Below are 55,947 nucleotides of genomic sequence, written 5' to 3'. Positions count from 1 at the left end.
TCCGATGTAACGACCGAAGCGGCTGAGGTCCGCGGTGAGGTCCGCGTTCGGCACCCGGCTGACCTCCGGCTGGTCCTCACCCGCCGGCTCAGGCGTCCGCCACTCGTCGGCGCGGCCGCCGGCTATGCCCTGCACGTGGCCGCGTACCTCGTGCTTCATCTCCTCGTCGAGACGAGGGCCATGCTTGCTGCTCACTCGTTCCATGCCTGCCGCATACCCGCCACCAGCAGGAACAATCGGCCCATCCGGGACATCCGGCAACTTCCCCACGGCCAAATCGGGCGTACGGGGAACGGCCGGTGACGCCACGGCCGGTGTCCGGCCACAGCAGCCGCGGATCGTGCACCAGCGTCTCGTAACCGCCGCCGGGGCGGCGCCGCAGGACCGCGTCGTGCTCGTACGCGGTCAGATAGAGGTTGCCGGCGTCGTCGGTCTCCAGGCCGTCGGAGCCGGTGCCCTTGTCACCCTCGTCGATCACCGTGTCGGCGACCGCGGCGTCGTCGAGCGCCCGGCCGCACAGGGCGTCGACGGAGACGCTGTAGAGCCGCCGCAAAGCGAGCGGGCAGTAGTAGAGGCGCTGCCCGTCGTGGGAGATGGCGATGCCGGCGGAGCCCATCGTGACAGGCTGCGGCTCACCGTCGGCCGGGCGTTGCATCAGGTAGTGGCCCTCCACCACCGGCCGGAAGGAGGCCAGGTGAAGGCCATCGCGGATCAGCTCATCACCGCGAGCAGGTCCCGGCACGCCTGCTCACAGGCCCGGCACGCCTCCGCACACACGCGGCAGTGCTCGTGCATGCCGGCATGCGACCCGCACTCGTCACCGCAGGACCTGCAGGCGGTCGCACAGGCCTCGAGGAGGCTGCGGCTGATGTTCGCGTCGTAGCCGGTGTGCCGCGACAGCACCCGGGCGGTGGTGGCGCAGACGTCGGCGCAGTCGAGGTTGGTGCCGCGCGGCAGAGGGCGGGCTCCCCCACCCTCTGCCCGTATGACGGGCCGAATGTGGTCTACCTCATCGAAGGGTGTAGCTGTCCTCCCGACTGGATACCCTGAGGGCCATGGCGACGATTCGGCACCTGGGTGTGGCAACCCGGTCGCTGCCCATCGTCCTGGCCCTGGTCATGGCCGGCGTGCTCGGTGCTCACACGCCCACCCGCCCGGCCACTGCCCGGCCCGCCGCTGTCGCGGTCCAGCAGGCCCGACACGGTGCCTCCGCCGATGACCCGGCCGGCCACCCGACGGTGACGGCCCTCAGCCCGGCGGCGGTGGCCCCGGCGACAGACCGGGCGCGGTCGCTGACGGCCCAGCACGTCGCCGATGCCCGCGTCTCGCGAGCGCCTCCCGCGGTCCCCCGGTGAACGGCGCCGGCGCGCTCCATCCACCTCGCACCGCACCAGGCGTCTGACGCCTCGGCGGTCGGCGACTCCCGCCGTACCCGCCATCCGGTACCCCCCTCGCCCGACCGGCTCGGCGGCGAGGTATCTCCGCAGACCCGCCCCTGGACAGGAACCCTCGACCATGGACCTGGCACAGCTTCTTCTGCGTGAACCCGCGATCCTGACGATCTGGCTCATCCTGTTCCTCCTGGCCGTACCCGGGCTGGTGGTGTTGGCTAGTCCCGAAGGCGTCCGCCGGCCCCGGCAGGCCCTGCGTGAGGCGGCCGAGACGCTGCGCGGCTACCGCGACCACCGTCGGCCGGATGCGCAGGAGGCCACCGACCTCACGCGTTACGCCCAGGAGCTGACCGTGGCGGCCGAGCATGCCGCCGCGACCGCGCAGCGCTGGCATGAGCGCTGGCTACAGACTCACCAGCACCTCGACAGCGCCTGGCAGGCCTGGCAGGACGCCGAGGCCGGACTCGCCCGCCGCCGCGCCGCCGCCGCGTTCGCCGTGCCCGAGACCGAGCCGACCCCTGAGCTGTACGCCGAGCGGGAACGCTTCCTGGCCCGGAGGGTTCTCGCCGCGGCCCGGCGCGGTGAACTCCCGATCACCGTGGTCGCCGACGCCCTCGCCGGCCGCAACGGCTGGGACCCGCGACTGCACCCCGTCGAACAGGAGCTGCACCTGCACCGCGCCACCGCAGCGCACCTGGCCGAGCGCTACCACCGGGCCGCCGCTGCGGAACGCACCGTCTGGCACGACACCCAGCTGGCCGCCGCCACCCGCGACAGTCTGCGCACCGAGGCCGCCACGGCCACCGCCCGGGCCGCCGGCATCGGGCATCCGAGCGTCGGGGCGACCGCGCGCCAGCCGGCCGGAAGCCGGTTCCGGGTGCTGGGTGGGCCCGTCAAACGGACGGTGTGACGCTGGATCAGCCGGCGGCCGCCAGGAAGTCGGAGTAGAACAGGCCCAGCCCGATCGCCACGCAGACGCCGGCCACGGTCCAGAACCGGACCACGATGTTGACCTCGCTCCACCCGGCCAGCTCGAAATGGTGGTGCAGCGGCACCATCCGGAAGACCCGTCTGCCGGTGGTCTGGAACGAGACGATCTGGATGACCCAGGTCACCGTGATGATGAAGAAGAGCCCGCCGATCAGGATGGAGAGCAGTGTGGTGCGGGTCGCCACCGCGAGCCCGCCGATCAGGGCGCCGAGCGCGAGCGAACCGACGTCACCCATGAATATGCGCGCCGGGGACGTGTTCCACCACAGGAAACCGACGCAGGCGGCGGCCGCCGCCGCCGCGATCATGGCGATCTCCAGGGGATCGCGGACCTCGTAGCAGTAGTCACTCGCGCGGGCGTACGTCTCGTCGGCGCACCAGTGCCGGTACTGCCAGTACCCGATCAGCGCGTACGCGCCGAGCACCAGCGTCGAGGCGCCGGTGGCCAGGCCGTCGAGGCCGTCGGTGAGGTTCACGCCGTTCGACATCGCCGTGATCACGAAGACGAACACGATCACCGAGCCGACCTTGCCGACGTTCAGCCAGCTGATGTCCCGGATGAACGAGATGTGCTCGCTGGCCACGGTCTGGCCGTTGGTGCTGACCACGTAGAGGGCGGCGATCCCGAATCCGGTGCCGACCAGGGCCTGGCCGAGCAGTTTGCCTTTGGCGGACAGGCCGTCGGAGTTGCGCTTGCGGACCTTGAGGAAGTCGTCGATGAAGCCGACCGCGCCGCAGAAGACGAAGAGGCCGAGCAGGACGAGGGCCGTCATGGTCGGCTTCTCCTGCGCGATCTGCCGGTCGGGCAGCGTGGTCAGGGCCACGTGCCCGGCGACGTAGCCGATCAGGGTCGCCGCGATGAACGCGACGCCACCCATCGCGGGGGTGCCCTTCTTGCCCTCGCTCGAGGCGAGCCCGAGGGAACGGATCGGCTGGCCGGCCTTGAGCGCGGTGAAGACCCGGATCGCCACCGGCGTACCGAGCAGGGAGACGACGAACGCGACCGCGGCCGCGACGATGACCGCCCTCATGGGCGGGACTGCACGAGATCATCGGTCACGGGACACGAGCTTGCCATCCGGCGGCAAGCAGATGGCCTCGGCTCCCCGCAGGGCCGCTGACGGTCCACTGCGGATTGTTCCGTCGCCGATCATCGAGTAGGTTCTCTCCACGCCGACGAGCCGGAAGGCCGACGAACGGGAAGGAGGTCAGAACACCATGTCCGATGTTCTGCGCCCCTCCCGCATTCCGGCGTCCTCGCGGGCCTGACCGGGGCGCTCGCAGCCGAAGGATCACGCCATGACCGATCTGGTCATCCGCCCGCTCGTCGCGGGCGAGGAACACCTGTTCACCTCGATGCCCGACCCGCTGCCCGAGGTCGCCAGGAACAGCTACACCGACGGCATCGCCGCCGGCGGCTACCGGCCGGACCGCACCTGGGTGGCGCTGCGCGGCGACCGGGTGGTCGCCCGCGCCGCCTGGGTCCTGCCGCCGGGCGCGGTCGGCCGCCCATGGCTGGAGTGGTTCGACCTGGACGCCGAGCCGGAAGTCGGGGCTGAACTGCTGCGGGCCGCGCACGCGGCGCTCGGCGGTCCGACGCTCTACCACGCCGCGATGCCACCGAACTGGCGGTGTGTGCCGGCGGCCATGCCGCCGATGGCAGCCGCGCGGCTCGCCGGACTGGTCGAGCACTGCGAACGGTGGCGTTTCACCCGGACCGGTACGCCCGCGGCGGTGCCACCGGGCCGGTACACCTTCCGCCCCGCCACCGACCGTGCGGAGATCACCACCCTGGTCGCCCGGATCGCCGCCCCGCAGATCCTGACCGGAACGGAGACGGCCCGGGCGGTAGCCGGCATCGACCTGGCCACCGACCCGCTGGCCTGGCTCCCCGGTCCCCCGCAGACGTGGCGAGTCGCCCTGCGCGACAGCGAACCGATCGGCCTCGCCGCCGCCGCGGGCGACGTCTGCTACCCGATGATCGCCTATCTCGGTCTGACCGATCCGGAGGCGCTGGACGCGTTGCTGGCGGATGCCGTCGTCGTGCTGCACGCCGCCGGCGCCCGTGAGGTGGTGGCCGACGCGGACGCGGACCGCACCGGGGTGGTCGCCGCGCTCGAACGTGCCGGCTTCCGGCCGGTGCGGGCCCGGGTCACCTTCACGCCCGCCGGGTGACCCGCGCGCCGGTCCCGTGACCGGGTTACGGGACCGGCGGGCGACCTGGTCACCGGTCGATGGAGGCCATGTTGGCGTCGTCGTGGCGTGCACCGGCAGCGGGTCGTAGCGTGTCGAGGCGCTCGATCTGCGCGGGGGTGAGTTCGACGGCGTCCGCGGCGGTGTTCTCCTCGACCCGGGCCACCCGGCGGGTGCCGGGGATGGGAGCGATGTCGTCACCACGGGTGAGGATCCACGCGAGCGCGGTCTGCGCCGGGGTGGCGCCGATCTCGGCACCGATGGCGGTGACCTCGTCGACGATGGCGAGGTTGCGCCGGAAGTTCTCGCCGGTGAACCGCGGGTTGGTCGTACGCCAGTCGTCGTCGGCGAAGTCGTCCACGGTGCGGATCCGCCCGGTCAGCAGGCCGTGCCCGAGCGGCGAATACGGTACGAACCCGATGCCGAGTTCGCGCAGCAGCGGCAGGATCTCGGCTTCCACGTCGCGGGTCCACAGCGAGTACTCGGTCTGCAGGGCGGTGACCGGCTGGACGGCGTGGGCGCGGCGGATGGTCTCCGGCGACGCCTCGGAGAGACCGAAGTGCAGCACCTTGCCCTGCGCGATGAGGTCGGCGACAGCGGCGGCGGTCTCCTCGATCGGGGTGTCGCGGTCGACGCGGTGCTGGTAATACAGGTCGATGTGATCGGTGCCGAGGCGCTTGAGTGATCCCTCGACGGCCGCCTTCACGTTGGCGGCGCTGCTGTCGGCGACACCGGGACCGCCGCCCGCGTGGGACACCAGCCCGAACTTCGTGGCGATCCGCACCTGGTCGCGGCGCCCCTTGATCGCCTCACCGACGAGTTCCTCACTGAGGAACGGGCCGTAGATCTCGGCCGTGTCGATGTGGGTGACCCCGAGGTCCAGCGCGCGGTGGACGGTGCGGATCGACTCGGCGTTGTCGAGGCCGCCCTCGCTGGTGTAGGTGCCGGCCATGGTCATCGCTCCGAGGCCGATGCGGGAGACTTCCAGGGCACCGAGGTGTGCGTTCTTCATGTCCGGACTCCTGAGTTCACGACGTTCCTCACCTGCAACGGCTTCCAGGAGACGCCTGCTCGCGGCAACGGAGAAGTCACTGCTGAAAGGTGTGCCGGCAGCCCACCCTTCGGCCGTTGCCGACGAACGCCGGAATCCCGGTCATCAGATCGAGGACCCGGGCGATGCTCGGGCGAATCCGTGGTGCGGGCGGCTTGCGGCGGGGGCGGGCGCCGGGGCCGGGGCCGGCGGCACGGGCCAGGGCGGCCAGGTGCTGCTGTTCCGCCGGCCAGATCGGCGACCTCGCTGCGGCGCAGACCCGGCACCCGCCGATTGCGGTGGTAGCTCGTCAGCCCGGCCTGCTCAGGGGTGATCTTTGCGCGGCGGGAGGTGAGGAACGCCTTCACCTCATCGCGGTTGTCCACACTCCGAGGCCAGGTCGATGCGCGGGTGCGAGTGGTGGGCTGCCGGTACACCCTCCGGCAGCGAGGTGAGACGGCGGACCGACCGCCTCATCGGACCCCGTGCCGGCCGGCCACCTGCCGGTCGAGCACGGCGCGCAGGGCGTGCATCGCGGCGTACAGGTCAGATTTGATCTTCGCCACCGGGGCGCCGCGGTCGGCCGCGACCTCCTCCAGGGAGGCGCCGCCGTAGAACGTCTGGATGATGAGTTCGCGATGTTCGGCCGTGAGCTCCAGCATCGCCGAGACGACCGTGGTGGCGTGCCCCTCGTCGGCCGGTCCCGGCGCCGGTTCGGAGAAGCCCGCCGACACCCGGCCCGGTCCCGGGTGGCGGTCGTCGTGCCCCGCCGGGGCGTGGCGTTCGCCGTCGCGCAGCGCCTTGTAGGCGGTCAGAATCAACCACGCCCGTACGGCCGACGCCCGCCGCGGGTAACGTCGCGGGTCGTACGACGCCCGGTAGAGCGTTTCCCGGAGCACGGATTCCGCGACGGCCTCGTCACCCTTCGTGTTCCGCAGTACATATGCGTGCAGTGCTGCGCGGTGCGGCTCGACCAGTTGATCGAACGTCTCCGCGGTCCGCTTCGCATGGAACTGCGCTGCCGCGCTGCCGGGGGTGGGGACGAACAGATCGGCGTGCCGGGGAACCCTTCGAACGGCAGAAGTGCCTGAAGAATCGGGGTCTGTCGAGCCAGGTGCCGTCCAGTCGGCGGAGTGGCGGCCCACGCCGGACTCCTTTCCGATCGAGAGCATGTGTACGCGAATCCACACTTCACGACCGCACACTCTGCGAACACGGGGAAAGTACCTGGATTACGGGGAGTACCTGGATTCGGCGGTACGGGTCCCGTCCCGCGGCTGGCGCCGATCCCCGGGCGTCCGCCTCCGCGGCGCTCACGGTCGTCGATCGGGCGTGCCGCGACGGTGCGGACGGGCAGGCGGGGACAGGTGCCGGTCCACTCGTTGCGGCCACCACACCAACGAGCACCCGTGCCGGGCGACCCACTACCGTGCCTACATGAGCACCGCCACGACCAGGCGCGGCACCGTCGGAAATCTCCCCGCCGAACTGACCAGTTTCGTCGGCCGACGGCAAGAGGTGACCGGGGTTCGGCGCATGCTGTCCACCAGTCGGCTGGTCACGCTCACCGGCTCCGGCGGGGTCGGCAAGACCCGGCTCGCTCAGCGCGCCGGCGCCGATCTGCGCCGCCTCTTCCCCCACGGAGTCTGGTTCATCGGCCTCGCCGAACTGCACGACCCGGACCTCGTCGTGGTCACCGTCGGCGAGACGCTCGGCCTCCGTGAGGACACGGTGCGGCTGGACCCGGCCGGGCTCGCCGATTTCCTGGCCGGCCAGCAGGTGCTGCTGATCCTGGACAACTGCGAACACCTCGTCGGCGCCTGCGCCGCCCTCGCCGAGACCCTGCTGCGGTCCTGCCCCGAGCTGCGCATCCTGGCCACGAGCCGGCAGGCGCTACGGCTCGACGGCGAGGCCACCCTGGCCGTGCATCCCCTGTCGGTGCCCGACCCGGCGGTCGCGTGCAGCCCCACCGAACTACAGAGGTACGAATCGACGAGCCTTCTCATCGAGCGGGCCACGGCGGTCCTGCCCGACTTCCAGGTCACCGAGGCCAACTGCGCCACGATCGTACGGCTGTGCCAGGCCCTTGAAGGCATGCCGCTGGCCATCGAACTGGCGGTGGCCCGGCTCCGCGTGCTCTCCCTCGACCAGATCCTGGACCGGCTGACCGACCGCTACCAGTTGCTCACCACCGGCCCCCGCAACGCGCCGCAACGACAGCAGACCCTGCGCGCGCTGATCGACTGGAGCTGGGACCTGTGCTCCGAGGAGGAACGGATCCTCTGGTCACGGGTGTCGGTCTTCTCGGGTGGCTTCGAGCTCGACGCCGCCGAGGCGGTCTGCGCCGACGAGCGGGTGCCCAGCGAGACCATCCTCGACCTGATCGCGTCACTGGTGGAGAAGTCGGTCCTGATCCGGGCCGGGAACGGCACGGCGCGTTACCAGATTCTCGAGGTCACCCGCGAGTACGGCAGCGCCAGGCTGTCCGCGGCCGGAGAATATGAGGCGATGGCGCACCGGCACTGCCGGTGGTTCGCCGGCCTCGCCGCCCACGCGGACCGGATCTGGGTCGGCCCGCAACAGACGGCCGTCATGCAACGGCTGCGCCACGAGGGCGCCAATCTACGGGTGGCGCTGGAGTATGCGACCACCTCGGGACCACCCGAGACCGCGCTGCGGTTCGCCGCCGATCTGCAGAATCACTGGTTCGTCCGGGGCTACTTCTCGGAAGGACGGCACTGGCTCGACCGCGCTCTGGCGATGCCCGCGCCCCGGCACTGGACCCGGGTCAAGGCACTGCGCGTCGCCGCGTGGATCGCCGGCATCCAGGGCGACGCCGACCGGGCCGGCGCGCTGCTCGCCGACGCGGTGGCCCTGGCAGAAGCGCTTCCCCCGTCGCCCGAGCGGGCGTACCTGCCGCTGATCGAGGGCATCTTCAGGATGTGGCCGGGCGACTACGCCGAGGCGCTGCCGTTGCTGGAGCAGGCGCTCGTCGCGTTCCGTGCCCTGAAGATCCGTAACGGCGAACTGTGGACGCTGATCGTCCTCGGGTTGTGCCGGGGTCTCGCCGGTCAGCCGTCCAGTGGCTACCCCGATCTGACCGCCGCCAAGGATCTGGGCGCGGCCAGCGGCGAGGTGTGGTGGCAGTCGTTCGGGCTGTGGGCGCTGAGTGTGCTGCGCTGGCGGGACGACGACTACGCCGGTGCCACCGCGGCGGCCAGGGACAGCCTGACCATCGGCAAGGCGGTGGAGGGCGAGCAGTTCACCGTCGGGCTGGCGGTGGAGTCGCTCGCCTGGATCGCCGCACGCGAACTGCGCGACGAGCGGTCGGCCATGCTGCTCGGGGTGTCCCGGCGGATGTGGCAGGAGATGCACACTTCGCTGGCGCCGTTCCGCATCCTGCAGAAATGGCACGACGAGGTGGTGGTCGAGGTGCGGTCACGGCTCGGCGCCGCCACGTTCTCGGCCGCCACCCGGCGCGGCGCCGACCTGTCCGACGCCGACGTGGTCGCGATGGCGCTGGAGCGGCAACCGCGCGCCCGGGTGCCGGAACCGCCGGCCGACGCCGCCGCAGACCTCGGGCTGACCAGGCGCGAACGTGAGGTCGCCGCACTGATCGCCCAGGGCCTGAGCAACAAGGACATCGCCACGCGATTGGTGGTGGCGCAGCGCACCGCCGAGGGACACGTGGAGAACATCCTGAGCAAGCTCGGTTTCACGTCCCGGACCCAGGTGGCCAGCTGGCTGGCCGGCCAGGGCCGGCCACCGCGGACCTGAACAGCCGGCACTACCTCCCTGCCGGGTCTCCCCCATGACGTACGGCGTCAGCCCGGCTCACCGACTGGACGGCGCGAGTGCGTACCCGTTCCGCAGGTCCGCGGCCGTGACGGCCCGGTCGAAGAGCCATCCCTGACCCAGCCCGACACCCAGCTTGACCAGGGCGGCCGCGTCCGCCGCGGTCTCGATGCCCTCCGCGACCACCGCGGCACCGACCGCCCCGGCCAGCTCGACCAGGGCGTGCACGACCACCGCGAGCACGGCGTCGTCGGCCACTCCGCTGACGATGCTGCGGTCCAGCTTGATGACGTCCGGACCGGTGGCGACGATGTGCCGTAGCGAGGAGTAGCCGGCACCGACGTCGTCGATGGCCAGGCGCATGCCCGCCGCCCGCAGCGGCGCCAGTACGTTCCTCAACCGCTCGTAGTCATCGATGGGGTCGTGCTCGGACAACTCGAGCACGATCCGTTCCAGTGGCAGCCTCGTCAGGAACTCCACACCACCGGGGGCGTAGAGGGTCGCCGCGGAGATGTTCATGGCGATGTACCCGGTCACGTGCGGCAGATGATCGGCGGCGCCACGCAACGCCGCCAGTTCGAGGTTCTCCCGCTCTCCGATCAGGTCCGCGTCGGCGAAGACCTCGTCCGGCGGTTGGTGCCACTCGTGCGGGAACCTGCTGAGCGCCTCCGCGCCGACCCGGCGGCCACCGGCCAACTCGACGATCGGTTGCAGGAGGACCACCGGGCCGTGCCGGTCCAGCAGTGGCCGCAGCCGGCTCTCGATCTCGGCGTTGCGGCGCCTCCTCACGACATCCGGCTCGATGATCACCGCCGCGGCATGGGCGAGCACCTCCAGAAGCACCCGGTCCCGCTCGGCCAGGCCCGGGTCGGCCTCCAGACCGGCACTGCAGAAGGTGCCGTAGACAGTGCCGTCGCTGAGTTCGACCGGCACCGAGATGTAGCTACGGATCCCCAGCTCGGCGGCCGGCAGGCGCATCGCCGCCGGGAATCGGCTGACGTCCGGAATCACCGGAGGCAGGGCGCCGTCCGCGATCGCCTGGCAGAACGAGGTGGCGCGCGGCTGTGTCATGCCGTCGTTCAGGGGAAGAACGGAGTCGACGACCTCCAGGTGCTGCACCGCCCCCTCCATGCGACTCAGGAACGCCAGGCCCATCCCCAGCGACTGCCGCGCGGTGTGCAGAAGATCTGCAACCTGCTGAGCGGTTTCGGAGCGTTCCGGCATCCGCGTCTCCTCCCGAGCTGCATCCACCATCCTCCGATTCCATCGGCACTCGCGTGAACGGACTGAGCGGGCACGGGACCGCCCCGTTGAAGGCGTCGGGTTGACGATCCCCGTCACCCGGCCCGATGGGAGTTCTCCGGCCCGCCGGATCGCCTCCCACCCGGGCCCACCTGCATCCGGCTCCTGTACTCGGTGTGACCGTTCGGGCAGGGCGGAATCGTGGCACCGGCCTGCACCAGCACCCGCTCGGCGCAACGCGCGCACTGGAAATGCCGGGTCTTCTCCGCCTGGTCCCCTGCGTGTGCCGCCATACCGGCGGAGTTCCCCCGCCCGGGGCACCCATGCCCCCACCCTCGACGCGATATCCGCGGTAGATGATCACGCACGGCCCGCGCCGCACGAACGGCCGCGGGCGACGGAATCGGATCTCGTCCAGCATCGGACGTCTTTCGGCGAGTAGAAGTAATCGCTTATCTTCCGAGCCCGATCTTCGGATCAAAACGCGACTCGGGTACGCGAAAGGGCGCCCACTCGAAAGTGGGACGCCCTTTTCAGCGCTGTCTGGTCAGCTAAGTCTAGAACCAGACTTTTCGACCACCGACCGGGCGGCCGACGGCACCGAGGATCCAGAGCACGGCGCCGATCACCAGGAGAATGATGCCGATCGTGTAGAGAATCGACACCTTCAGGAAGATGCCCAACAGCAGAAGGATGAGCCCCAGTACCAGCATGACTTTGCTCCGTTTCACTGGCGGGTATCTCCCGCCGCCAGCCTTGTACCCAGCGCATCGAAAAGCTAATCGGATCGATGATCGACCCCACAGTTTTTCAGCCTTACCCGTGACGCTGCCGGAACGAGAATCGATCGGAAACCACTTCCGCCGCCACCAAACGGACATTCCGCGGCCCTCTGCTGTGGACAGCGCCACCTGTCAGGGAGACGTCACGGTCCGGCTCGCCCCGGCCTGCGCGACGACCGCGGCGGCGGCTGTCGCGATGAGGAGGATCCAGAGTGCACCGACTGCCGGGTGCCAGGCCGCGACGTGATCCTTGACCAGGCTCCACGCGTCCGGATCGCCGCTCCAGTTGTGGGTCACCGGATGGAGAGCGAGCAACACCATGAGCGACAGGAGCATCCCTCGGCTGACGGCCATCGCCGGAGTCTATGGCCTCCCGTGTCTCTTCCTGGCTTCAGACGTCCTGGGTCCAGACACCCTGCACATGCTCGGTGGGTGCGAGCCAGAGGTGCGGCTGGGTGAGGCTGCCGTCGTCCCACGGAAAAGCGCCGTCCCGGTTGGGCCAGACCACCTCGAGAAACGGAATGGGCGGGCGCCGGTAGAACCACATGGCCTGGCCGAAGAAGGCCCGATACCAATTCGGTTCGACGGTCCTCAGGCGCACGGGGTAACCGTTGACGACATCGTCATGGGACTGGCCGTCGGCGAGGCCGTCGCGGTGCCCGAGGATGTTCAGGCAGGATTGCATGACACGCAGGTCGAGCCCGAACATGGCGAGTTCCGGCTCGCCCCGGCTGTGCCAGCGGCCGATCGTGTACGACCAGCCCGGCCCATTCTCATCCGCGGGAACGCCGGTGACGCTCCACCCGAACTTCTTCACATTCTCGATCACGCCATGGTCGGCCGCGTCGTAGTCATCGCGATCGCCGTAGTCGTGACAGATGACGCAGCGGCAGATCCGCGAAGCCTCGAACACCCACCGAGCGTATGCGATCACGCCCGTACCCCTGTCAGCGGCGGTCTACCCGACGCCGGGCGCACCCATGGCCGGAGCCGGCAGGCTTCGGGCACACGCAGCTATCGCCTCTATCCTCCGAGGGTCTCCCACGAGAATCCCTCTCCTACAGACTCGCGGCTTGACGAGCTACGCCGGCTGGGTGAGCTTGAGCGGCGTCTGAGTCTCGAGCCGGCTGAGACACGCGAAGCCATCGTGAATCTGGTCGGCCAGGTGCTCCCACAACACGCTAACCGATACGACTACGGCGTAGCGTCCGCTCGGCCACGTACGCGGTCGGGGCGATCATCAGCCGGTACGGCAGCCTTACCAGCGAGCTCGGCAGTCGCGGGTGCCGTTCCTCGAGGGCGACGCGGGCCCTGAGGTGCTCCTTCGACATGGCCGGGGGCTGCGCGGCGCGGAAGTCCACGGCGATGAGGTGCTTGACGCTCTTGTAGCCGTACTGGCCGGGCGACACGAGGCGCAGCGGCGCACCGTGCCTGTCGTCAAGAGCGGTGCCGTTGAGGTGGGTCGCCAACAGCACGTCCTCGGCAGTGGCATCTTCCCAGGTCAAGACGGCCTTGCGCCGATCACCCGCTCGGGCCACCAGGTACGGCGCCGGGGCATCGGACATCCCCACCGACGCGAGAGCCTCGCGCAGCGGGACGCCCGTCCACACCAGCCCCGTCACCGACCATGTCGTGACGCAGTGGAAGTCGGCCGTATGTTCGCGCGGTCCCAGCGCCTGAAGGTCAGCGCCGCTCAGGACGGCGATCAACTCACCTTCGTTCCTGATCTCCAGCCTGGGCTCGACCGGCATGGTGGGCGGCGGCCGATGGGGCAGGTCGCTGAACCGGGGCATCTCCGCCATGAGGCGCTGCCCCGGCGGCAGTCCGGCGGCACTCCGCGGCCAGTAGCGCATCATGCGGTTCCCCTTCAGCTGACGGCGCCGATCAGCGCCGGCGGCTGACAGTACAACGTCACCTCACCGGTAGATCCACTGATCCGTCTCGCCGGTGCGGGCCCGCCCGACCGCACTGATGGTCAGGCCATCCGATGACGTCCTCCGCGCGGGTCCGCCCCCTGCCACCACACACCGTGACGTCAGAAGGGCGGGTCGTGGGTCTACGGCTCGTCGCGGACGACGGCTGTCAGCTGGGAGAGCCGGTTGTCGTCGTCGGGGCGCTTGTAGCGCTCGTAGTGCGTTTGCTTGATCTCGCGGATCTGGCCGCCGGCGGGGCTGCGTTCGCCGGACCAGTGCAGGACGTCGGACGGGCCCTCGGTGAGCCAGCCGTAGGCGTCGAGGCCCAGCCACGCGAGGGCGGCGAAGATGCCGTCGCCGTCGGGGTCTTCGATGGGGTGGTCGGCCTCGGTCGGGAGTGGATCGCCGATCGCCATGCCGCGTGTCATCCCCGCGTGCTGGACGAACACGCAGCGCAGAGGGACGCCGTCCTTCGCCGCGGTGAGCCAGAAGGTTCCCGACACGGTCTCCGCGCCGGCGCACACCACGGTGCCGAGGCGTTTCGACATCTCGAGCACCATGTCGTCCTCGTCCGCCAGCGTCATGGTGGCGTCGAGGACGAAGGTGTGCCCGTTGCGCTCGCCGATGGTCATCTCGTCGTGGGACTCGGCCGGTGGCCCCACCTCGATTTCGCCGGCGTGCCGGGTGAGTTCGGTGAGGAACTCCTGCCGTGTGGCCGTGGCCGCGATGAGCCCGTAGTGCATCCCCATGAGGTGGAGACGATAGCCGCGGCGACAACGCTCCGGTAGGTCACTCCGTCATCGACAGTGCACGGCGTTCCGGGTCACCGGTGGAGGCCCGAAACCGGCCGTCTCGTGGCCGGCGGCCGGCTGACCACGGTCATACTCGAACGGTGAATCCCCCGTTCGACCAGGCCGCCGCCGAAGCGGCGGAGGCCGCCGGAGACTGGTCGGTCGCGATCGCCCTGGTGGGCGCGTACGCCGAGTGCTACAGCCGGGATCCCCACCGGCACAACGCGCACCTGTGGCACATCGATCTGCTCGCGAGAGCGGGCCGGTTGACGGACCTGGCGGAGTTCGCCGTGACTGACGTTCATGCCCGGCGCAGACTGCAGCGGCTTCGAGCAGAGCCGGGCGGTCCCCCTTCCGAGCCCGCGAGATAGCGGCTGCCGCTCGGCGCACTCAACCTGGGCGGCTCACGGCGTCCACTGGTAGTGCGTCGAGGTGGTGATCTCGTGGAAGCCGCACCGGCGCAGGATGGGGGCGCTGGCCGGGGACGCGTCGACGTGCAGTAGCCGGAAGCCGCGGGCGACGGCCTCCCGGGCCCGGGCGGCGATCATGGCACGGTAGAGGCCCCGTCCCCGCCACCGCGGCAGGGTCGCGCCGCCGAGCAGCGCGACGAAGTCGGTGCCGGGGCAGTATTCCACCAGGGCGGTGCAGGCGAACTGGTCACCGGCTTCGGCGGCCAGGATGGTGATCTGGTCGGGATCAGCCGACACCCGGGCGGCGAGGTGGTCCGCGACCCAGGAGCAGTCGACCCCGAACGCTTCGGTCTGCTGGCCGGCGAAGCGGCGCAGGTCTTCAGGTTCACTGATCCGCCGCAGTACGACGCCGTCGGGCAGGACCGGTTCGGCGGCCGCCTCCTCGGCGAAGCCGAGCAGCACCGTGGCCGGCTCCTGCGGCGTGAACCCGGCGGCGACCAGGCGATCAGGGAGATCCGCCGGCAGGTCGTGGGCACGAAGTTTCCACTCGACGGCTTCGCCACGGGCCTGGAAGTAGTCCCGCTGCCGGGCGATCAGGTCGTCGAGTTCCGCGCCGGTGACACCGGCATCGCGCGGCGCCCGGATGCGTCCCACATGCCCGCCGACGATCCGGAGAAGGGGACCGTCGTACTCGTACGTCACGCCGGTCGGGATGGCGCCGGTCGGCCGGCGCATCTGCGCGTCGTAGGCGGCGAGCAGGGCCTTGGTATCCACCATGGCCACACGGTGCCAGATGAGCGCCATCGCGGTCCGGCCGCGGGATCGACAAGGTCTGTCACCTCCTTCATCATGGAGTTTCGATCGAAGGGAGTCGCTGTTGTCGGCTACTGGCCAGCTAGTGGTGTCCCGGCGTCTGCTCAAGTTGGAGTATCGCGCCACCAGGGCATACATGCAGAGGGATCTCCACCGGCTGACCCTCGTGGTGGCGAAGCTACGTCGCTGGAAGCCTCGGTTCTATGAGAATCCCGTCTCCGAATTCATCGGCGCCAAGATCGTTCTCGCGCGGGTCCTGTCCTCGCGTGATCTGCCCGGAGACCTCGAGGAGGCGACGAAGGTCGCGGTGGCCACGGAACAGATGCTCCGTCAGAGGCCTTTCCCGGTGGCCACGGCGGGCGTCCAGGAGATGATTGCTCAACTCCTCCGGCAGCAGTATGAAGCCGGCGGGGCGGTCCACCTCATCGACCAGGCGATCAGCTTCGGCGCCCTCTGTCTGGTGGCCACCGATGCCGCCGACGAGGTCCAGTACGCCGAACGGGTCCGCCTGCTGTCCGGACTGCTCGTCACCCTCTATCAGGCCCGGCGTACGCCGGATGACTACGAGCAGGCAGTCCGCTTCTGTGCCAGGTATCCGGGGATCTGCGACGAGGACCGCGAACGCCTGGGCGCCCCTCCCGGGTAGCGGCGAGCGGATCTCCCGGGCCGGCGAATCAGACGATGCCGCGCGGGTATACGGCGATCATGAGTGATGTCGATCCCGAGCAGTACAGCGAGTTCACCACCGAGGACGGGCCGGGCTCCGCCGACGTCGATCCGCACCGCGCCCAGGAGCATCCGGCGCAGGAGGCGCACGGCGGCAGCATGGCCCCCGGCCAGGTCGACGACACCGGGCACCGGACGTCCGAGCCCCTGCCCGGCGAGCTCGACGGATAGCCGTGGCCGGCCGGACGGGAGCGGCGGGATCGCGACGGTAGTTCGCTCGCCTCCCGGGTACCTCCCCGGTATGAGTGACGCACAGGACCGGTATCGACAGAACGATCCCGACCGGGCACGGGGCCTGATCAGTGACGCCCAGGGCGAATTCGTCCAGCAGCATCCCGGCGGCGCGTTCGACCCCCGCACCTTCCGCTCCCGCCGGCCCGCCGCGCCTTCGGCGACAGACGCCGAAGGCCGTCCGGTGGACGAGCCGCCGATGGCTGGCGAGCGCATGGTCGCTCCGGGGTCGGAGTCGGCCAAGACCGGGCGCGACCGGAAGACATAGGTCAGCGGTTGCCTGACGCACCGGACGGGCCGGTGGGGGCGGCGGTGGACCGTACCGGAAGCGGATCATCTGTCTTGGAACTAACCTTGACGGATGACTGCGATGGCGCCTGCGCGGACCGAGACGGACCTGTCGTTTCTGCTGGATCACACCAGCCATGTCCTGCGGACCAGGATGGCGGCGGCGCTCGCCGAGATCGGGTTGACCTCGCGGATGCACTGTGTGCTGGTGCATGCGCTGGAGGAGGAGCGGACGCAGATTCAGCTGGCCGAGCTGGGCGACATGGACAAGACGACCATGGTGGTGACCGTGGACGCGCTGGAGAAGGCCGGTTATGCGGAGCGGCGGCCGTCGAGCACCGATCGCCGGGCGCGGATCATCGCGGTCACGGCGGAGGGGGCCGAGGTGGCGCGGCGCAGTCAGGAGATCGTTGACGGGGTGCACCGGGCGGCGCTCGGCAGCATTCCCGAACAGGAGCGGGACGTGCTGGTCCGCGCCCTGAACCGGCTGGCCGCCGGACATCTGGCCACACCGGTGGAGGGCGGTCGGCGGGCCCGGGAGCGCGCCAAGTAGATCCGAGAGGGATCGTCTACAACAAAACTATCTGCTAGCGTCCTTCCTGTCGTACTGATGGGGAGGATTTCATGCACCGTTGGACCGCGCTCGGCGTTCTGTCCGCCGCCGGGCTGATGACGATTCTCGACGGCAGCATCGTGACCGTGGCGATGCCCGCCATCCAGCAGGATGTGGGGTTCTCGCCGGCCGGGCTCAGCTGGATGGTCAACGCCTACCTGATTCCGTTCGGTGGGCTGCTGCTGCTCGCGGGGCGGCTCGGCGACCTGATCGGGCGGCGCACGATGTTCCTGGCCGGGAACGCCGTTTTCACCGCCGCGTCGCTGCTGGCCGGCCTGGCGGACGGGCCGGGGACGCTGATCGCGGCACGGTTCCTTCAGGGGGTCGGCAGCGCGATGGCGTCGGCCGTGGTGCTGGGCATCCTCGTCACGATCTTCACCGACGGCGGGGAACGGGGCCGCGCGATCGCGATCTTCAGCTTCACCGGGGCGGCCGGCGCGTCCATCGGCCAGGTGCTCGGCGGGGTGCTCACCGACCTCCTGAGCTGGCCGTGGATCTTCTTCATCAACGTGCCGATCGGCCTGGCCACGATCCTGCTGGCACTACGGGTGCTGCCTCGCGATCGCGGGGCCGGACTGTCCGCGGGTGCGGACGTGCTCGGAGCGTTGCTGGTCACGTCCGGGCTGATGATCGGCATCTACACCGTCGTCGAGGGCGGGAGGCACTGGTGGACCGGTGCGGTCGCGCTGATCCTGCTGGGCGGGTTCGTGGTGCGGCAGGCGACCGCCGGGAATCCACTGATGCCGCTGCGGATCCTCCGGTCCCGCACCGTCACCGGGGCGAACCTGACGCAGATGCTCGCGCTGTCCGGCATGTTCGCCTTCCAGATCCTGGTCGCCCTGCACATGCAGAGGGTGCTCGGCTACACCGCCCTGGAGACGGGTCTCGCGATGCTTCCGGCCGCCGTCGGGATCGGCATCGTGTCGCTGTTCGTGTCGGCGCGGCTCAGCGCACGTTTCGGGGCCCGGGCGGTGCTGCTCGCCGGGTTGGTGCTGTTGTTCGCGGCGATGGCGCTGCTGACCCGGATTCCGGTACGGGCCGACTACGTCACCGACCTCCTGCCGGTGATGCTGCTGATCTCCGGTGGCGGCCTGGTCCTGCCGGCGCTGGCGACACTGGGCATGTCCGGGGCACGGGAGAGCGACGCCGGTCTTGCGTCGGGTCTGTTCAACACGACTCAGCAGGTCGGCATGGCGATCGGCGTGGCGGTGCTGTCCACACTGGCCGCCTCGCGCACCGAGGGGCTGCTCGCCGCGGGGTGGACCCAGGCCGAGGCGCTGACCGGCGGGTACCGGCTGGCCTTCGCCACCTCGGCGGGACTGCTGGCCGCCGGATTCCTGGTGGGCCTGGTGGTGCTACGACAGCCACGTGCCGAAGCCACGCTGCAGCCGGCGCGGCGCTGAAGACAACCCGGGTGCCGGACCGTGTCCGGGGTGGTGCCACGCAGCCGCGTGACGGCGCACACCCCGGACACGGGCTCGACGCGCTGGTCCGATTCGTCAGGCCCGGCGTGCGGGCGGCGACCGGAAAGCCCGGGTCAGAGGCGGATGCGCTGACCCGCGAAGATCAGGCCGGGGCTGCGCAGCTTGTCCTTGTTCAGCGCGTAGAGCGTACGCCAGCCGCCCTTGACCTTGTATTTCCTGGCGATCGAGGCGAGGGTGTCGCCGGAGCGGATCACGTAGGTCTTGCCGCTGGGCTTCTTGGCGACGGCCTTCTTCTTCTTGGACGCCGTCGTCGTCTTCTTGTAGACGCCCGCCTTCTTCCCGCAGGTGGGCCAGGGGCTCAGCCCACGCTTGGCGTGGAGCTTGTTGGCGATGGCGATCTGCTCGGCCTTGGTGGCCCGGTCGGCGGTCGGGGCGTATTTGCCGCCGCCGTTCGCCTTCCACGTGCTGCGGCTGAACTGCAGGCCGCCGTAATACCCGTTGCCGGTGTTGATGTGCCACCTGCCGCCGGACTCGCATTTGGCGACGACGTCCCAGTTGACCTGGCGCGCGGCCTGGGCCGGGGTGGCCGGGCCGAGCAGGACGCCTGCTCCGGTGACTCCGGCTGTCGCCAGAACCAGGGCAAGGCGAACTCGTCTACTACCGATCCGAGACATGGAGATCCTCCACGCCTACGAGGTGAGCTGTCGGGTTCGGGCGGATTCAGGCCCGGCCGCGTGCACACGGCTTCACCCCGAGGCGCGCATCCCGCGCGCCGTGAAAAGTGGGTCCCCCGCTCCTGCCGTCTGGATCGCGTCTGTGGAACGGCGGCAGGATTCGGCGGTCCGTCCACAGTGCCCGCGTCGCGGGACGGCCCGACGGTAACCACGTCGATGGGCCGTAAGCCAAGCTCACGGCCCTCGATAGTGACGTTCTTCTCAGAATTTGCCCGCTTTGATCTTGTTAGCGCCCGGAAATTTCCGATACTGCGCTTATACCTATTTCATCCTGTTTTTTCGCGCCTCAGCGGGACGTCACGCCCCCGGCCGAAACCCGTGGGCCGGGGGCCACGAAAGCGGCGGAGCGAAGGGGGCACCGGAGGCCGGGCCGTACCCGGCTGTCGGATAGGAGACGATCGGGGTCACCGTGACGAGTTCCCGGCGGCGGGCCAGCCAGACGATCACCGCGGCGAACCCGATCAGGATCGGCACATCGACGGCGAACCCCTGCCACGGCATGTCGGCGGCGGTCTCGTCGATCGTCAGCTGCCCGAACGCGGCCGCCACCAGAGTGCCGAGCAGATTGTTCATGACGTGCAGCGCGACCGCCGCCTCCAGGCCACCGGTCCGCACCGTCACCCAGCCGGCCACCACACCGAACACCATCAGGTCGGCGAACCCCCACGGTGTACCCCAGCCGTGCAGCGCCGCGAACACCGCCGCCTGCAGCAGGATCGGCAGCCACGGACTGCGCAGCCACGCACCCGCGCCCTGGAGCAGCCAGCCGCGGCACACGTACTCCTCGGCGGCGGCCTGCAACGGCACCACGGCCAGCACCACGGCCGCCGACACCAGGAACGGGCCCCAGCCGGCCAGCGGATCGCCGAGCCCGGCATCCTCACCGGTGACCGCGGTCAGCGCGGTGCCGGCGGTCAGGAACAGGATGATCGTCACCGTCGCGACGGCCAGACAGACGCCCAGCCATCGCCAGCGGATCCGTCCGGTCACCGAGGACAGGGTCCCGGCCGGGCGCCGCTGGATCCAGCGGGCCGCGATCAGCACGAACGGCAGGATCACCGCGATCGACAGGAACCCCACCGCCAGTTCGGCCAGCGGCCCGAAGGTGGCGGTGCCGTCCGGCCCGTCCGGGCGCCCGGAGACCTCGGCCGCGATCACGTAGGCCCCGTAGCCGGCGATCATCGCGGCGAACCCGGCGGCGAGGATGAACAGGGTGCCCACCGGAAACCGCCACCAGCGGTGGACGGCGGTGCGGGCGAGACGGTGGTACGGGCTGCCGGCCGGCGGGGCGATCATCATGACGACGAGTCTCGTCTTCGGCGACGGCCGGCGGATCCAGCCGCAGCCGGATATGCGTCCCTAACCTCGGATATAGGCGTCCGGCAGAATGCCGCTCATGGAACCACCCGAGATGATCAATGCCGGTGACCTCGTCCTGAAGCGCTGGGAACCGGAATGGTCCGCCGAACTGGTCGCCGCCGTCCAGGAGTCACTGCCCGAGCTGGCGCCGTTCCTGCCGTTCGCCACCCCGGACTACGGTCTCGCCGCGGCCCGCGACTACACCGAGCGGTCGGCGGCGAACTGGGCGGCCGGCACCGAGTTCAACTACGCGATCTTCACGACCGTCGGTGACCTGATCGGCTCGATCGGGCTGATGACCCGGCCCGGTCCGGGCGCTCTGGAGATCGGCTACTGGCTGCGGACGCCGTGGGCCGGCCAGGGCCGGATGACCGCCGCGGTGACCGTCCTGTCCCGGGTGGCGCTCTCCCTGCCGGGGATCGAGCGCCTGGTCATCCGGCACGACCAGGTCAACCACGCGTCCGCCGCGGTCGCCGCCAGGGCCGGTTTCGCCGAGACCGGCCGTGACGGCGACGACGTCATCCGGGAACACCGGGGCTGAGCAGCACCACGACGCCGCGGGCCGGCAGCGTCCGCGGCGCACCGGCCACTGCGGACAGGTCGACCGGCTCGGCGGTGCGGTTGATCAGGAAGCGGACCGGGCCGCGGACCGCGAGTTCGACCTTCCCGCGCAGGTCCGGCGGCAGCTCACTGACGACACCGGCAGGCGACAGCAGCTCGTCGAGGATCACGAGCAGGCCTGGCGGCCCCAACCGGGTCGAGATGTACGCGGCAGAGCCCGCACCCACCACGCGACGGGTGACGGCCGCCCCGCCGTCGAGATAGGTGGCCAGCACCGTGACCGCCGGGTCGGTCACCTCCACCCGCTCCGACCAGAGGGTGCCGGACGTGCCGGTGGACAGCGGCACCGACTCGCCGTCGAGCAGCGGCGCGAACTCCTCGACCCGGATGCCGAGCAGGTCACGCAGCGCACCGGGATAACCGCCGAGCCAGGCGTGGTCGAACTCGTCGACGATGCCGGAGAAGTACGTCGTCACCAGGTGCCCGCCGCCGGCCACGTACTCCTCCAGACGGTGCTTGAGGGCGGCCGGGACCAGGTGCAGGATCGGGGCCACCACCAGGCGGTAGCCGGTCAGGTCGGCGGACACCGGCACCACGTCGGCGCGGACACCGGCGTCGAGCAGGGCGGTGTACCAGTCGAGGGCCTCGTCGCGGTAGCGCAGCCGGTCGGTCGGGTGCGAGTCCTGTTCGGCGGCCCACCACGACTCGTAATCGATCACCACGGCGACGTCGGACGGCGTACGGGCAAGGCCCGCGACGCCGGACAGCGACCGCAACCGCGCGCCCAGCCCGGTGACCGCCGCGAAGATCGCGCTGGAGGTTCCGGCGTGCGGCAGCATCGCCGAGTGGAACTTCTCGGCGCCGGCCCGCGACTGCCGCCACTGGAAGAAGCAGACACCGTCGGCACCGTGGGCGACATGCGTGAGCGAGTCGCGAGCCAGTTCCCCGGGAAGTTTCGGCACGTTGACCGGCTGCCAGTTGACCGCACTGGTCGAGTGCTCCATCAGGAACCAGGGCCGGCCGGTGATCAGGTTGCCGCAGAGGTTGGCGGAGAAGGACAGCTCGTCGCGCGACTGCGGGCCGGGCCGGGTGTAGTGGTCGTTGGCGACGAAGTCCACCTCGGCCGCCCAGTCCGGGTAGTTCATCTCGTTGATCGGCCCGGCGACCATGAAGTTCGTCGTCACCGGCACGTCCGGGGTGATCTCCCGCAGGATCCGCCGCTCGGCCAGGTAGTAGTCCTTGAGCGCGTCCGAGGAGAACCGTTTGAAGTCCAGCTGCTGCGTCGGGTTGACCGGCCCGTTCGCGTACCGCGGCGGCAGGATCTGCTCCCACTCGCCGTAACGTTGCGACCAGAAGTCGGTGCCCCAGGCCGCGTTCAGGGCGTCCAGGGTGGTGTAACGGCGCCGCAGCCAGCCCCGGAAGGCGCGCGCCGCGTCGTCGGAGTAATCGTGGACGTTGTGGCAGCCCAGCTCGTTGTTGACGTGCCACGCCGCGAGCGCCGGATGGTCCGCGTAACGCCTGGCGAGTGCCCGGACCAGGCGCAGCGCGTGCTCCCGGAAGACCGGCGAGGTGGGCCGCCAGTGCTGGCGGGCGCCCGGCCACACGGTCCGGCCGTCCCGGTCGACCGGCAGGATCTCCGGATGTCCCGTGGTCAGCCACGGCGGCGGTGACGCGGTCGGCGTGGCCAGATTGACCAGGATGCCCCCGGCGTGCAGCAGGTCCATCACCTCGTCGAGCCAGCCGAAGTCGTAGCGGCGCTCGGCCGGTTCGAGCCGGGCCCACGCGAAGATGCCGAGCGAGACGATCGTGACACCGGCCTCGCGCATCGCCCGGACGTCGTCGGCCCACACCTCGCGCGGCCACTGCTCGGGGTTGTAGTCGGCACCGAACTCGATCCGCGGCTCGCCGTCGCGCCGCAGCCAGCGCGGGGCCCGGCGGGGTGCGCGCAACGCGGCCGCGAAGAAACCGAGCGAGGCGTCCACCGCGTCCGGCACGTCGTCCGGCCGGTTGAGGTGCCCGTGCGTGGTGCCCGGGGCCAGGAACGACTCGGCCGGCACACCGGCCTCGCGCAGCTGCCGCTCCAGCAGCTCGCCGGAGGGGCGCAGATCGTCGGATTCGGACAGCACGATGTACGCCGGGGGCAGGCCGTCGAGGCGGGCCGCACCTGGCAGCGCGTCGACGGGCAGATCACTGATCCGGCCCACATAGTTGCGGACCATGTCCTCGATGTTCTCCAGAGTGCGGCCGTGCCCGAGCGTCGGCGTCGGGAAGTGCGCGAACGGGTAGGCCAGCAGGAGCAGGTCGGGCGGGTCCGCCGTCGCCCGCAGTGCCGCCGACACGGCCAGGGCGGCTCCCGCGCTGGCGCCGCCGATCGCGCGGCGGTCCGGCAGATCGGTGCGGGCGGTCACCCAGGTCCAGACGGCGTGCACGTCGTCGATCGGCACCGGGTAGCGGACCCCGTCGACGGCCAGCCGGTAGCCGACCGAGACGACGACCGCGTTCGCCCGGCGGCACAGCTCGGCGCTGACCATGTCGGCCTCGGGCATGTCCAGGTCGCCGTGCCGGAAGCCGCCGCCGTGCGCCCAGACGAGCACCGCCTCGGCGGGGCCGTCCGGCTCATAGACGCGTACCGGAATCGGGCCGTGCGGCCCCGTCACCTCGAGATCAGCCCGCATGATCCTCATCCTTCTGAAACGTATTTACCGGGGCAAGCGCTTTCCCGGCTGACGGAAGGCGCACCGGTCCCGCGATCCGTCGGGTCACCGGCTGGTTCCCACCGCTGTCTCAGCCGGGGCGAGACAGCGGTGGGAACCAGCCGGATCCTTCACCGCCAGACGTACGGCGGGAGCAGGCGCGACTGCCGCAGCCGGGACAGGACGAGCCGGCCGATCCGGTCCGCGCCGTACTCGGAGAAGTGCGTGTTGTCCCGCTTCTCGTCGTACAGGAAGATCGGCTTCGACGCCTCGGCACCGAGACCCTCGACCAGCGCGGCACTGTCGCCGGTCAGGTCGACGTAGGGCACGTCCAGTTCGGTCGCGACCGCCTCCATCTCCATGGGCAGGTCCACGCCGAGACCGTTGACATGCCGCGCGACCGCGGTCAGCCGCCCGGTCGTGTCGAACAGGCGCCGCACCGGCGGACTGACCAGCACCGGCCGCGCGTGCACGGCCCGCAGCTCGCCGACCATCCGGGTCAGGTTGGCCCGGTAGTCCCCGGCGGTCGTCGCCTTGTCGTTGTGCCCGAACTGGAGCACCACCACGTCACCGCGCCCGACCCGCGGCAGCATCGTCGCCCACAGTCGCGGATCGGCCAGGAACGACGCCGTACCCTCCCCCGAGTCGGCGTAGTTGACCACCGTCACCCCGCGCCGCAGGTGCTGCGGAACGGCCTGGCCCCAGCCGGTGTACGGCACGACGGCCTGATCGCAGACGGTCGAGTCAGCAGCGAGGAACAACTGCGGGACCCGGCGCGGCGCGGGACGGACGGTCACCCGGCGCACCTGCGGGGCCGTGCCGGTGAAGGTGAGGGTCAGCCCCGGCGTGCCGGCGCCGGGCAGGGTCGGCTCGCCCTCCGGCTCCCGCACGTCGACGCTGAAGTCCCGGCGGGCGAACCGGCCCGCCCCGGTGACGGTCTCGGCGAGCATCATCCGGCGGGCCTCGGCCTGGACCGCGGTGCTGCCGGCGGTGTCCGGGCTGCCGAGGAGGACGGAGACGTCGTACCCACCGGGGGCCACGTCGTAGTGGCAGACCACCGGCGCGGTCCCGGTGCACTCCCCGGGGAGGTCACGGCGATCGCCGGCCAGAGCCGGGCCCGGCACCGCCACCACCGCGGCGGTGGCCAGCGCCAGCACTCGTGTTCTTCTCATCGCCGCACTCCCATCGATGTTTTGAAACGTTTACATCGATGACACCCGATCGGTCAAGATGTCAGGGATGCAGGATCAGCTTGCCGCGGACGTGGCCGGTGGCGCTGCGGTCCTGCGCCTTCCCCGCCTCGGCGAGCGCGAACGTCCCGGCCACCTCGACCCGCAACCCGCCGGTCACGGCCAGATCGGCCAGTGCCGCCAGGGCCTCCGCGCCGCGTTCGCCGTCGGCCGAGAACGGAACGCCCCAGCGCTGGGCGCCCACCGCGTCGGCGATCGTGATGATCCGGTCCGTACCGCCCCGTACCTGCACCGACGCCTCCAGCGCACCCTGGCCGGCCGCGTCGAAGACGGCGTCGACACCCTGCGGCGCGGCGGCACGGACCCGGTCGGCGAGACCGTCGCCGTACGCCACCGGGATCGCGCCGAGCGAGCGCAGATAGTCGTGATTGGCCGGTGACGCGGTACCGATCACGGTCGCACCGCGGGCCACCGCCAACTGGACCGCCACCCCGCCCACACCACCGGCCGCCCCGTGCAGCAGAACCGTCTCGCCCTTCTCGACCGCCAGCAGGTCCAGGATCCGCTGGGCGGTCTCGCCGGCCACCGGCAGCGCCGCGGCCTCGTCCCAGCCCAGCCCGGCCGGCTTCCGGGCGACGACGGTGGCCAGCGCGAACCCGGCGTACGACCCGGTGTCGGTGAACCCGAACACCTCGTCACCGGCCGCCAGGCCGGTCACCCCCGCACCGACCTCGTCGACGACGCCGGCCGCCTCCCAGCCGGGTGTCGCCGGGAACGTGGTGGTGAACACCTGCGCCAGCCACCCGTTACGGATCTTGTGGTCGACCGGGTTGACACCGGCCGACACCACCCGCAGCCGGATCTGGCCGGGACCCGGCTGCGGCACGTCGACCTCGGCCACCCGCAGCACCTCGGGCCCACCGAACCGGTCGAAGACGATCGCCTCCATGACTGCCACCTCTCTCGTGGATCGCTGTGGCACCAGGTTGCGGCGGCGGCGAACGGTTGTGGAGCGGACCTGTCTGCCTAGGACCGGCGATCCGTGGCTGCGATCCGGCGGATGCGCGAGCATGACAGGCATGGATCGACGTGAGCTGGCCGACTTCATCCGCCGGTGCCGGGAACGGTTGCGGCCGCAGGAGGTCGGGCTGGCGGCGGGACCGCGGCGGCGTACCCCCGGGTTGCGCCGTGAAGAGGTGGCGATCCTCGCCGGCATGTCGGCCGATTATCTGATGCGCCTGGAACAGGCGCGCAGCCCGCAACCGTCACCGCAGGTGCTGCGGTCGCTCGGGCAGGCACTGCGGCTCAGCGACGACGAACGGGACCACCTGTACCTGCTGGCCGGTCATCGGCCGCCGGCCGGGCGCCTGGCCGGCACCCACGTACGGCCGGGTCTGCTGTATCTGCTCGATCAGGTGACCGGGGTCCCGGCCCAGGTCCTCAGCGACCTCGGGGACCTGCTGGCGCAGAACGCGCTGGCCGAGACCCTGTTCGGCGACATCTGCCCGCCGATGCGGCACGACCACGACCAGGACCACAACATCGTGTGGCGGTGGTTCAACGACCCAAGGATCCGGCTGGCACACCCGGCCGGGGAGCACGACTACCTGAGCCGGGTGTACGTCGCCGACCTGCGGGCCGCGGTCGCCCGGCGCGGCAACGATCCGGTGGCGATATCGCTGGTGCGACGGATGCGGGCCGGCAGTGGCGAGTTCGCCGGCCTGTGGGACCGGCACGAGGTGGCGGTCCCACGGGAGAGCCGTCTGCTGGTGCAGCACCCGACGGTCGGGCTGCTCGAACTCGACTGCGAGACGCTGCTGACCCCGGCCGAGGATCAACGGCTGGTGCTGCTCACCGCACCGCCCGGCAGCCCTACCGCCGGCCACCTCGAACTGCTGCGGGTGGTGGGCCGGGAGACCTTCGCCGGTTGAACGCACTGCCGGGCTGTCCTTGCCGGCCCGCCGCGAACGGCGCACCTTGGGGTATGGTCGGCCGACCACAACTCGATACTTCGCCGCAACCCCGCCGCGGGAGAGTCCTCGCAGTTCAGCGAGGCGCCGAAGGAGCAACTTCTCCCTCAGAATCTCTCAGGCCCCAGTACCGCGACGGTCAGGCGACTCTGGAAAGTCAGCTCTTCTCGGAGGGCTGCGCCCACGGTGCAAGCCGCCCTCCGGCGGTGAACCTCTCAGGCAGAGATGACAGAGCGAGGGAGGCCCAACCCGACGAGGAGCCTCCGTTGCGCCACACCGCCCTGCACCACGTCCACCAGCGTCTCGGCGCCACCATGACCGGTTTCGCCGGCTGGTCGATGCCGCTGCGCTACGGCAGTGACATCGCCGAGCACCACACCGTCCGGACCGGCGCCGGCCTGTTCGATCTCGGTCACATGGGCCAGATCGAGGTGACCGGCCAGGATGCCGCCGCGTTCCTGGACCACGCACTGGTGGGCCGGCTGTCGACGGTCGCGGTGGGCCGCGCGAAATACACCATGCTGTGCCACACGACCGGCGGTGTCCTCGACGACCTGGTCGTCTACCGGCTGGCCGAGGACCGCTTCCTGGTGGTGGCCAACGCCGCCAACGCCGCGGTGGTACGGGCGATGCTCGGCGAGCACTCCGGCGGCTACACCGTCGCGATCACTGATCTGGACCGGTCACTGATCGCCGTGCAGGGTCCCCAGGCCGTCTCAGTGGTCGGCGCGCACCCGGATCTGCGCTACTACGGCATCCGCCCGGAGCGGCTGGCCGGGCACGACGTGCTGCTGGCCCGTACCGGCTACACCGGCGAGGACGGCTTCGAGATCTACTGCGCGAACGCCGACGCCGAGGCGATCTGGGCCTGGGCGTCCGGCAACGGGGCCGTCGCGTGCGGGCTGGCCTGCCGGGACACGCTGCGGCTGGAGGCCGGGATGCCGCTGTACGGCCACGAGCTGACCCTGCGCACCACCCCGTTCCACGCCGGTCTGGGCCGGGTCGTCGCCCTGGACAAGCCGGACTTCGTCGGCGCCGCCGCCCTCCGTACCGCCCGCCCGGACCGCCTGCTCGCCGGCCTGGTGACCAAGGGCCGGCGCTCCCCCCGCGCCGGTCACGCGGTCCTCGACCCGGACACCGGCGACCGCATCGGCGAGGTGACCAGCGGCGTGCCCTCCCCCACGCTGGGCCATCCGATCGCCATGGCGTACCTGCCGGCCGACCGCATCGAACCCGGCACCCGCGTCCTCGTCGACATCCGCGGCAGCCGCGAAGAGGCCGAGGTCGTCGCGCTGCCGTTCTACCGCAGGCAGGGCTGAGCCGTGACCGTCTCCGTCTTCGACCTGTTCTCCATCGGCATCGGCCCGTCCAGCTCGCACACGGTCGGCCCGATGCGTGCGGCCCGGCTCTTCACCGCCCACCTGACCGGAATCGACCAGGTGGCGACCGTGCGGGCCGAACTGTTCGGCTCCCTCGGCGCGACCGGGCACGGCCACGGCACGCCGCGGGCGGTGCTGCTCGGCCTCCAGGGCGAGGATCCGGAGACGGTCGACACCACCCTCGAACCGTCCCCGGACGCCACCGGCTTCGACGTCGACCTGGTCCTGCACCGGCGCCGCGCGCTGCCCGGGCACCCCAACGGCATGCGCTTCACCGCACTCGCCGCCGACGGCGCCGAGCTGCTGACCAGGACCTACTTCTCGGTCGGCGGCGGGTTCGTGGTCGCTGACGGCTCTTCGGCGGTACGCCCGGAGCACACGCCCGTGCCTCACCCGTTCTCCTCCGGTGCCGACCTGCTGGAACTGACCCGGACCACGGGGCTGTCGATCTCGCGGCTGATGCTGCTCAACGAGTCCGCTCGCCGGCCGGTCGCCGAGGTGCGGACCGGGCTGCTCGGCATCTGGCGGGTCATGAACGCATGCATCGACGAGGGGCTGGAGGCGGAGGGCGTACTCCCCGGGGGTCTGAAGGTCCGTCGCCGGGCGGCGCTGACCGCCCGCAAGCTGACCGCCGACGGTGACCCGATGGAGTGGCTGACCGTCTACGCCATGGCGGTCAACGAGCAGAACGCGGCAGGCGGCCGGGTGGTGACCGCCCCGACCAACGGCGCCGCCGGGATCATTCCGGCCGTGCTGCGCTACTACCTGGACTTCGTGCCCGGCGCCGACGCCGAAGGCGTGGTGCGGTTCCTGCTGGCGGCGGGAGCGATCGGGCACCTGTTCAAGGAGAACGCGTCGATCTCCGGGGCGGAGGTCGGCTGTCAGGGTGAGGTCGGCTCGGCGTGCGCGATGGCCGCGGCCGGGCTCGCCGAGGTGCTCGGCGGCACCCCGGAGCAGGTGGAGAACGCCGCCGAGATCGGCATGGAACACAACCTCGGCCTCACCTGCGACCCGGTCGGCGGCCTGGTGCAGATCCCCTGCATCGAACGCAACGGCATGGGCGCCGTCAAGGCCGTCACCGCCGCGCGGATGGCGCTGCGTGGCGACGGCCGCCACCACGTCTCCCTCGACAAGGTCATCAAGACCATGAAGGAGACCGGCGCCGACATGAAGATCAAGTACAAGGAGACGTCCCGCGGCGGCCTGGCCGTCAACGTCATCGAGTGCTGAGCGCCGTCATCTCTTCCGGGGGCGGCGCTGCGCCTCCGGTCGCACCTGCGCGACGGCCTCGCAGAGGTCGGTCAGCGGGTCGCGGGCCTGCGCGCTGCAGGCGATCGACTGGAGCAGGCCCCGGAACGACGCGGCGTCGGCGGGTGCGAGCGCGCTGAGCACGTGCGCCTCGACGTGCTGGAGCGCGTCGCGGTGAGACTGCCAGGTCTCGTGGCCCTTGGCGGTCGCGATGACGAGACGGCTCCGGCGGTCGGCCGGGTCGGGGTGCCGGGCGACCAGCCCGGCCCGCTCCAGGTCGTCGATCAGGTAGGTCAGGATGGTCCGGTCGATGCCCAGCTCGGCGCCGATCGCGCCCTGGTTGCGGGGCGGTTCGCCGACCGCCGCGGAGAGCACCTGATAGCCGCGCGGGCCGCCGGGCAGGTCACCGAGGGCGTGGTCGGCGGCCTTGGCGTAGGCACGGAACACCACTCCCAGCATCCAGCCGAGATCACCTTCGAGGGGCGTCGTCACACGGCCACCCTAGCTCAGCTCAGCAGAAGTTCTGCAAAGCAAATGTTCTGTTTGACAGAACATCTTTTCCGCGTCACAGTTGCCGCATGTCCGACTACGGCCACCCCCTAGAGTTCGGGTCCTTCCTCACCCCGGCAGCCGCCGACCCCACCCGCGTCGTCGCGCTCACCGTGCTCGCCGAGCAGGCCGGCCTGGACCTGGTCACCTTCCAGGACCATCCGTACCAGCCCGGCTTCCTCGACACCTGGACCCTGCTGAGTTACGCCGCCGCCCGTACCGAACGGGTGCGTCTCGCGGCGAACGTCACCAACCTCCCGCTGCGCCCACCGGCCGTCCTCGCCCGCAGCGTCGCCAGCCTCGACCTGCTCAGCGGCGGCCGGATCGAACTCGGCCTCGGCGCCGGCGCCTTCTGGGACGCCATCGAGGCCATGGGCGCGCCACGGCTCACCCCCGGCCAGGCCGTGCAGGCCCTGGAGGAGGGCATCGACGTCATCCGCCGGCTGTGGGACGCCACCGCCCGCGGCCCGATCCGCGTCGACGGAGAGTTCCACCGGGTCGTCGGCGCGAAACGCGGACCGGCGCCCGCCCACGACGTCGGCATCTGGCTCGGCGCCTACAAACCCCGGATGCTGGCCCTCACCGGCCGGCGCGCCGACGGCTGGCTGCCCTCCCTCGCCTACCTCGGGGACGGCGACCTCGCCACCGGCAACCGGATCATCGACGAGGCCGCCCTGGCGGCCGGTCGCAGACCCGCCGACGTCCGGCGGCTGCTCAACATCGGCGGCCGCTTCACCGACGTCGGCCGCGGCCCGCTCCACGGCCCCGCCGAGCAGTGGGCCGAGGAACTCACCGACCTGGCCCTGACCGACGGCGTCAGCACCTTCATCCTCGCCACCGACGACCCCGACGACCTGCGGCGATTCGCCTCTGAAGTGGCCCCCGCGGTCCGCGAGGCCGTCGCCGCCGAACGGGCCGGCAGCCGCGTGCCGCCCGCCGCCGCCGGCGATCCGGCACCGCAGGGTCGCCGGGCCGGCGACCCGGCGCCGCGGGGAGATCACGCCGGCGAACCGGACGGCCGCTCGGTCTCGACCTCCCGGACCGGCATGCCGGCAGCGGACGAAGCCCGGTCCGGCGGCCCGGCGAGGCAGTCGGTCACCGTGGCGGACCGCCCACCGTTCCCCGTGACACCGACTCCCGACGACGGGGTACGCCGCAGCAGCACCGTGGTCTGGGACGAGCAGACCCGCCCGACCGGACCGGCACCCGATCCGGACCGCACCTACACCACCCACGACCTGGCCACCGGACGGCACCTGATCGAGGTCCACGACGGCCTGCGCGGTGAACTCGCCCAGATCCACGATCTGATCGACCAGGTCGAGGCCGGGACGATGGACGTGGGGACGGCCCGCTCCCACATCAACACGATGACCATGCGGCAGAACAACTGGACGCTCGGCACGTACTGCGAGTCGTACTGCCGGATCGTCACCACCCACCACACCATCGAGGACCGCTCACTGTTCCCGCACCTGCGCCGCAGCGACCCCCGCCTGGCCCCGGTCGTCGACCGCCTCGAACAGGAACACCACGTCATCCACGAGGTCCTCGAAGGCGTCGACAAGGCCCTGGTCACCCTGGTCTCTGCCCCCGACGGCCTCCCCGCCCTCCGCGAAGCGGTGAACCTCCTGAGCGACACCCTGCTGTCCCACCTGGCCTACGAGGAACGCGAACTGGTCGAGCCCCTGGCCCGCCTCGGCATGCGCTGACCCCCGCCCACCCCGTCTCCCCACCGCCACCCCGACCCGCCTCACCCAGACCCGGCCCCGCCCGGCCCGGACCCACTCGTTCGAACGCGGGACGTCATGACGGGCTAGAGAAGGTCGACCCGTCTGGTGGCGGGGGCGGACCCGCCGGTCAGCGGGTGGCCCTCGGACGGCCGGCCGCGCTGGAATGGCAGGGCCGGGGACGAGCCCGGCCCTGCCGCACGGGGTGCTCGTTCGTCCGCAGATCCGGACGACAGAACCCCTGGTCGTGTTGTCACTCGGAGCAGCCGCCGGTTTGCCTTGACCGGCGGATCCTCCGGAGACCAGGGGCCGCACCCTGCTGCGTGCGCACCGACTGACCGCGGCTCGGGGCGCTCGCGGCAGTCGCCGGCCGGTGGGGTGGGGGGAACATCCCCCGGCCAGCCGCCGCGACCACGGCCGGGCTCGTCCACGGGTAGCACCCGCACCCCTTAGCCGCCATCCCGAACTCACCCGCAGCGCCATAGATTCCCTTCCGACCAGCGCCCAGTCCGGTGACGGCGTCCCCGGCCACCTTCGCCCCGTCCGCCCATAGGGCGATACCGCCGGGCCCCTTGTGACACCCGCCCTTTTCGGCGTCAGCAAATCCGGCTGGCTGTCACCGCTGCCTCACGGCCTCCAAGACAGCGGTCAGAACCAGCCCGAAAACCAGCTGGCTGTCACCGCTGTTTCACGGGCTCCGAGACAGCGGTGAGGACCAGCCGGAAAGATCCGGCTGGCTGTCACCGCTCTCTCAGCGCAGCTGAGACACCGGTAGGGACCAGCCGGGAAGATCCAGCTGGTCGTCACCGCTGCCTCACGGGCTCCGAGACAACGGTCAGGACCAGCCGGAAAGACCGGCTGGCTGTCAGCGCTGTCTCACGGGCTCCGAGACAGCGGTGAGGACCAGCCGGGGTGGGCGGGAGGTGCTCACGAACATCATCTCTGTCAGGAGGCGGCGAGTTGGGTGAGGACCCGGGTGGCCTGGGCTATCACCGGGGAGTCCTCGTCGGCTCGGACGGCCAGGGCCAGGTCGATACGGGCGGTGGGGTCGGTCAGGGGGCGGTAGGTGGCGCCCGGGACGCCGAGGTGCGCGACCGGCTCCGGGACGATGGCCAGGCCCAGGTCGGCGGCGACGAAGGTGACCAGCGTGGAGGTTTCGACGACCTCGTGGCGGATGCGGGGTTCGAAGCCGGCGCGGTCGCAGAGGCGGCGGACGGCACCGTACATGGCGGAGTCGCGTTCGGCGTGGATGACGAAGTCCTCGTCGCGCAGGTCGGTGACGTCGAGGCGGGTACGGGCGGTCAGCGGGTGCCCGTCGGGCAGGGCGACGATCAGGGCGTCGCTGCGCAGCGTACGGACGGTGATGCCGGGGTCGTCGACGGGCGGGCGCAGCAGGGCCACGTCGATGTCGCGGCGCTGGAGGGCGGCGACCTGCTGGGCGCCGAGCATCTCGCCGCGGAACGCGACCTCGACGCCGGGCAGTTCCTCGCGCAGGCGGCGGGCGACCGCGGGCAGCAGGCTGTAGGTGGCCGAGCCGACGCAGCCGACCGACAGGCGGCCCTGGAGACCGGCGGCCACCCGGCGGGCTTCCTCACCGGCGTCGTCGACGGCGGACAGCACGGCGCGGACCCGGTCGAGGTAGGCGGCGCCGGCCTCGGTCAGCTCGACGCGGCGGGTGTTGCGGTTGAGCAGGCGTACGCCGAGCTCGCTCTCCAGTTGCCGGATCTGCTGGGAGAGCGGCGGCTGGGCCATGTGCAGGCGGGCGGCGGCCCGGCCGAAGTGGCGTTCCTCGGCGACGGCCAGGAAGTAGCGCAGGTGACGCAGCTCCATCGTTTGATACTTGCAGAGTCTCAGTTCTGTGTGAACGGGTATTTCTGAATATCAGAGCTGCTAACTAGCGTGGGTGTCATGGCTGACTCATTTGTGTACGCCGCCGTTCGTACCCCGTTCGGCCGTTACTCGGGGGCGCTCGCCGACGTCCGCCCGGACGATCTCGCCGCGACCGCCCTGTCCGGGCTGCTCGCGAAGGCCCCCGGCCTGGATCCGGCGCGGATCGACGACGTGTACTGGGGTAACGCCAACGGCGCCGGCGAGGACAACCGCAACGTCGGCCGGATGGCCGTGCTGCTGGCCGGCCTGCCCACCTCGGTTCCGGCGGCCACGGTCAACCGGCTCTGCGGCTCCAGCCTGGACGCGGCGATCATCGGGTCCCGCGCGATCGCCGCCGGTGACGCCGAGATCGTCGTGGCCGGTGGCGTGGAGTCGATGACCCGGGCCCCGTGGGTGCTGCCGAAGCCGTCGCGGGCGTTTCCGGCCGGCAACCTGGAGGCGGTGTCGACGACGCTCGGGTGGCGGCTGACGAACCCGAAGATGCCGGCCGAGTGGACCGCGTCGCTGGGTGAGTGCAACGAGCAGCTCGGCGAGAAGTACGGCATCTCCCGCGAGCGGCAGGACGCGTTCGCCGCCCGCTCGCACGTGCTGGCCGACAAGGCGTGGAACGAGGGGTTCTACCAGGACCTGGTGATCCCGGTCGGTGACCTGACCCGCGACGAGGGCATCCGACCGGACAGCAGTGCCGAGAAACTGGCGCGGCTCAAACCGTCGTTCCGGCCGGACGGGACGATCACGGCCGGGAACGCGTCGCCGCTCAATGACGGTGCGGCAGCCGTCCTGCTGGGTTCGGAGCGGGTGGCCGTACAACTGGGGCTTGCTCCTCTGGCTCGCATCGCCGGACGTGCCGCACACGCCGTCGACCCGCAGGATTTCGGTTTCGCGCCGGTCGAGGCGGCCGAGAGGGCGCTGCGGCAGGCCGGGATCGGCTGGTCGGACGTGGGTGCGGTGGAGCTGAACGAGGCGTTCGCGGTGCAGTCGCTGGCGTGCGTGGACGCGTGGGGTGTGGATCCGGAGATCGTCAACACCAGGGGCGGGGCGATCGCGATCGGTCATCCGCTCGGGGCGTCCGGTGCCCGGATCCTCGGCACGCTCGCCCACGTGCTGCGGGAACGCAACGAGCGCTGGGGTGTCGCGGCCATCTGCATCGGTGTCGGTCAGGCGCTGGCCGTGGTGCTGGAGAACGCATGAGGACGCAGACGGTCGACGCGCTCACCGCGGTCAAGGAGGTCAAGGACGGCGACACCGTGCTGGTCGGCGGGTTCGGCATGGCCGGCATGCCGGTCGAGCTGATCGACGCGCTGATCGAGCACGGTGCCGGTGATCTGACCATCGTCAGCAACAACGCCGGCAACGGCGACACCGGGCTGGCGGCACTGCTGGCGGCGGGTCGCGTACGCAAGATGGTGTGCTCCTTCCCCCGGCAGTCCGACTCGTGGGTCTTCGACGGCCTCTACCGGGCCGGGAAGATCGAGCTGGAGCTGGTGCCGCAGGGCAACCTGGCCGAGCGGATGCGGGCCGCCGGTGCCGGGATCGGCGCGTTCTACTGCCCGACCGGGGTCGGCACGCCGATCGCCGAGGGCCGTGAGACGCGGGTGATCGACGGCCGGGAGTACGTGCTGGAGTATCCGATCCGCGGTGACGTCGCCCTGATCCGCGCGCACGTCGCGGACCGGCTCGGCAACCTGGTCTACCGCAAGACCGCCCGCAACTTCGGGCCGGTGATGGCGACCGCCGCCACGGTCACGATCGCGCAGGTTTCGAGGATCGTCGAGGTCGGCGAGCTGGACCCGGAGGCGGTCGTGACCCCGTCGATCTACGTGAACCGACTGGTGGAGGTGGCCTGATGGCTCTGGACAAGAACGAGCTGGCCCGACTGGTCGCCGGGGACATCCCGGACGGGGCGTACGTGAATCTGGGTATCGGACAGCCGACGTCGATCGCCCGCCATCTGAGCCCGGACAGCGGCGTCATCCTGCACACCGAGAACGGCATGCTCGGCATGGGCGAGGTGGTCGGCGACGAGCAGGCCGACTGGGACCTGACGAACGCCGGGAAGCAGCCGGTCACCGAACTGCCGGGAGCCGCGTACTTCCACCACGCCGACAGCTTCGCCATGATGCGCGGCGGCCACCTGGACGTCTGCGTGATGGGCGCCTTCCAGGTGTCGGCCGGCGGCGATCTGGCGAACTGGCACACCGGGGCGCCGGACGCGATCCCCGCGGTCGGCGGGGCGATGGATCTGGCCGCCGGCGCCAAGCAGGTGTGGGTGATGATGACGCTGTTCACGAAGTCCGGCGAGCCGAAACTGGTCCCGGCCTGCACCTATCCCCTGACCGGCAAGGCGTGCGTGACCCGGGTCTACACCGAGGTCGCGACATTCCACATCAACGCCGAGGGGGTACGGGTGGCCGCCACCTACGGCATCGAGGCGGGGGAACTGGCCGCCAGACTCGACGTGAAGCTGCTGCCCTGACGGGCGCGTCCGTTCTCAACGGCGCGGACCGGCGGTCCTGAGAGCGCTCAGCGCTTCGGAGATCAGCTCCGGGTCGGACGACTCGGGCGGCGACTCCAGGAGGTCGAGCAGTGGCTGCCGCGCCCGTTCGTCACCGCGGGTGGCCAGCCCGTGCAGGGCCTCGACCCGGGTGTCGACGTCGTCGTCGGCGAGCCGGGCGGCGAGCGCCTCGCGCAGCCGGGGGAAGTCCTCGTCGGTCTGGCGGGCGAGGCCGAACGTGGCCCAGTCACGGACCTGGACGTCCTCGTCGGCCGAGAGCGTGATGAGGGCGTCCAGGGCGGCCGGCTCCGGCCGGCGGAGCAGGGCGAAGGCGACGCTGTACCGGACCTCGGCATCGGGGTGCACGTGCAGGCTGACCAGGGGCTCGAGGCTGCGTACATCACCGATGTGCCCGAACCCGATGGTGATCGAGGACAGCACGCCCGGATCGGGTTCGTCCTGTGCCGTCGTCTCGTTCCGCACCATCGTGAGCAGCAGCGTCAGGGCGTCCTCGCGGAACGGACCGTCCGCCGCGGCCCGGCCGGGCGCGGCCCCGAGCTGGCCGAGCACGTCGGCGGCCAGTCTGCGGCGCGCGGCATCACGATCCCCGGACCACCGGGCGGCAACGTCCAGAGCCTCCCGCCCACCGTGTACGTGCAGGTGCGAGACCAGCTCCCAGCGGCGGTCCTCGTCGCCGGCCGCCTCGGCCCGGAGCGCCTCGTCGAAGGCTGCGATCGTGCTCGGTTCCGGTGTCGACATGGCGGTCATCGTGTCCGGCCCGGATCGACGGGGCAACCGATTAGCCGACGGCGACGGCCACCGGTGCGCAGTGCACCGGTGGCCGCCGTCGTCGCTACCGCGTCACGAGGTGATGCGGATCAGGGGTACGCCACCACGTTGCGCGGGGTGGTGTTGCCGGCCGGGTTGGGGACCGAGCCGCCGGTGTCGTTGACGACGTTGGCGATGGTGCCGACGTCACCGAGCGAGACGGTCAGGACGCTGCGGAGCCGCACGCCGGCCCGGTTGGGCACCTCGAAGGCACGATCCACCCGGACGCTGGGGTTGGCGTTGAAGAAGGCGTACGAGCCGCCGCCCCAGAGCTGGTGGTCGGTGACGCTGTCGGCGACCTTGTAGGCGGCGTAGCCGTTACCGCGGGGCCCGATCCAGGCCGCCTGGTTGGGCACGTCGTACGGCTTCTCGTTCTGGAAGAAGATCGTCTTGCCGCGGTTGCCGTTCCAGATCACCTCGTACTTCTGGTAGTGCTCGACGAACAGGCCGGTGGCGAGGACGTCATCGCCGTTCACGACGAGGCCGGTGTCGCCGGTGTTCACCGCCCAGCCGGTGGGTGCGCCGCCGTGGTCGGCCCGCCAGGCCCAGATGTGGTCGATGATCGTGTCGTCACTGTGCACCACGAGGGTGGTGGTGGCCTTGCCCTGGACGCTGCTGCCGATCCGGAAGAAGACGTCCTGGAGGCTGATCGGGTTCGCGGCGTGATCGGTGTGGACACCGGCCCGGCCGACGCTCATCAACGTCGGGCTGTTCGTCGTACCCGCATCGAAGGTCAGACCGCTGACCTTGACGCCGTCGACGTCGGCGACGTTGAGGGCCTCGACCCCGTTGTTCGGGATCAGGGTCGGGAAGCCGATACCGGTCACCACCGTGTTGGCGCGGGTGACCCGGATGGTCTCGTCGAGCGAGTAGGTACCCGGGGTGAAGAACAGGTTCAGGCCCTGCGCGAGAGCGGAGTTGATCCGGGCGGCGCTGTCACCGGGCTTGGCGACGTAGAACTCCCGCATCGGGATCGAGGTGCCGGCGGTGTTCGGCCAGCTGGCGCCCGCGGAGTTGCGCCGCAGAGCGGGCACGAAGACGCGGTAGAGGCCGGCGCCGTCGACGTAGAGGTACGGCTTCTCCCGCGTGACCGGCGTGGTGGCCAGGGTGGTGTGGGGCGGGTTCGGGAACGCGTTCGGCGGGGCGCCCTGAACGCCAGAGTAGACCATGTTCCAGACGCCGCCGTCCCAGCGGGCGATCCGGCTGTCACGGGTGTACCACTGCTGCTGCGAGCCGGAGGAGACGGCGCCGTCAACCACCGAGTCGGCCAGGTAACCGCCGCTGGAGTAGCCCTGCCCGTTGTCCTGGTTGGAGGGCGCCAGAGTCAGGTTGCCCTTGATGTGCACGCGGCGCATCGGGGCGGCCTGGGAGACGGCCCACCGGTTGGTGCCGCCCTCGGGCACGATCGACAGGTTCTCCATGCTGCGCCAGAAGTTCTGGGTCGCGTTGGACTCGTCGCCGTAGTTCCAGCCGGAGTCGACGTTGACCGCGCCGTTGATCGTCACGTCGTCGGGGTTGAGACCCAGACCGGCGAGCGTCGTGTAGAACCCGACGTTGGCCCACACCCGGCCGTAGGCGCCCGGCTTGAAGAGGAACACGTGGCGCTGGGTGCCGAACTGCGCGGTCGGGCTGCGCAACTGCGCGTTGAACGCCTGGTCCACCGCCGACTGGATGGTCGACGCCGGAGTGCCCGGCTCGAAGATCCGCACGTTCGGCCCCAGGTCGGGGGTGTCGGACGTCGGGAGCGTCGGGTTGCTCGGCGACGGGTTCACACCACTGCCGAAGACCTGGAACTCCCAGAGCGAGTAGCCGTACGGGGTGGCCCGGGTGGTGCCGTTCATCCGCACGTACCGGCCGCTGCCGGTGACGTTGAGCGTCTGCACCCCGGCGCGGCCCGTGGTGACCGGGCTGATGTTCGTCCAGGTGCTGCCGTTCGGGGAGGTCTGGATGGTGAACGCCGAGGCGTATGCCGCCTCCCAGTTCAGCACGACCTGGCTGATCGACTGGGTGCTGCCCAGGTCGACCTGCAACCACTGCGGATCGGCGAACGTGCTGGACCAGCGCGTGCCGGCGTCACCGTCGACCGCGGCGGACGCGGGGAACGCGGCACTCTCGACGGACGAGGCGGTGGCCGGCTTGCCCTGCGACAGCGGAAGGTCCGCGGCGCTGGCGTTGCCGGCGACCGAGGCGACGGTGATGCCGAGGGCGGCGGCGAGAGCGACGCTCAGCACGACCCGCCCGCGGCGTCGGTGTTCTTGCCGTGGGGAACTCAGTGTCGGGGGTGTCATGTTCCTGCCTATCGGACGGGTTGCCGCCACGCGTCCGAGGGGACAGACGTGCGGCGGGGGCGAGGGGACCATGCGGTACGAGATAAGAGAGCGCTCTCCTGGGCAATTGTTACCTCGCCGTCTCGACTCGTCAATATGTCGGCAACAAAGGCCCGGTTCCGGAACCGGAATCCACTCCCCCGGCGATCGTGATCCGCAAGCGTCACTATCGCGGCTCGTTTAAATATCGGGGAAAGTCTTTTCGTCAAAACTGTTATCCATCGCATTAAGCCCGGTTCGTCCACCGCGTGGGGACGTAGACCATGACGCCACGGGGTGCGCGGTGCACTGAATACGGGGCATAAGCGACGTTAGGTCGTTCTCATCGGTGAGGTGCCGCCGCCGGGTGACGCGGATGACGGAAGATCCCGACGCCGGTGAACGGAGTCGGTCATGGCGAGGCGAAGTTCCAGTCCGCCGGCAGGGCGCCGTCACACAATGCGCAGGCGAAGTCGTCGTCGCGGACGATATTGCGTTCGCCGCAGGCGGGACAGCGGCGGAAGACCACCTTCCCGGTGAAGTCGCCGGGATGCGCGACGCCGAAGGTGTCGAATGCCGCCGTACTGCACCACAGCGAAACGGTGAGCTGATCGCTACCGGACCAACGGCGCCGCGGGAACGTACGACCGGTGCAGCCGACCTCATCGCAGCCCAGACCACCCGCAAGCTGCGTTTTTCACCTCTCTGGGCAGAACAGCCAGGTCAAGGCGCCGTTTCCGGCGCGGCGGCGCTGCTCAGGCGCTGGTTGCGGGCGCGACGGATGAACACCGCTCCGACGATCCCGGGCAGCAGGCCCAACCCGATGCAGAACGGGCTCATCAGCACCATGAAACCGGCGCCGATGTTGGCACCGATACCGCCGGCGGTCCACACCCGCCAGCAGAAGCCACCGAAGAAACCGACGGCCAGGATCGACAGGGCGACCCCCCACCAGGCCGAGGCGATCGTACGGCGGGCTGTGCCCGACGCCAGTAGAGCCAGGCAGATCACCACCACCGCACACGCCACGACGCCGATCACGGTGTCGGCCACCGGCCCGAAACTCACCGGCTCGATCCCGTAGTCCAGCTCCACACCGTCCGCGGCGAGTTTCCGGGCCGCTTCGTTGGTCTGGTCGGGGATCAACCAGACAGCCGCGACCGGAGTTGCCACGGTCAGCGGGAAGAGGACGAACGGCACGGAATGGCGTCTCACTGTCGTACGGCCTCGGTTTCTGAGAAGGGGGATCGAGTATGCGCCACGATAAGGGGCCCTGACCAGCGCAGACTCCCGCAGCGACCGGTACCGGCCCGGGACGAACGGCGGATCAGTGTGTCCGGCGGCCCGTCCCACCTTCGGCTGATGGGATCACCGGTCAGTGCCCGCCGGCGAGGGCTTCGCTCAAGGGTGTACGGGTGTGCAGGACCCGGGCTCCGGCACGCCGGCTGTCCACCAGGCCGGCGTTACGCAGAACGGTGAGATGGTGGGACGCGGTCGAGGTCGCCAACCCGGTCAGCTGGGCGCACTCCGACGTCGACAGCGGCCGCTGGAGTTCCATGACCAGGCGGGCTCGGGCCGAACCCAGCAGTGCGGTGAGCGCCTCGAGCACATCCGACGTGGGGCGGTGCCAGGTCTCGGAGATGCCGTGGGCCGGATAGAAGATCGTCGGATGTGTGGGAGGTTCGTCGAGGACCGAGCAACGACGGGTGGCCATCACCGAGGGAACCAGCAGCAGACCCGTACCCCCGCAGTCGATGGACGCCTCGTAATGCGGCAGCTGGACCCGGACCGCGTCGTCGTGCCAGGTGACGGTGGAGTGCAGTGTGGCGACCATCTCGCCGAGCCCGGCGTCGCTGATGCGCCGGGCCCGTACCGCGATGTCGGCGCGCAGCAGGCGCGACATCTGCGGCCACACGGGCGCCAGCAACGTCTCCCACACCGTCTGCCAGGCCGCGACGATCCTCGTTCGGGCACGGTCCGGGTCCGCGATCAGCTCACGGATCTCCTGCTGCCGGGCACCGCTCGACCGGATCACCATCTTCCCCAGGTCGTACCGCAGCCGTTCGTCCGGCACCCGGCGCAGCTGCTCCAGCTCCTCTTCGGGGGTCAGGTCGCCGGACGGGTCGGCGGTGAGGAAATCCGGCATGTACCCGTCGACACCGATGATCACCGCCATCAGCCGGAAGCCCTCGCTGGTCAGCTCGTCCCGCAACGTCCGGAACCAGCCCCAGTGCAGCGGCACGACCTGCGGACGGAGCACGGTGCGTACGGCATGGACCAGCTCGTGCCCCGGGGAGATCCCGAACCGGATCGCCGAGATGTCGGTCGTACCCAGCCGGAACTCCACTACCTTTCGATCCACATCGAAAGCGTAGTCAGTACGGCGCTCCATCTTGGAAGGTGAGGACCGCACCGGCGCCGGGGCTCGACCCGGCGACATCCGCCGGTGTGATCCGCCGATCCACCCGACCGCGACAGAACAGGAACAGTCCGATGACGCAGTACTTCCTGACCGTCCCGCACGACACGGCCGAAGAGCCGACGATGGCGTCGATGCAGGCGATGGACCCGGCCGAACTGGAAGCGATGATCGCCGCCGTCGGCCGGTTGAACGCGGCACTGCAGGAGGCCGGTGCCTTCGTGCACGCCGGAGGACTCCAGCCACCGTCGACCGCGATCACCGTCGACGCCACCGGCTCCGAGGCGAAACACATCCCCGGCCCCTTCGTGGAGGCGTCCCAATACGTCGGCGGCTTCTGGATCATCGAGGCTCCGGACGACGCGGCGGCCCTCCGCTGGGCCGAACAGTGCTCGGCCGCCACCCAGTCGCGCATCGAGGTCCGCGCTCTCCAGGGCAACCCCGAATAACCCGGCCCATGCGAGACGGCCGCAGTGGCCTGTCCGGCGAGGCATCGAACGCCGGGCAGGTCCACCGACCGCGCCCACCGGTCCCGATCCGGATCACATGAGGGCGACGAACTTCAGGCCCCTGGCCTGAAGAGCGGGGATGACGGTCTTCAGCGAAGCCAGCGTCTGGGAACGGTCGCCGCCGCCGTCGTGGCACAGCAGGATCTGGCCGGGTTGAGCGGCGAGCAGACGATTCGTGATGTGGGCGACGCCGGGAAGGGCCCAGTCGCGCGGGTCGGCGCTCCAGTCCATCGGGATCACGCCGCTCTGCGAGACCGACTCGGACAGCCCCTTGGACCAGGCGCCGCCGGGTGCACGGAACAGGCTCGGGGCGTACCCCGTGGTGCTGTAGATCTTGTCCTGGGCCCGGTGGATCTCCTTGAGCGCCTTGTGGGCCGGCAGCTCGGCCAGATCGATCGGATGACTCCAGGTGTGGTTGGCGATCCGGTGACCGTCGGCGGCGACGTCACGGGCGGTGGGTTCGTGACCGCGGACCTGATTACCGATCATGCAGAACAGCGCCGGGACGTCGTGCTTCTCCAACAGGCGCAGGATCTTGGGCGTCCAGACCGGATGCGGACCGTCATCGATGGTGAGCGCGATGGCGTCGGCGGGGAACGGATCGCCCGGGACCACCTTGCGGAAGTCCGTCAGAGTGTGGACCGGAAACTTCATGACCGGGGTCGTCGGGCGCGGCGCGGTGGGCGCCGGGACCGGCGGCTGCGAGGGGGCGGGCTCGCTGACGACCAGGTTGGGAGTCTTGGCGGCCTCCGGCTCGCCGCGACCGGCCAGAGCGGCGATCGTGCCACCCACCAGAGCGGTGCCGGCAACGGCCGGGATCGCCCAGAGCAGACGGCGGCGGGAGAGAGGCTTCGCCTGCGGGGGTACGACGACAGGGGCCCCCGGCGCGACCGGCAGGGCGATCGTCGGCTCGGAGGGCGGCGGGGCGACGGTCGGCGCGGACCGCTGGGCGGGCACCGACGGCAGAGCGACCGTGGACTCCGAGGTGGGCTGCGGTGCCGGCCTGGGTGGGATCGGCAGCGCGATCGTCGGTTCCGGGGCGGGCGAGTAGTCGCGGCCGGCGGGCAGGGTCACCTTTGATTCCGGCGATACCCGGGGCCTGGGCAGCGCGACCGTCGGCTCGGACTCGGCGGAGATCACCGTGGTCGGCTCGGACTCGTCCGCCCCGGCCATCTCCACCGCGGAGAGCGCGACCGTCTCCTCCTCCATCGAGAGGGCGACCGTCTCCTCGCTCGCGGGGGCTTCTTCGCTCGCGGCGATTTCTTCGGCCGCGACCGCGTCTTCGGCCGTGACTGTCTCTTCGGCCGCAACCGTCTCTTCGGCGGCCTCAGCCGCTGAGGGTTCGACCGCCGCGTCGGCGATCGCGGCCGCCGACAAGGCCACGGTCGGCTCAGAACTCTCGTCTTCCGAGACGGGATCCCCGGCCGGAGAGATCGCCGACAAATCAGCCGTCGGTTCGGGCTCCGGCGAGGACGACACGTCAACTGTCGCCTCGGAGGTCTCCGCGGCCGGCAATGAGACCGTCGGCTCACCGTCACCGTCACCGGAGCCGACGGGTTCACTCAAGGCGACCGTGGGTTCCGCCGACTCATCGACCGTGGCAGGTTCCGCGGACGTGCTGTCCTGGGGTGCAGGGGTGGGCCTATCGGTGTTCATCGGTGGGATTGTCGCGCCCACGGTCAAATCGGTCTTCGTCTGTGTGTCGCCTGTGAAGCACCCACACCGGCGGCATCGGCGTGCCCCCACAGCTGCCCAACCTGGGACGAAAACCAGAGGTGATCATGCGGTCACAACCCGGCGGAGACGCCGACGCGGGTATCGCCACTTCAGTGGCGTGCACCACACTCCACCGCCGGTTGCGGCCGTGAACGGCACCTGCGGCGCGGGGTCGAACCCCGAGGACCGGTGCCTTCTCGACGAGGGGCAGCCGCGGTCCTCACCGAGCGTCGTGGGCGATCTCGTTCCCCGCATGACTGTCGGCCACACTGACGGCGTGACGACGACCATCGTGCCGATTGCCTCAACCCATCCGGCGTTCGATCAGGTGGCTGAACTGTTCGACGAGTACCGGACGCACTACGGACTGCCGTCGTCTCCGGAGAACACTCGTTCTTGGCTCCGCGACCAGCTCGCAGAGCGCCGCATCGCTGCCACCGCCGCCATCCGAGCCGATCAGGTCTGTGGCTTCATCACCGTCGTGATCATGCCGGCATCGCTCCTGCTGGGCACCGCATGGTCGATCCGCGATCTCTACGTGGCCCCGCATCATCGCCGTAGCGGAATCGCGAACGCTCTCCTTCACCACGTCATCCGCGATGCCCGGGCGGCTGGCGCGCTTCGCGTGTCACTGCAGACGGAGACCGACAACGTCTCGGCTCTGAAGCTCTACACCGACATCGGCTTCCAGCCCGTCACCGGTTTGGAGCTGCTCAACCTCACCCTTGAATCCAGGAGTTGAGACCGGTCAACAGTGGAACCGGACTGCGACGCCGGGCAGTCCGGATTGGCCACATACCGGAAGCGAGAGCCGGCTCCCAGAATCGGGGCACACGAAGGCGGGTCGGTTGATGGCCCTCTGCGGGCGAGCCGGGGAACGGCCTATCGTGGGCATCGATGGACGTCTACAGCGCGGTGCGGACACGGGCGTCGATTCGTCGTTTCACTGATCAGCCCGTTCCGCGTGAGGTTCTCGAGCGGGTGATGGCGGCGGCCGCCCATGCGCCGTCGGGCAGCAATGTGCAGCCATGGAGTGTCTATGTCGTGTCCGGGGGCTCGCTGGCGAGGCTGAAGAAGACCGTCGGCGGGCGGGTCGCCGGCGGGGACTCCGGCGATGAGCGGGAGTTCGCGAACTATCCGCCTCGGCTGCGCTCGCCCTACCCGGAGCGGATGACGGCCCTGGGGGAAGTCCTCTACGGCTGGCGTGGCGTCACCCGTGGCGATATCGCGGGACGCGCCCGGATCCGGGCCGAGAACTGGAACTGCTTCGGTGCCGGCACCGCCCTGTTCTGCTATCTGGACCGCGACATGCCGACGCCGCGATGGGCCGACGTCGGCATCTACCTGCAGACGGTCATGCTGCTCCTGCGGGCCGAGGGATTGCACAGCTGCACCCAGGAGGTGTGGGCGGAGTACCACCGCAGCGTCGCCGAGGTGATCGCCCCGCCTCCCGAGAGGATGCTGGTCTGTGGCATGTCGATCGGCTTCGCCGATCCGGCGTTCACGCCTCCGCGTATCCCCCGCGCTCCGCTGTCGGAGACCGTGACCTTCCTGGACTGATGCCCCCTGCAACCTCGGGTTTTTCTGTACGGTCGCACGGTCGAACCAGAACTGCCGCCTCGTACAGACCGTCCCGGCTGCCGGCCGGTTGACGCGGTGAGGCATGACGGAGGGATCCGACGTGGGCATGTTGTTCTATACCGGTACGGCACCGGCGACAGCACAGGAGTACCGGGACCGGCCGGAGCAGCCGGCGATCTGGGACCGCAGCCAGAACACGAGCTTCATGTTCTGCGCTCAGATCGCCTCCCTGGAGCAGATGCTGAAGACACCCAGCGGTGTCGCCGCTCCCGGTTATGACGAGGTCTACATCGACCCCCCGGTCTTCCGGGCGTTCCTCCTGGCGGCGTTCGACTTCCTCCGGCGTAGCGGATCGCTGCCCCTGCGCCGGATGATGATCGGCGTCCTGCAGACGGCGCTGTTCCTGGACGCCCGGGCCAGCGGTGAACCACTGCCGATTCCGCCGAGATTCGCGGACATCGAGCAGGGGCTGGAGGACATCACCTAGACCTGGATCTGACGCCCGGGCCGTCGGCAGCCGTATTCGATCAGGCAACGGCATGCAAGGCAGCGGCAATCGGGGAAAGCTCTGTCAAGACCATCAGTTTCAGTGGCGGGTATGCGAAGCAATACGACTCTTATGCCCCACCACACCGCTCGACCGCCTGAGGGCGATGCGGGTCCCTCCCGCAGCGCCATCGCGATCATCGACCCCGACGCGCAGCTCGTCGAGGTCGCCGTCACCGGACGATGGGACCATCCGACGTGGGCGCAGGCCCGGTCCCTGCTGAGCGAGTGCCTCGACGAACAGCCGGTGAGCATCCTGCTGGACCTGGGCCGGCTCGACGACCCGCACGCGCAGAGCGCCGCACTGTGGTTCACCACGGCACGCGAGGCACGGCGGTTGCGGCCACCGGTCCGGATGGCCGCCTGCCTGCCGGACGACAGCGCCCTCGCCGTCCACATGCGCCGGCTCGCCGCCCGTCACCAGCTGGCGATCCACCCGGACATGCGACAGGCCCGCACCGTGCTGACGGCCCGCCGGCCGCTGACCGACGAGATCTGCATCGCGTTGCAGCCGCGCCTGCAAGCGGCCACGGAGGCACGCGAAGCCGTCGGGACCGCCTGCCGGCGGTGGGATCTGCACGAGCTCTATCCCCGCGCCGTCCTGGTCGCCTCCGAGCTGGTCGCCAACGCCGTTCAGCACGCCGGCACCGCGATCACCCTGACCATCACCCGGCTCCCGACCCGGCGCCGGCCTCCGTACCACCGGCATCCGCAGCTTCGGGTGACCGTGCAGGACCGCCGTCCCGATCTGCCCCGGGTCCTGGTGCCCTCGGCGGTCGCGCCGTTCGAGTGCGGGCTGGGCCTCCGCGTCGTCGACGCGGCCGCCGAGGCGTGGGGGGCGTTCCCGACCCGTACCGGAAAGTTGGTGTGGGCGATGCTGAGAGCCCGGCCGAAGTAGCGGCGAACGGCTGGGACCGCTGCGCATGAACGCCCATTAATCTTGCGGGCGTGCCTGGATCATCAATCACCGCCGTCGTCCGTCCCGCCGCCGCCGACGACGTGGCGGCCATCGCCCGGATCTGCTCCACGGCCTACCGGGACGCCTACCGCGACCTGCTGCCCGAGGGGTACATCAGCCGCAGCGTGGCCGAGTTCTACAGCGAGCAGAGGATCACCCGGGACATCGCCCCGGCGGTGCCCGACTGGTTCGGCTACCAGGTCGTCGAGGAGGACGGCCGGATCCTCGGGGCGGCCGGCGGCGGCATGGCGGACACGACGGCCGGCGAACTGTCGCTGATCTACCTGGAGGCGGCCGAGCGGGGCCGCGGCCTCGGTACCCTGCTGCTGGACCGGGTGACCGAGCAGATCCGCGACGCCGGCGGTACCGAGATGTGGGTGTCGGTGTTCCTCGGCGATTCCCGGGGGATCGGCTTCTACCGGGCCCGCGGCTTCCAGCCGATGGACACGGTCCGGGCCACGCTGTCCCGCGAGGACGACCACATCCGCAGCCTGCGCATGCGCCGCGACCTGGCCGGTTGACGGCGGAGGTCCCGAGACGCTACAAAGGCACGCCCATGATCTATCGGAGCGCAGGCCGGGGGACTCCGTCATGTCGTTGCCTCAACCGCCCGCACGGGCGGCGGAGTTCGGGCGGGATGCGCTGATCGTCTGCGACAACCTGGTCCGCATCTACCAGACCGGATCGATCGAGGTCCAGGCGCTGCAGGGATTGGATCTGCTGGTCGGCGCCGGCGAGATGATCGCCGTCGTGGGCGCCTCCGGATCGGGCAAGTCGACGCTGCTGTCCATCCTCGCCGGAATCGACGCGCCGACCGCCGGACGGGCCCGGGTCGGCGAGGCGGATCTGCTGACCATGTCCCGCAGCGACCGGGTGCGCTACCGGCGGCACACCGTCGGGTTCGTCCGCCAGCAGACGGCGGCGAACCTGATTCCGTACCTCACCTCCCGCGAAGTCATCGAGATGCCGATGGTCGCCGCCCGCCGGCCGGCCGGGCAGCGCCGGGCCCGCGCCGACGAGTTGCTCGCGGCCCTCGACGTCACCGACTGCGCCGACCGCCGGCCGGCCCAGATGTCCGGCGGCCAGCAGCAGCGGGTCGCGATCGCGGTGGCCATGGCGAACGAACCCCGCGTGCTGTTCGCCGACGAGCCGACCGGCGAGCTGGACACCGCCACGTCGGCCGGGGTGTTCGAGGCGCTGCGGCACGTCAACCGGGAGTTCGGCGTGACCGTCGTGGTCGTCACCCACGACCCGGAGGTCAGCGGCCAGGTGGAGCGCACGGTCGCGATCCGGGACGGCCGGACCAGCAGCGAGGTGCTGCGGCGCACCGAGACGTCGTCGAACGGGGACACGCACGTGATCGCTGAGGAGTACGCGGTGATGGACCGGGCCGGGCGGGTGCAGATCCCCCGCGAGTACCGCGAGGCCCTGGAACTGACCCGGCGGGTACGGCTGGCGCTGGAGGCCGACCACGTGACGATCCACCCGGACCCGTCGTGACCGCGCTGGTGTCGGTGCGCGACGTGCACCGGCGGTTCGGCAGCGGCCCGGCCACCGTGCACGCGCTGCGCGGCGTCTCCTTCGACGTCGAGGCGGGCAGCATGGTCGCGCTCGTCGGACGGTCCGGGTCCGGCAAGACGACACTGCTCAACGTCGTCGGCGGGCTGGACCGGCCGGACGAGGGCACGGTCGTCGTCGACGGCGACGAGGTCACCGGGCTCGACGAGGACGGACTGTCCCGGCTGCGGCGCGAGAGGGTGTCGTACGTGTTCCAGACGTTCGGCCTGATCCCGGTGCTGTCGGCCGCCGAGAACGTGGGCGCGCCGCTGCGGCTGGCCCGTACCCCGGCCGCCGACCGTGAACAGCGGGTGGCGCTGCTGCTGGAACTGGTCGGCCTGTCCGGTCACGCCGCCCAGCGGCCCTCCGAGATGTCCGGCGGGCAGCAGCAGCGGGTCGCGATCGCGCGGGCCCTCGCCGCGTCGCCGCGGCTGCTGATCGCCGACGAGCCGACCGGCCAGCTCGACGCCGAGACCGGCCGCTCGGTGATGGCGCTGCTGCGGGCCGTCGTCGAGTCGGAGGGTGTCACCGCCCTGGTGTCCACGCACGACCCGGTGATGATGGCGCTGGCCGACCGGGTGATCCGGATCAGCGACGGACAGGTCGACGCGTAGCCGTGCGGACCCTCATCCTGCGGCGGGCCCGCGCGCAGTGGCCGCTGCTGGCCGCGGTGCTCACCGTCGTCACCATCGGGGCCACCCTGCTCGGCGTGTGCGCCCTACTGGTCACCCGTACCGCGGACCGGGCACTGGAGGTCGCCGCGTCCCGGGCCGTCCCCGCCGACACCGGCGTCACCGCCTATACCGTGACGATCGCGCGCGGCGACGTGGCGTCGGTGGACGCCGACACCCGGTCGGTGCTGCGCGAGGCGGTGACGCCGTTCGGCAGTGTGATGGCGGGGCGGATGTCGACGGTGATGCGGCCGATTCCGGGCCGTGCCGACGGGGCGCCGGGGCTGGCGTACCTCTCCGGGGTCGAAGATCTGACCGACCGCGCCAGTCTGATCAGCGGACGATGGCCGCGCCCCGGCGCGGGCGAGGCGGTGCTGCTCGAACGGACCGCGCGGGCACTGGGCGCGAAACCCGGCACACGGGTACGCCTCGGCACTGAACTGGTCCGCGACCCGGCACCCGGAGTCACCCTGACGGTCGTCGGCGTCGTGCGCGCCCGGGCCGGCGGCGGCTGGGATCGGGACACCCTCGGCGGCGCCGGCTACGTGCCGGACTACCGGGACGGGTCCGCGCTGCGCACGGCCGAGGCGTTCGGGCCGTTCCTGATGGACTACCGGGATCTGCTGGCCGGCGGCTCGGCGGTGAGCCGTCTGGAGATCACGGCCCAGCCCGACCTCTCCGCGCCGAGCCCGGCCACCCTGGACCGGCTCGGCGCGGGAGTCCGCACCGCCGACGGACGGTTGTCGGCGGTGCTCGGCGAACGGGTGCAGATCGAACGGATCGCGTCACGGCTGCCGGCGGTGCTGGCCGCCACCGCCCGTCAGCAGCGGATCACCGCGTCGGCCGTGCTCGCGGTGGCGGTGCTCGGCGCGGTCCTCACCGCAGCCGCCCTACGTCTGGCCGGACGGCTGACCGCGGACGTACGGGCGGCCGAGACCGCGCTGCTGTCCGCCGCCGGGACCAGCCGCCCCCAGCTGGCCGGGCTCGCCGCCACCGAGGCGACGCTGCTCGCCCTGCTCGCGGTGGCCGTCGCGGCACCACTGTCGTCGCTGGCGCACGCCGCCCTCACCGGCCTGCCGCCGCTCGCGGACGCCGGACTCGCCGCCGACCCGGCGGTCACCGGCCCCCAGCTGCTCGCCGTCGCCGCCGGCGCCGCGCTGCTGTTCCTCCCGACACCGGCCCGGTCCGGGCTGGCCCGTTCCGGCGCCGACGTGGTCATGGTCGCGCTGGCCGCCGGTGCCTGGTTCTCCGCCCGGTCCGACGGCGCCGACGCCCGCGTCGACGCGATCCGGGTGCTGGTCCCCGCCCTGATGCTCGCCGCCGGCTGCGTGCTCGCGCTGCGTCTGGCACCCGTCGCCCTACGGGCCGCCGACCGGTGGGCGAGCCGGGCGAACGGGCTGGCCCTGCCCCTCGCGGTGTTCGAGGCGGCACGACGGCCCCGGGCGGTGGCCGCTGGCCTTCTGGTCACCCTCGGCTGTGCGGCGGCCACCTTCGCGGTGGCGTTCGACGCGACCTGGCACCGGTCCCAGCACGACCAGGCGGACATGGCGGTCGGCGCCGACATGGTGCTCACCCTCGGCGCGCCCGCGTTCGCCGGCCAGGGCGCCGAGGTGGACCGGGCCACCGGCGGCCGGGCCCGCCCGGCAGCGGATCGCGGCGTCGCGATCGGGCAGTGGATCGGCGGCGGCGACAACCCGCCGAGGCTGGTCGCGGCCCGCGGACCCGGCGACGCCCCCGGAATCCCGATCGCCGCGGGCAGTGCGCTCACCGTCACCGGGCGGGCGACCGGCCCCGACCCGCTGTCGGTGACCCCGCTGCTCATCCTGGAGGACACCAGCGGCCTGCGGACCACCTGCACCGTACCGACGATCCGGCTCGACGGGCGCCCACACCGGCTGCCGGACTGCGCACCGGTCGACGGCATGCGGCTGATCGCGGTGATGCTGCCGGTCACCGCACCCGAATTCGCCTACGACAGCATCCGGACCAGCGCCGTCACCGTGGACCTGTCGGTACCGGGCGGCGAGGGTTGGACCGCCACGTCCGCCGAGCCCTGGGCCAACCGGCTCACCGCACCGACCGCGACCGCACACGGTTCGGCGCTGCGGATGACCGCGGAGGTGGCGCTCGGCGGCCCACCGGACGCCGCCCGGCGGCTGGTCGCGACCGCGTTCGCCGACCCCGGCCCGGTGCCGGTCACCGTCTCGGAACTGCTCGCCTCGCATCTGTCGGTCGGGCCGGGAGACGAACTCGACGTCCTGGTCGGGCTCGCGTCGGTGCCGGTGCGGATCGACCGGGTCACCACGACGGTCCCGGCCGCACCCGGCGCCGCCGCGATCTCCGCCGACCTCGACACCCTCTCCCGGGCCCTGCTCGTGCGCGGTGAGGCCCAATTCCCGATCGACGCCTGGTGGGTCACCGGCGCCAGCGACGCCTCCGCGGCGGCGGGACTCCATCTCGGTGACATCCGCACGCGTACGGGCGAAGCAGCCCGCCTGAGCACCGGACCGGTCCCGGCCGCCCTGCCCGGCTCGCTGCGCATGCTGGTTCCGGCCGCGGTCCTGCTGCTGCTGGCCGGCCTGATCCTGCACGTGACGTGCGACCTGCAGTCCCGGGCCGTGGAGGTGGCGCGACTGCGGGGACTCGGGATGACCCGCGGCGACATCCGTACCACCCTGCTCGGCCAGCACACGATCGTCCTGATACCGATGCTGCTCGCCGGAACAGTCGTCGGCGCCGCCGCGACCTGGCTGGTCAGCCCCCTGCTGGTGCGGTCGGAGACGGGCGCCGTGCCGGTGCCCACCGTCGCGCCGGTGTGGCCGTGGCCCGCCGAATCGGCGCTGCTCGCGGTCCTGCTGGCCGCCTCCGCACTGGCCGTCACGTCGGTCGTCGTGATCCAGTCCCGCCGCGCCGACGCCGCCCACCTGCGGGTCGCCTCATGACCGCTCTCCCGAACCCGGGACCGCCGGCCACTCGACCGGAGGTCTCGCCGTGAGGACCGGACTGCACGGCGCCTCGATCCGCGGCCGGATCCGCGCCGACGCCGGGCCGCTGCTGCTGTCGGCGCTGGTGGTGCTGCTGGTCAGCCTTCTCGCCGGCGCGGTGCCCGGCCTGATGGAGAAGACCGCCGACGAGGCCGTCCGCGACGCCGTCCAGCGGGCCGGCAACAGCGCGAAGATCACCGTGAGCGCGCGGTGGGAACCCGACGACACCCTCAACGGCCGGGCCCGCCTGCCCCGGCTCGCCGACGACGTCAACGACCTGCGCCTGCGTGCCCTCGACGAACTCGGCAGCGAACTGCAGGCGATGATGCGGCCACCGGTCGCCGCCGTGATCAGCCCGACCCTGAAGGTCACCGACGGCAGCGTGCTGCGGACCTTCCGGATGGCGTACCTGGCCGCCGGCGACGGCCCGCAGGTCACCTGGACCGCCGGCACGGCACCGGCGGCGCCCGCCGACGACACCGCCGAAGTCGGCTGGTATGCGCCACCGTGGCGGGTCCAGGTCGGCGTCTCCGAAACGGCGGCAGACCTTTTCGGGGTACGGGCGGGCGCGCTCCTGAAAGTCGCCGACGAACGTGGGAACACCAAGAACGTACAGGTCAGTGGCATTTTCCGGCCCGTCGATCCGGCCGACCCGGTGTGGGCCGAGGCGCCGTGGCTGCTGAACCCGGCCGCCGACGCCGACGGTGCCGGCACGACCCGGTTCGGTGGCCTGCTGACCGCCGGCTCGCTGCCCGACGCCCGGCTCGCGTTCGGGCCGGACGAGTTGGAGCGCACGGTCGTGTTCTCCCCCGACACCACGGTGCTGACCTGGTCGGCGGCTCGGACCGTCAACGCCACCGTCGTCAGTCTCCAGGCCCGCTCCGCGTCGTCGAACGCCGTCGACACGACGACGACCTGGCGAACCGGCCTCGACTCGGTCCTCGACGAGGTCACCGCCCAGGTCGAGACGGCGGAGGTGCACGCGTCGGTGCTGCTCGCCGCGATCCTCGCCGGGGCCGTGCTGGTGCTGCTGCTCGCCGCCGACCTGCTCGTCCGGCGCCGGTCACCGGCCCTGATCCTGGCCCGGCAGCGGGGCGCCGCACTCACCGCCCTCGGCGCGGAACTACTGGCCGAGTCGGCACTCGTCGCGCTCGCCGCCGCCGGAGCCGGGTGTGCCGCGGCATTGCTGGTCACGGGCGGCGTCGCCTGGCTGTGGGTGGCGCCGGTCCTGGTCACGGCGGTCGCGGCCGTTCCGGCGTACGGAATCCTGCACGCCGCCTCGGCCACCAGAGACCGCAAGACACCCGCCAACCGGTCCGCCCGCCGGTGGGCGCGGCACACCGGCGCGCTGCGCCGGGCCGCCGCGGAGATCGCCGTCCTCGTGGCCGCGGCCGCCGCCATCGTCGCGCTCCACCAGCGTGGGCTCGGATCCGGTCTGCCGGTGCTCGCACCCACGCTCGCCGTGATCGCCGGAGCCGTCCTGCTGGTCCGCCTGCTGCCGCCGGTCACCCACCTCGCGCTGCGGTGGTCGCTGCGGTCCCGGCGGCCGCTGGCGGTGTTCGGTACGGCGCAGGCGTCGGCCACATCCGGGCGCGCACTGCCCGTCGCCGCCCTGGTCACATCGACGGCGCTGGCATCGTTCGCGCTGGTCACGGCAGCGACCGTGGATCATGGGCTGGCCGGCGGGGCGCAGGAGACCGTCGGCGCGGACGTCCGCGCCGACCTCACCGACGACGCCGCCGCGACGACCGACGAGACGGCCCGCCGGATCGCGGCCGCCCCCGGCGTGACCGGGGTCGTCACCGGGCACGTCACCGACAGCGCGCAGATCGTCGCGGACGGCCGACTCGTGCCGGCCCGGCTGGTGATCGTCGACAGCCGCGCCCTCACCGGAACGGCGCTCACCGGCGCGCAGGCGCTGGTCCGTTCCGCGGGCGACGCCCTGCACGAAGGCTCCATCGTGGACATTCTCCAACCGGGCAAACCGGCGGTACGGCTGACCGCGTCCGGTGCGGCACCGGCGGTCGGCGGTGCCACCGAGGTGGTGATCGTCGACGTGACGGCCGGGCTGCCGGCCCCGCCGAACACCATCTGGGTGACCGGGCCCGGCGCCACACAGGCCACCGACGGCCTGACCGTGGTCTCCCGTACCGAGGTGGCCCGGTCCCGGCGGGCCGCACCACTGGTCGCCGGACTGCTCCGGCTGACCTGGGCCGCCGCGGCATTCCTGCTGCTGACGGGCCTGCTCGGCTTCGCACTGACCGCGGCGGCCGGCGCTCCGGGCCGCTGGCTGACGGTGAGCCGGCTGCGGACGCTCGGCCTGACACCACGCCAGGGCCGCCTGATCGCCGCCGGCGAACTCCTGCCGGTAGCGACGGTCGCGGCCGTCGGGGGGCCGCTCCTGGGCGCGCTGGTGGCGGCGATGACGACCGGGCCGCTCGGGTTGCGGGTGCTGACCGGTCAGGTCACCGATCCGGCCACCGTCCTGCCGTGGGCGGTCCTCGCCGCGGTGGTGGCACTGTTCCTGAGCGCGGTGCCGCTGCTGGTCCGCGTCGAGGCGGCGCTGCGCCGCCGCTTGCGGCTGGCCGAGGTCCTACGGGTCGGCGGCCCCACCTGACCCACACCGCACCGACTCCGCCGCACGCGACCCAACGGCCCGCCGGCCGGCGGTAAGCCCCGCCAGTCCCCACCCCATCGGCAGCATCACCGCTCCGGTCGGCTACCCAACTGGCGGAGGCTGCGCTCGGCGAACCGAAACGCTCACCAATCCCCACCCCGTGAGCCGTAAGGCGGCGGAGGTGTCGCTCTACTTGATGCGGCGGGTGGAGCGGGCGACGATTTTGTCGTAGTCGTGGTGCCTTTCCAGCCACTCGGCCAGGAACGGGCACATCGGCACGACGGTCCGGTTGCGGCTTCGGGCGTCGTCCATGACGGTACGGGCCAGCAGCGACTCGACTCCCTGCCCCTCGAACCGGGGATCGACCTCGGTGTGGGTGTAGGCGATGATCGGCCCCGTCACCTGATAGGTAACCACACCTGCCAGCTCACCGGCTTCGTCCCGCGCCTCGAACCGGCCCTTCTCGGGCACGTCGCCCACCGTGATCGTCACTCCATCATCCAACCACGCTCCCCATCCACCCCGTCGGCGCCCGCACCCTCGGACACCATCGCGAGACTTCGCGGCCGCTCTCTTCCACAGGCGGCTACTCGCCGCCGGAGCTCTCAGTCCGCCACCCCGTCATGTCCGGCCGTCGAGCGAGGCTGTCGGCCTGAGCGGGTGTGAACTGCGCGATCAGCCGGCTACGAGGACCCGGACCGAACAGCCTGCCGAACCGGCCCACGCCCGGCCTAGTACTGCAACCCGGTGTTGCGACTTGAGCAGCGGTCGCTCGTTGACTGGTCATGTTGGGTGGGGCGGTGCTCGCGGAGTGGCAAGCGGGTCT

At 71.2% G+C, this 55,947-nt stretch carries 54 protein-coding genes and 3 riboswitches (1 of these 57 only partly in view); of the genes, 28 read left to right on the top strand and 26 right to left on the bottom strand.

Annotation, left to right across the window (positions count from 1 at the left end; genetic code table 11):
- From BC793_RS27100 to BC793_RS51620, 3 genes are all read right to left on the bottom strand, one after another.
- Positions 1–204, bottom strand: partial view of a DUF2795 domain-containing protein gene (locus BC793_RS27100; RefSeq protein ID WP_109597121.1) — the 5' portion only. 174 nt of this gene lie to the left of the window's left edge; the window shows 204 of its 378 coding nt (coding positions 1–204); the start codon lies at positions 202–204; its stop codon lies off the left edge, out of view.
- Positions 89–616 (bottom strand): SMP-30/gluconolactonase/LRE family protein, encoded by a 528-nt coding sequence (locus BC793_RS49015; RefSeq protein ID WP_239170356.1) that lies wholly within the window; start codon positions 614–616, stop codon positions 89–91. Before BC793_RS49015 ends, BC793_RS27100 begins: the two co-directional genes overlap by 116 nt.
- Positions 617–711: 95 nt before the next feature.
- Positions 712–903, bottom strand: a complete 192-nt coding sequence (locus tag BC793_RS51620) for a four-helix bundle copper-binding protein (protein ID WP_239170350.1) — start codon at positions 901–903, stop codon at positions 712–714.
- 152 nt (positions 904–1,055) lie between these two features.
- Between BC793_RS51620 and BC793_RS27085 the strand changes: the two genes are divergently transcribed.
- Both BC793_RS27085 and BC793_RS27080 read left to right on the top strand, forming a co-directional pair.
- A complete protein-coding gene (locus tag BC793_RS27085; protein ID WP_146246471.1) occupies positions 1,056–1,355 on the top strand; it encodes a hypothetical protein in 300 nt (99 codons plus the stop codon).
- 160 nt (positions 1,356–1,515) lie between these two features.
- The gene (locus tag BC793_RS27080; protein ID WP_109597110.1) at positions 1,516–2,301 is read left to right on the top strand and encodes a hypothetical protein; all 786 of its coding nucleotides are present in this window, start codon (positions 1,516–1,518) and stop codon (positions 2,299–2,301) included.
- Between the two features lie 7 nt (positions 2,302–2,308).
- Here the strand turns inward: BC793_RS27080 and mraY are convergent, their stop codons facing one another.
- Positions 2,309–3,412 (bottom strand): phospho-N-acetylmuramoyl-pentapeptide-transferase, encoded by a 1,104-nt coding sequence (mraY, locus tag BC793_RS27075; protein WP_109597101.1) that lies wholly within the window; start codon positions 3,410–3,412, stop codon positions 2,309–2,311.
- A 268-nt stretch (positions 3,413–3,680) separates the two neighbouring features.
- On the opposite strand from mraY, the gene BC793_RS27070 reads away from it, so the two are divergent.
- The gene (locus BC793_RS27070; protein ID WP_109597098.1) at positions 3,681–4,556 is read left to right on the top strand and encodes a GNAT family N-acetyltransferase; all 876 of its coding nucleotides are present in this window, start codon (positions 3,681–3,683) and stop codon (positions 4,554–4,556) included.
- A gap of 49 nt (positions 4,557–4,605) precedes the next feature.
- On the opposite strand, the gene BC793_RS27065 is transcribed toward BC793_RS27070, so the two are convergent.
- Complete coding sequence (locus tag BC793_RS27065) at positions 4,606–5,586, bottom strand: aldo/keto reductase (RefSeq protein ID WP_109597094.1); 981 nt, start codon at positions 5,584–5,586, stop codon at positions 4,606–4,608.
- Between the two features lie 491 nt (positions 5,587–6,077).
- Positions 6,078–6,749: a sigma-70 family RNA polymerase sigma factor gene (locus BC793_RS49010; RefSeq protein WP_146246470.1), complete on the bottom strand. Its 672-nt coding sequence runs from the start codon at positions 6,747–6,749 to the stop codon at positions 6,078–6,080.
- Between the two features lie 292 nt (positions 6,750–7,041).
- Between BC793_RS49010 and BC793_RS27050 the strand changes: the two genes are divergently transcribed.
- Positions 7,042–9,381 (top strand): ATP-binding protein, encoded by a 2,340-nt coding sequence (locus tag BC793_RS27050; protein WP_109597089.1) that lies wholly within the window; start codon positions 7,042–7,044, stop codon positions 9,379–9,381.
- A 57-nt stretch (positions 9,382–9,438) separates the two neighbouring features.
- Here the strand turns inward: BC793_RS27050 and BC793_RS27045 are convergent, their stop codons facing one another.
- The 6 genes from BC793_RS27045 to BC793_RS27015 form a co-directional block, all read right to left on the bottom strand.
- Positions 9,439–10,623 (bottom strand): sensor domain-containing phosphodiesterase, encoded by a 1,185-nt coding sequence (locus tag BC793_RS27045; protein ID WP_109597086.1) that lies wholly within the window; start codon positions 10,621–10,623, stop codon positions 9,439–9,441.
- Positions 10,624–11,198: 575 nt separating this feature from the next.
- A complete protein-coding gene (locus tag BC793_RS27035) occupies positions 11,199–11,354 on the bottom strand; it encodes a hypothetical protein (protein ID WP_109597081.1) in 156 nt (51 codons plus the stop codon).
- 201 nt (positions 11,355–11,555) lie between these two features.
- The gene (locus BC793_RS27030; RefSeq protein WP_146246469.1) at positions 11,556–11,777 is read right to left on the bottom strand and encodes a hypothetical protein; all 222 of its coding nucleotides are present in this window, start codon (positions 11,775–11,777) and stop codon (positions 11,556–11,558) included.
- A gap of 37 nt (positions 11,778–11,814) precedes the next feature.
- On the bottom strand, positions 11,815–12,336 hold the full coding sequence (locus BC793_RS27025) for a DUF4262 domain-containing protein (RefSeq protein ID WP_203896389.1): 522 nt from the start codon (positions 12,334–12,336) through the stop codon (positions 11,815–11,817).
- Between the two features lie 268 nt (positions 12,337–12,604).
- Positions 12,605–13,279 carry a molybdopterin-dependent oxidoreductase gene (locus BC793_RS27020; RefSeq protein WP_109597076.1) on the bottom strand — a complete coding sequence of 225 codons (675 nt, stop codon included), beginning with the start codon at positions 13,277–13,279 and terminating at the stop codon, positions 12,605–12,607.
- Positions 13,280–13,479: 200 nt separating this feature from the next.
- On the bottom strand, positions 13,480–14,085 hold the full coding sequence (locus tag BC793_RS27015) for a hypothetical protein (protein WP_109597073.1): 606 nt from the start codon (positions 14,083–14,085) through the stop codon (positions 13,480–13,482).
- A gap of 143 nt (positions 14,086–14,228) precedes the next feature.
- On the opposite strand from BC793_RS27015, the gene BC793_RS27010 reads away from it, so the two are divergent.
- Positions 14,229–14,498 (top strand): hypothetical protein, encoded by a 270-nt coding sequence (locus BC793_RS27010; RefSeq protein ID WP_109597070.1) that lies wholly within the window; start codon positions 14,229–14,231, stop codon positions 14,496–14,498.
- A gap of 33 nt (positions 14,499–14,531) precedes the next feature.
- Here BC793_RS27010 and BC793_RS27005 read toward each other — a convergent pair whose 3' ends face one another.
- A complete protein-coding gene (locus tag BC793_RS27005) occupies positions 14,532–15,314 on the bottom strand; it encodes a GNAT family N-acetyltransferase (RefSeq protein WP_109597595.1) in 783 nt (260 codons plus the stop codon).
- Between the two features lie 172 nt (positions 15,315–15,486).
- Between BC793_RS27005 and BC793_RS27000 the strand changes: the two genes are divergently transcribed.
- The 5 genes from BC793_RS27000 to BC793_RS26980 all read left to right on the top strand — a co-directional run bounded on the left by BC793_RS27000 (position 15,487) and on the right by BC793_RS26980 (position 18,611).
- The gene (locus BC793_RS27000) at positions 15,487–15,996 is read left to right on the top strand and encodes a hypothetical protein (protein WP_146246468.1); all 510 of its coding nucleotides are present in this window, start codon (positions 15,487–15,489) and stop codon (positions 15,994–15,996) included.
- Positions 15,997–16,055: 59 nt separating this feature from the next.
- Positions 16,056–16,247: a hypothetical protein gene (locus tag BC793_RS26995; protein WP_109597065.1), complete on the top strand. Its 192-nt coding sequence runs from the start codon at positions 16,056–16,058 to the stop codon at positions 16,245–16,247.
- Positions 16,248–16,317: 70 nt separating this feature from the next.
- Positions 16,318–16,575 carry a hypothetical protein gene (locus tag BC793_RS26990; RefSeq protein WP_109597063.1) on the top strand — a complete coding sequence of 86 codons (258 nt, stop codon included), beginning with the start codon at positions 16,318–16,320 and terminating at the stop codon, positions 16,573–16,575.
- Positions 16,576–16,668: 93 nt separating this feature from the next.
- Positions 16,669–17,148, top strand: coding sequence for a MarR family winged helix-turn-helix transcriptional regulator (locus BC793_RS26985; protein ID WP_109597061.1), 480 nt, complete (start codon positions 16,669–16,671; stop codon positions 17,146–17,148).
- Positions 17,149–17,219: 71 nt separating this feature from the next.
- Positions 17,220–18,611 carry an MFS transporter gene (locus tag BC793_RS26980; RefSeq protein ID WP_109597059.1) on the top strand — a complete coding sequence of 464 codons (1,392 nt, stop codon included), beginning with the start codon at positions 17,220–17,222 and terminating at the stop codon, positions 18,609–18,611.
- A gap of 134 nt (positions 18,612–18,745) precedes the next feature.
- Here BC793_RS26980 and BC793_RS26975 read toward each other — a convergent pair whose 3' ends face one another.
- Together BC793_RS26975 and BC793_RS26970 are read right to left on the bottom strand one after the other, a co-directional pair.
- Positions 18,746–19,306 (bottom strand): LysM peptidoglycan-binding domain-containing protein, encoded by a 561-nt coding sequence (locus BC793_RS26975; protein WP_109597056.1) that lies wholly within the window; start codon positions 19,304–19,306, stop codon positions 18,746–18,748.
- A gap of 2 nt (positions 19,307–19,308) precedes the next feature.
- A riboswitch (cyclic di-AMP (ydaO/yuaA leader) is annotated at positions 19,309–19,482 on the bottom strand.
- 181 nt (positions 19,483–19,663) lie between these two features.
- Positions 19,664–20,665: a CPBP family intramembrane glutamic endopeptidase gene (locus tag BC793_RS26970; protein WP_109597054.1), complete on the bottom strand. Its 1,002-nt coding sequence runs from the start codon at positions 20,663–20,665 to the stop codon at positions 19,664–19,666.
- A 97-nt stretch (positions 20,666–20,762) separates the two neighbouring features.
- Between BC793_RS26970 and BC793_RS26965 the strand changes: the two genes are divergently transcribed.
- Positions 20,763–21,266 (top strand): GNAT family N-acetyltransferase, encoded by a 504-nt coding sequence (locus BC793_RS26965; RefSeq protein WP_109597589.1) that lies wholly within the window; start codon positions 20,763–20,765, stop codon positions 21,264–21,266.
- Here BC793_RS26965 and BC793_RS26960 read toward each other — a convergent pair.
- The 3 genes from BC793_RS26960 to BC793_RS26950 form a co-directional block, all read right to left on the bottom strand.
- A complete protein-coding gene (locus tag BC793_RS26960) occupies positions 21,244–23,961 on the bottom strand; it encodes a beta-galactosidase (RefSeq protein WP_158319380.1) in 2,718 nt (905 codons plus the stop codon). The two genes, BC793_RS26965 and BC793_RS26960, sit on opposite strands and share 23 nt — an antisense overlap.
- Before the next feature lie 149 nt (positions 23,962–24,110).
- Positions 24,111–25,151, bottom strand: coding sequence for a rhamnogalacturonan acetylesterase (locus BC793_RS26955; RefSeq protein WP_203896388.1), 1,041 nt, complete (start codon positions 25,149–25,151; stop codon positions 24,111–24,113).
- A gap of 61 nt (positions 25,152–25,212) precedes the next feature.
- The gene (locus tag BC793_RS26950) at positions 25,213–26,118 is read right to left on the bottom strand and encodes an NADP-dependent oxidoreductase (protein ID WP_109597050.1); all 906 of its coding nucleotides are present in this window, start codon (positions 26,116–26,118) and stop codon (positions 25,213–25,215) included.
- Between the two features lie 130 nt (positions 26,119–26,248).
- Between BC793_RS26950 and BC793_RS26945 the strand changes: the two genes are divergently transcribed.
- The 3 genes from BC793_RS26945 (at position 26,249) to BC793_RS26935 (ending at position 29,748) form a co-directional block, all read left to right on the top strand.
- On the top strand, positions 26,249–27,100 hold the full coding sequence (locus BC793_RS26945; RefSeq protein WP_239170349.1) for a helix-turn-helix transcriptional regulator: 852 nt from the start codon (positions 26,249–26,251) through the stop codon (positions 27,098–27,100).
- Positions 27,101–27,187: 87 nt separating this feature from the next.
- Positions 27,188–27,282, top strand: a riboswitch (glycine riboswitch).
- 4 nt (positions 27,283–27,286) lie between these two features.
- Positions 27,287–27,373, top strand: a riboswitch (glycine riboswitch).
- A 32-nt stretch (positions 27,374–27,405) separates the two neighbouring features.
- Complete coding sequence (gene gcvT, locus BC793_RS26940; RefSeq protein ID WP_109597046.1) at positions 27,406–28,458, top strand: glycine cleavage system aminomethyltransferase GcvT; 1,053 nt, start codon at positions 27,406–27,408, stop codon at positions 28,456–28,458.
- A 3-nt stretch (positions 28,459–28,461) separates the two neighbouring features.
- Positions 28,462–29,748 (top strand): L-serine ammonia-lyase, encoded by a 1,287-nt coding sequence (locus BC793_RS26935; RefSeq protein WP_109597044.1) that lies wholly within the window; start codon positions 28,462–28,464, stop codon positions 29,746–29,748.
- Positions 29,749–29,754: 6 nt separating this feature from the next.
- Here BC793_RS26935 and BC793_RS26930 read toward each other — a convergent pair whose 3' ends face one another.
- Positions 29,755–30,258 (bottom strand): MarR family winged helix-turn-helix transcriptional regulator, encoded by a 504-nt coding sequence (locus tag BC793_RS26930; protein WP_239170348.1) that lies wholly within the window; start codon positions 30,256–30,258, stop codon positions 29,755–29,757.
- 86 nt (positions 30,259–30,344) lie between these two features.
- Here BC793_RS26930 and BC793_RS26925 point away from each other — a divergent pair, with 86 nt between their 5' ends.
- Positions 30,345–32,027, top strand: coding sequence for an LLM class flavin-dependent oxidoreductase (locus BC793_RS26925; protein WP_109597040.1), 1,683 nt, complete (start codon positions 30,345–30,347; stop codon positions 32,025–32,027).
- Between the two features lie 963 nt (positions 32,028–32,990).
- Here the strand turns inward: BC793_RS26925 and BC793_RS26920 are convergent.
- On the bottom strand, positions 32,991–33,875 hold the full coding sequence (locus tag BC793_RS26920; RefSeq protein ID WP_109597038.1) for a LysR substrate-binding domain-containing protein: 885 nt from the start codon (positions 33,873–33,875) through the stop codon (positions 32,991–32,993).
- Positions 33,876–33,953: 78 nt separating this feature from the next.
- Here BC793_RS26920 and BC793_RS26915 point away from each other — a divergent pair, with 78 nt between their 5' ends.
- The 3 genes from BC793_RS26915 to BC793_RS26905 are packed head-to-tail and all read left to right on the top strand — an operon-like array spanning position 33,954 to position 36,411.
- Positions 33,954–35,126, top strand: coding sequence for a thiolase family protein (locus tag BC793_RS26915; protein ID WP_109597036.1), 1,173 nt, complete (start codon positions 33,954–33,956; stop codon positions 35,124–35,126).
- A complete protein-coding gene (locus tag BC793_RS26910; protein WP_109597034.1) occupies positions 35,123–35,782 on the top strand; it encodes a 3-oxoacid CoA-transferase subunit A in 660 nt (219 codons plus the stop codon). Before BC793_RS26915 ends, BC793_RS26910 begins: the two co-directional genes overlap by 4 nt.
- Positions 35,782–36,411 (top strand): 3-oxoacid CoA-transferase subunit B, encoded by a 630-nt coding sequence (locus BC793_RS26905; protein ID WP_109597032.1) that lies wholly within the window; start codon positions 35,782–35,784, stop codon positions 36,409–36,411. Before BC793_RS26910 ends, BC793_RS26905 begins: the two co-directional genes overlap by 1 nt.
- Before the next feature lie 15 nt (positions 36,412–36,426).
- Here the strand turns inward: BC793_RS26905 and BC793_RS26900 are convergent, their stop codons facing one another.
- The 4 genes from BC793_RS26900 to BC793_RS26885 all read right to left on the bottom strand — a co-directional run bounded on the left by BC793_RS26900 (position 36,427) and on the right by BC793_RS26885 (position 41,925).
- Complete coding sequence (locus BC793_RS26900) at positions 36,427–37,188, bottom strand: HEAT repeat domain-containing protein (protein WP_158319379.1); 762 nt, start codon at positions 37,186–37,188, stop codon at positions 36,427–36,429.
- Positions 37,189–37,307: 119 nt separating this feature from the next.
- Positions 37,308–39,488, bottom strand: a complete 2,181-nt coding sequence (locus BC793_RS26895) for a discoidin domain-containing protein (protein WP_239170347.1) — start codon at positions 39,486–39,488, stop codon at positions 37,308–37,310.
- 798 nt (positions 39,489–40,286) lie between these two features.
- Positions 40,287–40,763 carry a hypothetical protein gene (locus BC793_RS26890; RefSeq protein ID WP_109597026.1) on the bottom strand — a complete coding sequence of 159 codons (477 nt, stop codon included), beginning with the start codon at positions 40,761–40,763 and terminating at the stop codon, positions 40,287–40,289.
- A gap of 175 nt (positions 40,764–40,938) precedes the next feature.
- Complete coding sequence (locus BC793_RS26885) at positions 40,939–41,925, bottom strand: ArsR/SmtB family transcription factor (protein WP_109597024.1); 987 nt, start codon at positions 41,923–41,925, stop codon at positions 40,939–40,941.
- 131 nt (positions 41,926–42,056) lie between these two features.
- Here BC793_RS26885 and BC793_RS26880 point away from each other — a divergent pair, with 131 nt between their 5' ends.
- Positions 42,057–42,431 carry a YciI family protein gene (locus tag BC793_RS26880; protein WP_109597022.1) on the top strand — a complete coding sequence of 125 codons (375 nt, stop codon included), beginning with the start codon at positions 42,057–42,059 and terminating at the stop codon, positions 42,429–42,431.
- 93 nt (positions 42,432–42,524) lie between these two features.
- Here the strand turns inward: BC793_RS26880 and BC793_RS26875 are convergent, their stop codons facing one another.
- The gene (locus tag BC793_RS26875) at positions 42,525–43,874 is read right to left on the bottom strand and encodes a polysaccharide deacetylase family protein (protein WP_146246465.1); all 1,350 of its coding nucleotides are present in this window, start codon (positions 43,872–43,874) and stop codon (positions 42,525–42,527) included.
- A 610-nt stretch (positions 43,875–44,484) separates the two neighbouring features.
- Between BC793_RS26875 and BC793_RS26870 the strand changes: the two genes are divergently transcribed.
- The 9 genes from BC793_RS26870 (at position 44,485) to BC793_RS26830 (ending at position 55,121) form a co-directional block, all read left to right on the top strand.
- Positions 44,485–44,949, top strand: coding sequence for a GNAT family N-acetyltransferase (locus BC793_RS26870; protein WP_158319378.1), 465 nt, complete (start codon positions 44,485–44,487; stop codon positions 44,947–44,949).
- Positions 44,950–45,104: 155 nt separating this feature from the next.
- On the top strand, positions 45,105–45,767 hold the full coding sequence (locus BC793_RS26865; RefSeq protein WP_109597017.1) for a nitroreductase: 663 nt from the start codon (positions 45,105–45,107) through the stop codon (positions 45,765–45,767).
- Positions 45,768–45,894: 127 nt separating this feature from the next.
- Positions 45,895–46,275 (top strand): DUF6086 family protein, encoded by a 381-nt coding sequence (locus BC793_RS26860; RefSeq protein WP_203896387.1) that lies wholly within the window; start codon positions 45,895–45,897, stop codon positions 46,273–46,275.
- Positions 46,276–46,386: 111 nt separating this feature from the next.
- Positions 46,387–47,232, top strand: a complete 846-nt coding sequence (locus BC793_RS26855) for an ATP-binding protein (protein ID WP_146246462.1) — start codon at positions 46,387–46,389, stop codon at positions 47,230–47,232.
- Between the two features lie 50 nt (positions 47,233–47,282).
- Entirely contained in the window at positions 47,283–47,813 is a 531-nt protein-coding gene (locus tag BC793_RS26850) for a GNAT family N-acetyltransferase (protein ID WP_158319377.1), read from the top strand.
- Positions 47,814–47,883: 70 nt separating this feature from the next.
- On the top strand, positions 47,884–48,792 hold the full coding sequence (locus BC793_RS26845; protein WP_109597009.1) for an ABC transporter ATP-binding protein: 909 nt from the start codon (positions 47,884–47,886) through the stop codon (positions 48,790–48,792).
- Positions 48,789–49,463, top strand: coding sequence for an ABC transporter ATP-binding protein (locus tag BC793_RS26840; RefSeq protein WP_373871257.1), 675 nt, complete (start codon positions 48,789–48,791; stop codon positions 49,461–49,463). The genes BC793_RS26845 and BC793_RS26840 overlap by 4 nt, the downstream gene beginning before the upstream one ends.
- A gap of 2 nt (positions 49,464–49,465) precedes the next feature.
- The gene (locus tag BC793_RS26835) at positions 49,466–52,462 is read left to right on the top strand and encodes an FtsX-like permease family protein (RefSeq protein ID WP_109597007.1); all 2,997 of its coding nucleotides are present in this window, start codon (positions 49,466–49,468) and stop codon (positions 52,460–52,462) included.
- Positions 52,463–52,511: 49 nt separating this feature from the next.
- Positions 52,512–55,121: an FtsX-like permease family protein gene (locus BC793_RS26830; RefSeq protein WP_109597005.1), complete on the top strand. Its 2,610-nt coding sequence runs from the start codon at positions 52,512–52,514 to the stop codon at positions 55,119–55,121.
- A 189-nt stretch (positions 55,122–55,310) separates the two neighbouring features.
- On the opposite strand, the gene BC793_RS26825 is transcribed toward BC793_RS26830, so the two are convergent.
- Complete coding sequence (locus BC793_RS26825) at positions 55,311–55,613, bottom strand: GNAT family N-acetyltransferase (RefSeq protein WP_109597003.1); 303 nt, start codon at positions 55,611–55,613, stop codon at positions 55,311–55,313.
- Between the last annotated feature and the right edge of the window lie 334 nt (positions 55,614–55,947).

The sequence above is a fragment of the Actinoplanes xinjiangensis genome (assembly GCF_003148685.1).
GTDB lineage: Bacteria > Actinomycetota > Actinomycetes > Mycobacteriales > Micromonosporaceae > Actinoplanes > Actinoplanes xinjiangensis.
The sequence above is the reverse complement of the archived record's forward strand: the minus strand, read 5'-3'. Positions and strand labels throughout refer to the sequence as shown.

Excerpts from the sequence above, each read along its gene's own strand:
- BC793_RS26955 (WP_203896388.1), bottom strand. The coding sequence starts at position 25,151 with ATGAGAAGAACACGAGTGCTGGCGCTGGCCACCGCCGCGGTGGTGGCG.
- BC793_RS27080 (WP_109597110.1), top strand. The coding sequence starts at position 1,516 with ATGGACCTGGCACAGCTTCTTCTGCGTGAACCCGCGATCCTGACGATC.
- BC793_RS49015 (WP_239170356.1), bottom strand. The coding sequence starts at position 616 with ATGGGCTCCGCCGGCATCGCCATCTCCCACGACGGGCAGCGCCTCTAC.
- BC793_RS27085 (WP_146246471.1), top strand. The coding sequence starts at position 1,056 with ATGGCGACGATTCGGCACCTGGGTGTGGCAACCCGGTCGCTGCCCATC.
- BC793_RS26865 (WP_109597017.1), top strand. The coding sequence starts at position 45,105 with ATGGACGTCTACAGCGCGGTGCGGACACGGGCGTCGATTCGTCGTTTC.
- BC793_RS27000 (WP_146246468.1), top strand. The coding sequence starts at position 15,487 with ATGCAGAGGGATCTCCACCGGCTGACCCTCGTGGTGGCGAAGCTACGT.
- BC793_RS26960 (WP_158319380.1), bottom strand. The coding sequence starts at position 23,961 with ATGCGGGCTGATCTCGAGGTGACGGGGCCGCACGGCCCGATTCCGGTA.
- BC793_RS27065 (WP_109597094.1), bottom strand. The coding sequence starts at position 5,586 with ATGAAGAACGCACACCTCGGTGCCCTGGAAGTCTCCCGCATCGGCCTC.
- BC793_RS26905 (WP_109597032.1), top strand. The coding sequence starts at position 35,782 with ATGGCTCTGGACAAGAACGAGCTGGCCCGACTGGTCGCCGGGGACATC.
- BC793_RS27070 (WP_109597098.1), top strand. The coding sequence starts at position 3,681 with ATGACCGATCTGGTCATCCGCCCGCTCGTCGCGGGCGAGGAACACCTG.
- BC793_RS27030 (WP_146246469.1), bottom strand. The coding sequence starts at position 11,777 with ATGGCCGTCAGCCGAGGGATGCTCCTGTCGCTCATGGTGTTGCTCGCT.
- BC793_RS27045 (WP_109597086.1), bottom strand. The coding sequence starts at position 10,623 with ATGCCGGAACGCTCCGAAACCGCTCAGCAGGTTGCAGATCTTCTGCAC.
- BC793_RS27035 (WP_109597081.1), bottom strand. The coding sequence starts at position 11,354 with ATGCTGGTACTGGGGCTCATCCTTCTGCTGTTGGGCATCTTCCTGAAG.
- BC793_RS26925 (WP_109597040.1), top strand. The coding sequence starts at position 30,345 with ATGTCCGACTACGGCCACCCCCTAGAGTTCGGGTCCTTCCTCACCCCG.
- BC793_RS26845 (WP_109597009.1), top strand. The coding sequence starts at position 47,884 with ATGTCGTTGCCTCAACCGCCCGCACGGGCGGCGGAGTTCGGGCGGGAT.
- mraY (WP_109597101.1), bottom strand. The coding sequence starts at position 3,412 with ATGAGGGCGGTCATCGTCGCGGCCGCGGTCGCGTTCGTCGTCTCCCTG.
- BC793_RS26980 (WP_109597059.1), top strand. The coding sequence starts at position 17,220 with ATGCACCGTTGGACCGCGCTCGGCGTTCTGTCCGCCGCCGGGCTGATG.
- BC793_RS26860 (WP_203896387.1), top strand. The coding sequence starts at position 45,895 with ATGTTGTTCTATACCGGTACGGCACCGGCGACAGCACAGGAGTACCGG.
- BC793_RS26910 (WP_109597034.1), top strand. The coding sequence starts at position 35,123 with ATGAGGACGCAGACGGTCGACGCGCTCACCGCGGTCAAGGAGGTCAAG.
- BC793_RS26945 (WP_239170349.1), top strand. The coding sequence starts at position 26,249 with ATGGATCGACGTGAGCTGGCCGACTTCATCCGCCGGTGCCGGGAACGG.
- BC793_RS27050 (WP_109597089.1), top strand. The coding sequence starts at position 7,042 with ATGAGCACCGCCACGACCAGGCGCGGCACCGTCGGAAATCTCCCCGCC.
- BC793_RS26965 (WP_109597589.1), top strand. The coding sequence starts at position 20,763 with ATGGAACCACCCGAGATGATCAATGCCGGTGACCTCGTCCTGAAGCGC.
- BC793_RS26990 (WP_109597063.1), top strand. The coding sequence starts at position 16,318 with ATGAGTGACGCACAGGACCGGTATCGACAGAACGATCCCGACCGGGCA.
- BC793_RS27020 (WP_109597076.1), bottom strand. The coding sequence starts at position 13,279 with ATGATGCGCTACTGGCCGCGGAGTGCCGCCGGACTGCCGCCGGGGCAG.
- BC793_RS27005 (WP_109597595.1), bottom strand. The coding sequence starts at position 15,314 with ATGGTGGATACCAAGGCCCTGCTCGCCGCCTACGACGCGCAGATGCGC.
- BC793_RS26855 (WP_146246462.1), top strand. The coding sequence starts at position 46,387 with ATGCGAAGCAATACGACTCTTATGCCCCACCACACCGCTCGACCGCCT.
- BC793_RS26900 (WP_158319379.1), bottom strand. The coding sequence starts at position 37,188 with ATGTCGACACCGGAACCGAGCACGATCGCAGCCTTCGACGAGGCGCTC.
- BC793_RS26985 (WP_109597061.1), top strand. The coding sequence starts at position 16,669 with ATGACTGCGATGGCGCCTGCGCGGACCGAGACGGACCTGTCGTTTCTG.
- BC793_RS26950 (WP_109597050.1), bottom strand. The coding sequence starts at position 26,118 with ATGGAGGCGATCGTCTTCGACCGGTTCGGTGGGCCCGAGGTGCTGCGG.
- BC793_RS26880 (WP_109597022.1), top strand. The coding sequence starts at position 42,057 with ATGACGCAGTACTTCCTGACCGTCCCGCACGACACGGCCGAAGAGCCG.
- BC793_RS26975 (WP_109597056.1), bottom strand. The coding sequence starts at position 19,306 with ATGTCTCGGATCGGTAGTAGACGAGTTCGCCTTGCCCTGGTTCTGGCG.
- BC793_RS27015 (WP_109597073.1), bottom strand. The coding sequence starts at position 14,085 with ATGGGGATGCACTACGGGCTCATCGCGGCCACGGCCACACGGCAGGAG.
- BC793_RS26920 (WP_109597038.1), bottom strand. The coding sequence starts at position 33,875 with ATGGAGCTGCGTCACCTGCGCTACTTCCTGGCCGTCGCCGAGGAACGC.
- BC793_RS26995 (WP_109597065.1), top strand. The coding sequence starts at position 16,056 with ATGAGTGATGTCGATCCCGAGCAGTACAGCGAGTTCACCACCGAGGAC.
- BC793_RS26970 (WP_109597054.1), bottom strand. The coding sequence starts at position 20,665 with ATGATGATCGCCCCGCCGGCCGGCAGCCCGTACCACCGTCTCGCCCGC.
- BC793_RS26915 (WP_109597036.1), top strand. The coding sequence starts at position 33,954 with ATGGCTGACTCATTTGTGTACGCCGCCGTTCGTACCCCGTTCGGCCGT.